50 protein-coding genes and 2 riboswitches (1 of these 52 running past the window's edge) are annotated in these 57,671 nt (G+C 47.5%); of the genes, 5 read left to right on the top strand and 45 right to left on the bottom strand.

Features of this window, described 5'->3' with window-relative positions:
• From gltA to pruA, 4 genes are all read right to left on the bottom strand, one after another.
• Positions 1–1,396 carry the 5' portion of an NADPH-dependent glutamate synthase gene (gene gltA, locus DWV73_RS07690; protein ID WP_117796351.1) on the bottom strand. 2 nt of this gene lie to the left of the window's left edge, so 1,396 of the gene's 1,398 nt are visible here — the first part of the coding sequence; it begins with the start codon at positions 1,394–1,396; only part of the stop codon is in view: it crosses the left edge, with 1 base visible at position 1.
• Positions 1,396–2,286 (bottom strand): sulfide/dihydroorotate dehydrogenase-like FAD/NAD-binding protein, encoded by an 891-nt coding sequence (locus DWV73_RS07685; protein ID WP_022359686.1) that lies wholly within the window; start codon positions 2,284–2,286, stop codon positions 1,396–1,398. The genes gltA and DWV73_RS07685 overlap by 1 nt, the downstream gene beginning before the upstream one ends.
• Before the next feature lie 91 nt (positions 2,287–2,377).
• Positions 2,378–3,766, bottom strand: a complete 1,389-nt coding sequence (locus tag DWV73_RS13150; protein WP_333549855.1) for a dihydrofolate reductase — start codon at positions 3,764–3,766, stop codon at positions 2,378–2,380.
• Between the two features lie 661 nt (positions 3,767–4,427).
• A complete protein-coding gene (pruA, locus tag DWV73_RS07675) occupies positions 4,428–6,053 on the bottom strand; it encodes an L-glutamate gamma-semialdehyde dehydrogenase (RefSeq protein WP_117796350.1) in 1,626 nt (541 codons plus the stop codon).
• A gap of 540 nt (positions 6,054–6,593) precedes the next feature.
• On the opposite strand from pruA, the gene DWV73_RS07670 reads away from it, so the two are divergent.
• A complete protein-coding gene (locus DWV73_RS07670) occupies positions 6,594–7,217 on the top strand; it encodes a hypothetical protein (RefSeq protein ID WP_117796349.1) in 624 nt (207 codons plus the stop codon).
• A 434-nt stretch (positions 7,218–7,651) separates the two neighbouring features.
• Here DWV73_RS07670 and DWV73_RS07665 read toward each other — a convergent pair whose 3' ends face one another.
• The 9 genes from DWV73_RS07665 to pfkB form a co-directional block, all read right to left on the bottom strand.
• On the bottom strand, positions 7,652–9,013 hold the full coding sequence (locus DWV73_RS07665; protein WP_242995774.1) for a L,D-transpeptidase family protein: 1,362 nt from the start codon (positions 9,011–9,013) through the stop codon (positions 7,652–7,654).
• Between the two features lie 419 nt (positions 9,014–9,432).
• Positions 9,433–10,323, bottom strand: a complete 891-nt coding sequence (locus DWV73_RS07660) for a cation diffusion facilitator family transporter (protein ID WP_117796348.1) — start codon at positions 10,321–10,323, stop codon at positions 9,433–9,435.
• A gap of 105 nt (positions 10,324–10,428) precedes the next feature.
• Positions 10,429–10,513: riboswitch (NiCo riboswitch) on the bottom strand.
• Positions 10,514–10,603: 90 nt separating this feature from the next.
• A complete protein-coding gene (locus tag DWV73_RS07655; protein WP_117796347.1) occupies positions 10,604–11,797 on the bottom strand; it encodes a VWA domain-containing protein in 1,194 nt (397 codons plus the stop codon).
• Positions 11,787–12,602, bottom strand: coding sequence for a MoxR family ATPase (locus DWV73_RS07650; RefSeq protein ID WP_022359195.1), 816 nt, complete (start codon positions 12,600–12,602; stop codon positions 11,787–11,789). Before DWV73_RS07650 ends, DWV73_RS07655 begins: the two co-directional genes overlap by 11 nt.
• 249 nt (positions 12,603–12,851) lie before the next feature.
• Positions 12,852–13,598: a DeoR/GlpR family DNA-binding transcription regulator gene (locus DWV73_RS07645; protein WP_117796346.1), complete on the bottom strand. Its 747-nt coding sequence runs from the start codon at positions 13,596–13,598 to the stop codon at positions 12,852–12,854.
• Between the two features lie 80 nt (positions 13,599–13,678).
• Complete coding sequence (gene ptsP, locus DWV73_RS07640) at positions 13,679–15,304, bottom strand: phosphoenolpyruvate--protein phosphotransferase (protein ID WP_117796472.1); 1,626 nt, start codon at positions 15,302–15,304, stop codon at positions 13,679–13,681.
• Positions 15,305–15,384: 80 nt separating this feature from the next.
• Complete coding sequence (locus tag DWV73_RS07635) at positions 15,385–15,642, bottom strand: HPr family phosphocarrier protein (protein ID WP_022359198.1); 258 nt, start codon at positions 15,640–15,642, stop codon at positions 15,385–15,387.
• Positions 15,643–15,736: 94 nt separating this feature from the next.
• A complete protein-coding gene (locus tag DWV73_RS07630) occupies positions 15,737–17,746 on the bottom strand; it encodes a PTS fructose transporter subunit IIABC (protein WP_117796345.1) in 2,010 nt (669 codons plus the stop codon).
• A gap of 93 nt (positions 17,747–17,839) precedes the next feature.
• The gene (gene pfkB / locus DWV73_RS07625; RefSeq protein WP_117796344.1) at positions 17,840–18,760 is read right to left on the bottom strand and encodes a 1-phosphofructokinase; all 921 of its coding nucleotides are present in this window, start codon (positions 18,758–18,760) and stop codon (positions 17,840–17,842) included.
• Positions 18,761–19,163: 403 nt separating this feature from the next.
• On the opposite strand from pfkB, the gene DWV73_RS07620 reads away from it, so the two are divergent.
• Both DWV73_RS07620 and DWV73_RS07615 read left to right on the top strand, forming a co-directional pair.
• On the top strand, positions 19,164–20,414 hold the full coding sequence (locus DWV73_RS07620) for a cell wall hydrolase (RefSeq protein ID WP_242995773.1): 1,251 nt from the start codon (positions 19,164–19,166) through the stop codon (positions 20,412–20,414).
• A gap of 218 nt (positions 20,415–20,632) precedes the next feature.
• Positions 20,633–21,202, top strand: coding sequence for a hypothetical protein (locus DWV73_RS07615; RefSeq protein ID WP_117796343.1), 570 nt, complete (start codon positions 20,633–20,635; stop codon positions 21,200–21,202).
• 150 nt (positions 21,203–21,352) lie between these two features.
• Here DWV73_RS07615 and DWV73_RS07610 read toward each other — a convergent pair whose 3' ends face one another.
• From DWV73_RS07610 to DWV73_RS07565, 9 genes are all read right to left on the bottom strand, one after another.
• The gene (locus DWV73_RS07610; RefSeq protein WP_022359203.1) at positions 21,353–21,817 is read right to left on the bottom strand and encodes an Hsp20/alpha crystallin family protein; all 465 of its coding nucleotides are present in this window, start codon (positions 21,815–21,817) and stop codon (positions 21,353–21,355) included.
• A gap of 445 nt (positions 21,818–22,262) precedes the next feature.
• Positions 22,263–23,156, bottom strand: coding sequence for a site-specific integrase (locus DWV73_RS07605; protein ID WP_242995772.1), 894 nt, complete (start codon positions 23,154–23,156; stop codon positions 22,263–22,265).
• A 212-nt stretch (positions 23,157–23,368) separates the two neighbouring features.
• The gene (locus DWV73_RS07600) at positions 23,369–25,108 is read right to left on the bottom strand and encodes an ABC transporter ATP-binding protein (RefSeq protein WP_117796342.1); all 1,740 of its coding nucleotides are present in this window, start codon (positions 25,106–25,108) and stop codon (positions 23,369–23,371) included.
• A gap of 1 nt (position 25,109) precedes the next feature.
• Positions 25,110–26,864 carry an ABC transporter ATP-binding protein gene (locus DWV73_RS07595; protein ID WP_107000357.1) on the bottom strand — a complete coding sequence of 585 codons (1,755 nt, stop codon included), beginning with the start codon at positions 26,862–26,864 and terminating at the stop codon, positions 25,110–25,112.
• Between the two features lie 192 nt (positions 26,865–27,056).
• The gene (locus tag DWV73_RS07590; RefSeq protein WP_021739680.1) at positions 27,057–27,686 is read right to left on the bottom strand and encodes a TetR/AcrR family transcriptional regulator; all 630 of its coding nucleotides are present in this window, start codon (positions 27,684–27,686) and stop codon (positions 27,057–27,059) included.
• A 156-nt stretch (positions 27,687–27,842) separates the two neighbouring features.
• Positions 27,843–28,472 carry a hypothetical protein gene (locus DWV73_RS07585; RefSeq protein WP_207661069.1) on the bottom strand — a complete coding sequence of 210 codons (630 nt, stop codon included), beginning with the start codon at positions 28,470–28,472 and terminating at the stop codon, positions 27,843–27,845.
• 232 nt (positions 28,473–28,704) lie between these two features.
• Positions 28,705–29,754, bottom strand: a complete 1,050-nt coding sequence (locus DWV73_RS07575; protein WP_117796341.1) for a PDDEXK nuclease domain-containing protein — start codon at positions 29,752–29,754, stop codon at positions 28,705–28,707.
• A 157-nt stretch (positions 29,755–29,911) separates the two neighbouring features.
• Positions 29,912–30,259 (bottom strand): TnpV protein, encoded by a 348-nt coding sequence (locus DWV73_RS07570; RefSeq protein WP_117796340.1) that lies wholly within the window; start codon positions 30,257–30,259, stop codon positions 29,912–29,914.
• A 312-nt stretch (positions 30,260–30,571) separates the two neighbouring features.
• Entirely contained in the window at positions 30,572–31,543 is a 972-nt protein-coding gene (locus DWV73_RS07565) for an EamA family transporter (RefSeq protein WP_117796339.1), read from the bottom strand.
• Between the two features lie 124 nt (positions 31,544–31,667).
• Here DWV73_RS07565 and DWV73_RS07560 point away from each other — a divergent pair, with 124 nt between their 5' ends.
• The gene (locus DWV73_RS07560; RefSeq protein ID WP_117796338.1) at positions 31,668–32,585 is read left to right on the top strand and encodes an AraC family transcriptional regulator; all 918 of its coding nucleotides are present in this window, start codon (positions 31,668–31,670) and stop codon (positions 32,583–32,585) included.
• Between the two features lie 92 nt (positions 32,586–32,677).
• Here the strand turns inward: DWV73_RS07560 and DWV73_RS07555 are convergent, their stop codons facing one another.
• From DWV73_RS07555 to purE, 8 genes are all read right to left on the bottom strand, one after another.
• On the bottom strand, positions 32,678–33,766 hold the full coding sequence (locus DWV73_RS07555) for a DNA/RNA non-specific endonuclease (RefSeq protein WP_117796470.1): 1,089 nt from the start codon (positions 33,764–33,766) through the stop codon (positions 32,678–32,680).
• A gap of 165 nt (positions 33,767–33,931) precedes the next feature.
• Positions 33,932–34,387: a ribonuclease Z gene (locus DWV73_RS07550; RefSeq protein ID WP_117796337.1), complete on the bottom strand. Its 456-nt coding sequence runs from the start codon at positions 34,385–34,387 to the stop codon at positions 33,932–33,934.
• A gap of 36 nt (positions 34,388–34,423) precedes the next feature.
• The gene (locus DWV73_RS07545; RefSeq protein ID WP_181986231.1) at positions 34,424–35,518 is read right to left on the bottom strand and encodes an NlpC/P60 family protein; all 1,095 of its coding nucleotides are present in this window, start codon (positions 35,516–35,518) and stop codon (positions 34,424–34,426) included.
• Positions 35,519–36,064: 546 nt separating this feature from the next.
• On the bottom strand, positions 36,065–36,604 hold the full coding sequence (gene rbr / locus DWV73_RS07540; protein WP_107000364.1) for a rubrerythrin: 540 nt from the start codon (positions 36,602–36,604) through the stop codon (positions 36,065–36,067).
• A 190-nt stretch (positions 36,605–36,794) separates the two neighbouring features.
• Positions 36,795–38,069, bottom strand: a complete 1,275-nt coding sequence (gene purD / locus DWV73_RS07535; RefSeq protein WP_117796335.1) for a phosphoribosylamine--glycine ligase — start codon at positions 38,067–38,069, stop codon at positions 36,795–36,797.
• Between the two features lie 10 nt (positions 38,070–38,079).
• Positions 38,080–38,673: a phosphoribosylglycinamide formyltransferase gene (gene purN / locus DWV73_RS07530; RefSeq protein ID WP_107000366.1), complete on the bottom strand. Its 594-nt coding sequence runs from the start codon at positions 38,671–38,673 to the stop codon at positions 38,080–38,082.
• The gene (purM, locus tag DWV73_RS07525) at positions 38,667–39,698 is read right to left on the bottom strand and encodes a phosphoribosylformylglycinamidine cyclo-ligase (protein ID WP_022359210.1); all 1,032 of its coding nucleotides are present in this window, start codon (positions 39,696–39,698) and stop codon (positions 38,667–38,669) included. Before purM ends, purN begins: the two co-directional genes overlap by 7 nt.
• Before the next feature lie 38 nt (positions 39,699–39,736).
• Positions 39,737–40,249 carry a 5-(carboxyamino)imidazole ribonucleotide mutase gene (purE, locus tag DWV73_RS07520; RefSeq protein ID WP_117796334.1) on the bottom strand — a complete coding sequence of 171 codons (513 nt, stop codon included), beginning with the start codon at positions 40,247–40,249 and terminating at the stop codon, positions 39,737–39,739.
• A gap of 394 nt (positions 40,250–40,643) precedes the next feature.
• On the opposite strand from purE, the gene DWV73_RS07515 reads away from it, so the two are divergent.
• On the top strand, positions 40,644–41,531 hold the full coding sequence (locus DWV73_RS07515; RefSeq protein ID WP_117796333.1) for an RluA family pseudouridine synthase: 888 nt from the start codon (positions 40,644–40,646) through the stop codon (positions 41,529–41,531).
• On the opposite strand, the gene DWV73_RS07510 is transcribed toward DWV73_RS07515, so the two are convergent.
• The 15 genes from DWV73_RS07510 to rpsB all read right to left on the bottom strand — a co-directional run bounded on the left by DWV73_RS07510 (position 41,528) and on the right by rpsB (position 57,313).
• Positions 41,528–42,919 (bottom strand): RsmF rRNA methyltransferase first C-terminal domain-containing protein, encoded by a 1,392-nt coding sequence (locus DWV73_RS07510; protein WP_181986230.1) that lies wholly within the window; start codon positions 42,917–42,919, stop codon positions 41,528–41,530. The two genes, DWV73_RS07515 and DWV73_RS07510, sit on opposite strands and share 4 nt — an antisense overlap.
• Positions 42,920–43,108: 189 nt before the next feature.
• Positions 43,109–43,336: a hypothetical protein gene (locus DWV73_RS07505; RefSeq protein WP_117796332.1), complete on the bottom strand. Its 228-nt coding sequence runs from the start codon at positions 43,334–43,336 to the stop codon at positions 43,109–43,111.
• A 658-nt stretch (positions 43,337–43,994) separates the two neighbouring features.
• Positions 43,995–44,651, bottom strand: a complete 657-nt coding sequence (locus DWV73_RS07500; protein WP_117796331.1) for a DUF6465 family protein — start codon at positions 44,649–44,651, stop codon at positions 43,995–43,997.
• A 355-nt stretch (positions 44,652–45,006) separates the two neighbouring features.
• Entirely contained in the window at positions 45,007–46,326 is a 1,320-nt protein-coding gene (locus DWV73_RS07495) for a sodium-dependent transporter (protein ID WP_117796330.1), read from the bottom strand.
• A 249-nt stretch (positions 46,327–46,575) separates the two neighbouring features.
• Positions 46,576–47,649, bottom strand: coding sequence for a tryptophan--tRNA ligase (gene trpS, locus DWV73_RS07490; RefSeq protein ID WP_117796329.1), 1,074 nt, complete (start codon positions 47,647–47,649; stop codon positions 46,576–46,578).
• 391 nt (positions 47,650–48,040) lie between these two features.
• Positions 48,041–49,108: an ABC transporter substrate-binding protein gene (locus tag DWV73_RS07485; RefSeq protein WP_242995770.1), complete on the bottom strand. Its 1,068-nt coding sequence runs from the start codon at positions 49,106–49,108 to the stop codon at positions 48,041–48,043.
• A gap of 236 nt (positions 49,109–49,344) precedes the next feature.
• Positions 49,345–50,085, bottom strand: a complete 741-nt coding sequence (locus tag DWV73_RS07480; RefSeq protein ID WP_117796467.1) for an ABC transporter permease — start codon at positions 50,083–50,085, stop codon at positions 49,345–49,347.
• 35 nt (positions 50,086–50,120) lie between these two features.
• On the bottom strand, positions 50,121–50,873 hold the full coding sequence (locus DWV73_RS07475; protein WP_117796328.1) for an ABC transporter ATP-binding protein: 753 nt from the start codon (positions 50,871–50,873) through the stop codon (positions 50,121–50,123).
• 2 nt (positions 50,874–50,875) lie between these two features.
• Positions 50,876–51,538, bottom strand: coding sequence for a thiaminase II (tenA, locus tag DWV73_RS07470; protein WP_107000374.1), 663 nt, complete (start codon positions 51,536–51,538; stop codon positions 50,876–50,878).
• Entirely contained in the window at positions 51,535–52,344 is an 810-nt protein-coding gene (thiD, locus tag DWV73_RS07465) for a bifunctional hydroxymethylpyrimidine kinase/phosphomethylpyrimidine kinase (RefSeq protein WP_117796327.1), read from the bottom strand. Before thiD ends, tenA begins: the two co-directional genes overlap by 4 nt.
• A gap of 182 nt (positions 52,345–52,526) precedes the next feature.
• Entirely contained in the window at positions 52,527–53,162 is a 636-nt protein-coding gene (gene thiE, locus DWV73_RS07460; RefSeq protein WP_117796326.1) for a thiamine phosphate synthase, read from the bottom strand.
• Positions 53,163–53,216: 54 nt separating this feature from the next.
• Positions 53,217–54,038: a hydroxyethylthiazole kinase gene (gene thiM / locus DWV73_RS07455; RefSeq protein WP_117796325.1), complete on the bottom strand. Its 822-nt coding sequence runs from the start codon at positions 54,036–54,038 to the stop codon at positions 53,217–53,219.
• Complete coding sequence (gene thiW, locus DWV73_RS07450; protein WP_117796324.1) at positions 54,031–54,567, bottom strand: energy coupling factor transporter S component ThiW; 537 nt, start codon at positions 54,565–54,567, stop codon at positions 54,031–54,033. The genes thiM and thiW overlap by 8 nt, the downstream gene beginning before the upstream one ends.
• Before the next feature lie 393 nt (positions 54,568–54,960).
• Positions 54,961–55,067, bottom strand: a riboswitch (TPP riboswitch).
• A 457-nt stretch (positions 55,068–55,524) separates the two neighbouring features.
• Positions 55,525–56,457 carry a translation elongation factor Ts gene (gene tsf, locus DWV73_RS07445; protein ID WP_117796323.1) on the bottom strand — a complete coding sequence of 311 codons (933 nt, stop codon included), beginning with the start codon at positions 56,455–56,457 and terminating at the stop codon, positions 55,525–55,527.
• Positions 56,458–56,581: 124 nt separating this feature from the next.
• Positions 56,582–57,313 (bottom strand): 30S ribosomal protein S2, encoded by a 732-nt coding sequence (rpsB, locus tag DWV73_RS07440; protein WP_022359217.1) that lies wholly within the window; start codon positions 57,311–57,313, stop codon positions 56,582–56,584.
• Between the last annotated feature and the right edge of the window lie 358 nt (positions 57,314–57,671).

The raw sequence follows: 57,671 nt of genomic DNA, 5'->3' as shown, positions 1-57,671 counted from the left end.
ATTTTGCAGAAAGATACTCGTCGATGCCTCTTGCACCTGCTCGTCCGGCTTCCATCGCGAGAATAACCGTAGCCGCGCCAGTCACTGCGTCGCCTCCGGCGTAAACGCCCTCTTTCGTTGTCTTTCCATTGCTCTCATCCGCCACGATACATCTCCAGCGGTTGATCTCCAGACCTTTGGTTGTATTGGAAATCAGCGGGTTCGGGGAAGTACCCAGCGCCATGATAACGGTATCTGCATCGATGGTGAAATCAGAACCGACCACCTCAACCGGACGTCTTCTTCCAGATTCATCCGGCTCGCCAAGCTCCATACGGCGGCATACGATGCCTTTGACCCATCCGTTCTCATCCTCGAGAATCTCAACCGGGTTGGTCAGAAGGTCAAAATGGATGCCCTCCTCTTTTGCGTGATGTACTTCCTCCACACGTGCCGGAAGCTCTTTCTCACTTCTTCTATATACAATATGAACTTCTGCACCGAGACGCAGAGCCGTTCTTGCCGCATCCATCGCTACGTTTCCGCCGCCGACTACGACTACCTTCTTTGATTCCATGATCGGTGTGTCATAATCATCGCGGAATGCCTTCATCAGGTTATTTCTGGTCAGGTACTCATTCGCAGAAAATACGCCGTTGGCATTTTCACCCGGAATACCCATGAACTTCGGAAGTCCGGCGCCAGAACCGATGAATACTGCCTGGAAACCTTCTTCATCCATCAGTTCGTCGATTGTGATAGATTTTCCGATAACTACGTTTGTCTCAATCTTAACGCCCAGCTTGCGGACATTCTCGATCTCCGGCTGTACAACGCCGTCCTTCGGAAGACGGAACTCCGGAATGCCGTAGGTCAATACTCCGCCCGGCTCATGAAGTGCCTCGAAAATGGTTACTTCATAGCCCAGTTTTGCCAGATCGCCTGCACAGGTCAGACCTGCAGGACCGGAACCGATGACTGCTACTTTCTTTCCGTTTGTCTTCTCCGGCGCTGCCGGTACAAAACCATGCTCACGGGACCAGTCTGCCACGAAGCGCTCAAGTTTACCAATGGAAACCGCCTCGCCCTTGATACCGCGCACACACTGTCCCTCACACTGGGATTCCTGTGGGCAGACACGTCCACAGACTGCCGGAAGTGCCGAAGAAAGTGCGATGACTTTCGCTGCCTCCTCAATATTTCCCGCTTTTACTTCCTGGATAAACGCCGGAATATCGATGGAAACCGGGCATCCAGCGATACATTTTGCATTTTTACAGTTCAGACATCTCTCAGACTCCGCAACTGCTTCTTCCATATTATAGCCGAGACATACCTCTTTAAAATTAGTCGCACGTACCTTCGGATCCTGCTCTCTGACCGGCACCTTTTTCATCATATCTCTCTTTGCTTCCATTATTTGTCACCTCCGCACTGTCCGCATCCGCCGTGATGCGTATCGCCTTCTTTCAGACGCAGCATCGCTCTGCCTTCCTGAGTCTTATAAATTCTCTGACGTTCCATCGCCTCATCAAAATTAACGAGATGTCCATCAAACTCCGGTCCGTCTACGCAGGCAAATTTGACCTGATCGCCTACGGTGACACGGCAGGCACCACACATACCGGTTCCATCTACCATGATCGGGTTCAGGCTGACAATCGTCGGAATCTCCAGCTTTTTCGTCAGCAGGCAGACAAATTTCATCATGATCATCGGTCCGATTGCAACACAGACATCGTACTTGCGTCCCTGTTTTTCAACTAAATCCTCGATGACACCTGTAACCATACCTTTAATGCCAAAGCTGCCATCATCGGTTGTGATGTAAAGGTTTCCGGCTGCCTTCTCCATCTCCTCGGTCAGGATCAGCAGATCTTTGGTCTTAGAACCTACGATAACATCTACATCAATGCCGTGCTCATGCATCCATTTTACCTGCGGATAAACCGGAGCCGCACCGACACCGCCGGCTACGAAGAGGTATTTCTTCTTTTTCAGCTCTTCTACATCCTCATGGATAAACTCGGACGGATTTCCAAGCGGTCCTACGAAATCATGGAATGCATCCCCAGCCTTGAGGGTACTCATCTTCTCGGTAGAAGCTCCCACGGTCTGGAATACGATCGTGATCGTTCCTGCCTGACGATCAAAATCACAAATAGTCAGCGGGATTCTCTCGCCCTCTTCGCCCATCTTGACGATGACAAATTCGCCCGGCTCACATGCACGCGCTACACGCGGTGCTTCTACAACCATCAGATAAATCTTATCTGCCAGTTTTTCAGCTTTTAAAATCGGGTACATTCTATTCCTCCTTACAGTTATATGAACATTTTATTGTTTGACTTTTCAGAATTCTCAATTATTTTACCACTTTGTCCTATTTTTGACAACCTTAGAGCGATTCCTTTTCCAGCTTCCGATATTCCCTGAATTCATAGCACAAATTGAAAAATGTCTGCTCGCCGCTTCGTCTTACCAGTTCCCAGCCTTCTTTCTCCAGATCAACCATATGTGTGTCTGCCACATAGGAAAAATCAATCCAGGTGATCTGCGCTGTGTCGCAGAACGGAAGAAACTGCCGATAAATCGACTCGCCGCCGATGATGACGACATCTACATCTGTCAGATGTTTTTCCTGTTTCAGCTCGTCAATCCGCACCAGCGCCTCCTCGACACTGTGGCAGATCTCTGCCCCCTTTACGCTCAGAGCCTTCTTTTTTGTCAAAATCAGGTTGATTCTGCCATCCAGCGGTCGCTGAGCCGGGAAAGTCAGAAACGTTTTATAGCCCATCACGATGATTTTTCCCATCGTTTCCTGCCGGAATAATTTCTGATCCGCCGGGATCACCGTCAGCATCTGCCCTTTATTGCCGATACCCCAGTTCCGATCCACTGCCGCAATCAGCTGAAAATGTCTCGGAAACCGTTCCGGAAACTGTCTTTTGAGTGTCTTCATCATGCTCGCCGCATTGATATAGAATGCCTCGTCTGGCTGTTCTTTCTTATCTACATGAGAATGGAACACGCGCTCCATCTCCCGAAGCGCCGTCTCTTCTTCCGGGAACCGGTTCATAATATCAATCATTGCATCACGGCTGTCACGAAGCTTCTGCATCAGGACATCCCAGATCGTCGCCTTATCCGCTTCACTGACAAAGCCATAGTGGTTTAAAATAATCTCTTTTGCATCCAATTCCGATGAATACTCGATCGATTCTTCTGCCGCCTTATAGTCTACCAGAAACGACGGCATATAACTCCCATCATGCCCCATGACGCCTACCGTCTCACTGCACAGCATCAACTCATCATCAATCAGGTAAGACATGGAACATTTCGTGTGGCCGATCGTCGCAAACGCGTAGATCGTATGGTCGCCCAGTTCGATCGTCTCGCCGTCCTCCAGCGATACATCAATCTGTAAATCTGCATCGTCATATTCCGAATCCCATGGAAGCCCCGCCGCTTCTGCCGCCTCGCCGCTTAGACGCCGGATCGTCTTCAAAGCGCCCGGTTTCACTAAAATTTCTTTTGCGCGCTCGGAAGCATATGTTTTCACCCCCGGCCATGCTTTCCGCACCGCCGGAAGCCCCGCTACATGATCATAATGGGAATGGGATAAAAGAACCGCGTCTAACTCTGCATCGCCCAGTTCTCTTTTTATATTTTCCACCATCTGATCGGCAGCATACGCCATCCCCGCCTCGAACAGGAGATTGGCTTTTCCCTTTATCAAAAACACCGCACCGCTTCCGCAGCCAGATACATCGATCACCGTCATTGCTTTCTCATCCTTTTTGTTTGAATTTAAAATCGAACCGAGAAAATTTGAACAAAAACAAATCCTCAAATCCATATTTCGTATTTGATTTTACTGGATCTTTATGAAAAATACAAGGACTGGTTCAAATCAGATGAATGTAAGGAATAATAGGGTAACTGTTCACAAATAGGAATTTTCTGAACTGAAAATTCTGTACGATACAGTTCTCGCAGCAGATTTTGCCGATTTGGAATGCGCAGCATCGGCAAAATCCCGTTGCTGGGCACACATGTGTGAGCAGTAACATAATGGGATTTTTAATAACAGAATGCCGCAATTTCATTCCAAACAAACGGAACAATATCTGAGCGGGTGTGGCTGGGATACTCGGACAGATTTTCTAAATTATAAAAAGGATCGGCACCGATATGAAATCGTGTGTTTCGTTACACAGATTCCGGATCAGCGCCGATCCTCTGGGTGGTTGGTTTTAATTTAGTAAATTATGGGGAAGAGCTGCACCCCAGCATGCTCAGTGGCTTCAGCGTGCTCAGTGCCCCAGCTAAAAAAAGCTGCGCTTTTCTTCGCTGGACGGGCTGCGCCCTATAAATCAGTCCAGCAAGACAGTTCCTTATGTGCAAGCACAACGTTCCTGTCTTACTGCCCTGCTTTGCACTGCTTATGCCTCAACCATGTACGGATATGTTACATCCAGGCACGGTACTCTGAGTTCTTTGATGGTTCTCGGGCTTAACCAGCGATACATGTTGATCTCGCTGCCGGCTTTGTCGTTGGTTCCGGATGCTCTTGCACCACCGAACGGCTGCTGGCCGATAACTGCACCGGTCGGCTTGTCGTTGATGTAGAAGTTTCCGGCTGTTCCTTTAAGTGCATCTTCCATCTTAACGATAGCTTCGCGGTCATCTGCAAAGATTGCTCCGGACAGACCATAGGACGTTGCGGTATCGCAGCTTGCCAGAGTCTCATCCAGTTTGTCATCCGGATATACATATACGGTCATAACCGGTCCAAAAATTTCCTCTACCATAGTCTTGAAATCTGGCTTCTTAGCCTCAATCAGGGTCGGATATATGAAATATCCCTTGGAATCATCGTATCCGCCGCAGATAACTTCTGCATCCTCGGATGCTTTTGCATAGTCGATGTACTCTTTGTTGGTCTTGAATGCGGATGCATCGATAACAGCGCCCATCAGGTTTCTGAAATCGGTTATATCGCCAATTTTAATCTTCTCAATCTCTGCCAGCATACCCTCTTTAACCTGCGGCCAGATGCTTGCCGGAACAAATGCACGGGAAGCTGCGGAGCACTTCTGTCCCTGATACTCGTAGGATGCTCTTGTCAGAGCTGCTACCAGACCCGGTACGTCTGCGGAATTGTGAGCAAAGATGAAGTCCTTTCCACCAGTCTCGCCAACCAGACGCGGATATGTTTTGTATTTCTTGATGTTCTCGCCTACTAAGGAGTAAACACCGCTGAACACTTCGGTAGAACCTGTGAAATGGAATCCTGCCAGGTTCGGATCGCTTAATACGTACTTGCTCATGTCAGAACCACGGCTCGGTACAAAGTTGATAACACCTGCCGGAAGTCCTGCAGCCATCAGGGCCTGCATTACATAGTAGTTGGAAAGAACTGCTGTGGTAGCCGGTTTCCAGAGAACTACGTTACCTGCGATCGCCGGAGCGGTCGGAAGGTTAGCACCGATGGATGTGAAGTTGAATGGGGAAATCGCGGTTACGAAACCTTCCAGCGGACGGTACTCGATGCGGTTCCAAACATTCGGTGTGTTGTTCGGCTGTCTGTCATAAATCTGCTGTAAGTAGTATACGTTGAAACGAAGGAAATCAATCAGCTCGCAGGTATCAATCTCAGCCTGATATGCGGTCTTGCTCTGTCCTAACATGGTAGCTGCATTTACTTTATCTCTCATCGGACCAGCGATTAAATCAGCTGCTTTTAAGAAGATAGATACGCGGTGTTCCATCGGCATCTCGGTCCATGCTTTTCTAGCTGCCAGAGCTGCTGCAATTGCATCCTTTAACTCTTTCTCACCGCCGGAAGCTGCTTCTGCGATTACATGAGCATGGTCATGCGGCATAACTGCTTTGGTCTTTCTCTCTGTCCAAACTTCCTTACCACCGATGATCATCGGAACCTGAACAACCTGTGCGGACTGGCGCTCCAGCTCTTTCTTTAAGCTGGCTCTCTCCGGGCTTCCCGGAAGATATGCTTTTACCGGCTCATTTTTCGGCATCTCTACTTTGAAATATCCATTGCTCATTGCTCATCTCTCCTTTTTGACATTTTGTCTCATTTGTGATTATGATACGAAAACTTTTCTCGCTTTATTTTCATGAAATCTAACTCTTTCTTGTTATTTTTCATATCAATGAATTTCTATAGCTAAATATTAGCACGTTTTTCATTTTGTGTCAATACTATTTCATATTTAAAAATACATATTTTCATTATGTTTTTCTGTGCATATCGCATAATATCTTTGCTTTTTCCTGTATTCTGTTTTGGATTGTAATTTTTATCGATCTTACTGTTCACGCATACGTGCCCAGTAACGGAATTTGCCGTGGCTTCGCATTTAAATACGGTAAATTCCTGCTGCCACCACGTTTTCTTACGGCACTTCTGCTTCCAAAAGTGCCCACCCGGGAACAGTAACTATCGATTCTTGTAATTCTGTATGTTTTTTTATGCTTTGTTTACGGGACATGGTTTTTGTGGTATACTGATCCCGCCTGAAACAACTCACAAAAGTGAGTTTATCCTGAAAATAATTCACTTATATGAAAAAAGGAGTTTGATTATGCTTAAATTAGAACGTACCAGCGTCATGAATCTGGAAAATGCCATGCGCGGTGCCCGCAATCCGATGAACAGCTGGGGACGGATGGACAGCTTTTATGATGAGAATGGCGAATATAAACTGGGACCGAACGATCTCGACCTTGCGAAACGTCTCCGCAAAGCAGGCAGCGACCACCGCAAGTTTCTGCGCCAGGTATTTGTCTCAGTCGATGTGACCGCACCTCTCTACTGGTGGAAAGAATATGATACTTATAAAGTAGCGACCGTCGCCAATTCAACCAGCACGATGCACAAAATCGCCAGCAAACCGTTTTCGATGGACGATTTCAGCTGCGACCACATGACAGCCGGAACACGCGCATTTATGGAAACAGTTGTCGCCAAGCTGGAGGAAATCCGCCTGCGTTATCTGGAGACAAAGAATAAGGATGACTGGTATGATATGATCCAGCTGCTGCCGAGCAGTTATAATCAGATGCGGACTTGTTCGTTTAATTATGAGACACTGATTAATATTTATTATGCCAGAAAGGATCATAAGCTGGCGGAGTGGCATACATTCTGTGACTGGATCAAGACTTTGCCGTATGGGGAAGAATTGATTATTGGGGAAGGAAAATAGATAATTAGTTTGGTTTTCGTGAGAGGGACAGAGAAAAAGCCGCCCGGGCAAAAATGATCAGGTTTCGAAGACTGGGATTTTCTAGGCATCTTCGGTTTGATTAAAAACAGAAAGAAATCCTCACAAAGCAAGTTTGTTGCGGTTTCTTTCAACATCAAATCCGAATCTGCCAAGTAAATCCACAGTCTCGAAAATTCCATTTTTGCTCTGGCGGCTTTTTCTCCTGTTTATTGGATGATAACTTGGTAAAATTTAAGATCCTGGTGTCATCCAGCGCATGAATGCGGCTGGATGACGACGTAGGATCTTTTTTATGACAGTATTGTGTTTATGATTTTAGCTGACATCTACTGTCTTATCTTATTATCTAATAAAGTAATGCCGTCACTGCTAGTCCTTCTTCTAATTGCTGAATGAGCAATTAGAATAGACGTTTAGTTATGGCAGAGAACTGGCATTCCCTTATATACTTTCTCGTAGAGAAGTTTTGCTTTATCAACCGGCAGATTGATGCAGCCGTGGCTACCGGAATACTGGTAGATGGTTCCGCCGAATTTACTTCTCCAGCTTGCGTCATGGAAACCGATGCCGCCGTTGAATGGCATCCAATAATCTACGTGACTTTCATATTCATATGTGCCGTCTGCCCGTTTGGCGCCGCGCAGAACGCGGTCGGTCTGCTTGTAGGTCAGGCTGTAAATACCTTCCGGGGTTGTGTAGTTTTTGGATACGTTTCCGGTTACGCATGGGGCATCCCAGGTCAGGGCGCCGTTTTCGTACATATATACATGCTGGGCACCGAAATCAACTTCTGCGTAGGTATTGCCCCAGTCTGCGTCTGAATGGCTGGCTGCCTGCTGGGAGAACTGGACTTCACGTTCCTGATTGATGCCTGTCTGCGCCATCAGAACCAGGTTGTCTGTCTCTGCAGTCTGGTCAATCTTCCATCCATAAGGGCCTGTCAAGGCAACCTCTTTTCCGGAAGTGGTATGGAAAGTACGGGTAGTTCCAGCTGTGTCGTATTTCGCTGCCAGCGCCTTGATGTAGGCAGCTGCCTTATCGCGGTCTACAGTAATGACACCATTCTCGCCGCCTGTATACCAGCTGACATATTCAGTACCGGACAGTGTCTCGGTTGCCTCACCGATATGGAAGGTAATGACCGCATTTTTAGCCTGGTTCATCTGGGCGCAGAGTGCTTTTAAGGATGCATCGCCGGAAGTCACCTGGATCGGTGTGTAACATCCCAAGGCTTCCAGATCAATCTCTGTCATGCCGGAGGCGATCGCTGCATTGATCGCCGTCTGTACCTTTGCCTTATCCACAGATTCTCCCTTTACTTCCGGAACAATCGTGAAATCTTTTCCTTCTTCCCAGGCGGATATATGGGCATCTACCGTCGGTGCTGCACTATCTGACATACAATTTAAGGAAGCAATGCGGTTTGCAAGCATCGTCTGATCGCAGGAAAGCGGCATCGCGATCGTCAGCGCTCCTGCTCCAGCTGCCCCTGCTGCCTGCTGGTCAATCGCTGCCTGCAGCTCATTTGTAATCACTACTTTATAGCCGATCTCCGCTGCGGTGATCTCTTCTGTCTTGCCTCCACGTTCTTTGATCGTTAATTTATAAGAACCGTAATTCTGCTCCAGCTTTGCCTTCGCTTCCTCGTTGCTCATTCCGCCGACTGCGACGCCATTTACACTTGTTCCATTTGCAAAACTGCCATCTGCCAGTACTGGCTGTGCAAACATGAGCACCAGTGCAGCTGCCGCACCAGTCATTTTAAGTATACTCATACTTTTATTTTTCATTTTTTCACAAACCTCTCTGCCGCGCCATCTGGCTGCGGCCTGTATATATGGATTCTGAATCCTTATTATAGCAGAGTAGGAAAAAAAGTCCAGACCGATTCTAAAAAAGATCGTCAAAAGATCCAATTCGTAAGAATTTCTTAACGGTTCCTTTTTCTTTCCTTTTTCTTTCATTTTTTCCATATTCATGATTGCAGTTTTTCCATTTTGCAGTATGATGGTATTCATTGCAAATGGGAAGTATAACTTTCAGAACGTCCTTAAAAATGTTTAAAATTTTCATGTTCCCAAAAGCGCCAAAAGGACCGCTGCATCTGGCATGCCCTCTTCTAAGTAAACAAGATTTTTATTGTTATCTTGGTCTGCTTAAAAGGAAATATGCCAGTCTGCGGCAGTCCTTCTTTCTATTTCCGGTCAATTTCCGGATTGACATGCACCATAATGTGTTTTACCTTCGGAAATGTCTTTTCAATGCTGTTATGCACCAACTCGGCAATCTTGTGCGCCTCCCGCAGCGGCATGGAACCGTCTACCTCAATCTCAATGTCCGCATAAATTTTATTGCCAAAGATCCGCGTCTGAAGCAGGTCAATCCGCGCCACATCTGGATTCTGAAGAACGCAGGCGCGCAGCTGTTCTTCGGTCTTCTCATCACAGGAATGATCGACCATTTTATCCATCGCATCTTTAAAAATCTCATACGCCGCTTTCACGATAAAGACGAAAATAACCAGGCTCGCGATCGGATCCATGACCGGAAATCCCATTCTCGCGCCCACGATTCCGACCAGCGCACCGATCGAGGAAAACGCATCGGAACGGTGATGCCATGCATCTGCCATCAGTGCGCTGGAATCAATCTTTTTCGCATAATATCGGGTGTACCAGTACATCGCTTCTTTACTGACAATGGATATAACAGCCGCTGCCAGCGCCAGCATTCCCGGAACCTGCAGGTGACTGTATTCTCCCTTGAGCACGTCCGTAAGCGCCTCCACGCCAATCCCCAGACCTGTCATAAAAAGAACCATCGAGAGGACAATCGCAGCCACACACTCCATCCGCTCATGTCCATACGGGTGCTCCTTGTCCGGCTGTTTGGACGACAGCTTAATTCCAATCACCACGATCATCGTGCTGAACACATCGGACGCCGAATGGATACTGTCACTGATCATCGCATTCGAATGTGCGAACACGCCGGCTAACAGCTTCATAAACGCCAAAAGGATGTTCACTACTATCGTTACAAAAGACACCTGATTTGCCACCTTCTGAAAATCGTTCTGTTTCATATTCGTTACCTCCAAAAAATATCTCATGGCACTAACGATAGGTGGGTGCTGCGGTTTAACCCGTAAAAAAGTATAAAAAAACACCCACGAACCAGTATGAGTAACTACTGTCCCGTGGATGAAACTAACTTCCACTGTCGCTTCTGCGACCCGACCCCATGATATTCACGGTCTGCTCAGTTTGTACTGTAGTTTGATATGCAGTGCAAAGAGTTTATGATGAATAATAGCACAAGTTTACTTAGTTGTCAATATCGGGAAACGCCCTTTCTTCCATAATTTATTTCTTCAATTCCTTAATCCCAGCCTCAAGCCCTGCCGCCGTCAGCGGAAACATCGGGATCTCATCTCGGATCAGGCTGATCGTGTACGCACCGTAGGCATATGCCCAGTTATTTTCCCGCATCGGGTTCAGCCAGATCGCCGACGGAAAACGCCGGTGCATCTCCTGCAGCCAGTAAATGCCCGTCCGTTCGTTGCTGTGGAAATAGTCGAGACTGCCGCCGCGGTACAGAAGTTCCGACGGCGCCATCGACGCATCCCCGACCAGAATTACCTTGTATTCCGGTTTCAGGTTGTGAAAGACCCACTCGGTCGAGATCTTATCCCGCCAGGAGCAGGACGGCGTCGTAAACAGCTGATCGTAGAAACAGTTGTGGAAATAATAAATCTTCAAATCCTTAAAATGGGACGACTGATTGACCGCCTGGAACAGCCGGTTGCACAGATCCGCATATGCCCACATCGACCCGCCGCTGTCCATCAGAAGCAGGAGCTTCGTCTGGTTCTTTCTCGGGCGCTCCATGACGAGCTCCAGACGTCCGCCTTCGTCACAGGTCTTCTCGATCGTTTTCTCCACATTGAGTTCCGTTTTCGGTCCATCCTCACGGCAGGATAAAAGACGCAGCTTTTTGAGCGCCACCTGGAACTGCCGGATCTGGATAACCGCATCGTCGCGGAAATCGCGGTAATTCCGCTGTTCCGCCACCTGCAGCGCGCTCCGGTTTTTGCCCGGTCCGCCCACGCGGATGCCCTTCGGGCTGTAACCGGAATGTCCAAATGCCGACGTACCGCCGGTTCCAATCCACTTATTGCCGCCGTGGTGCTGCTCATGCTGCTCTTTCAGTCGTTCCGCCATCATTTTACGGATATCGTCCAGATCAAGTCCCGCAAACCGCGCATCGACCTCATCCTTATCATACGGCGTCTGCGCGTGCGCCTTGGCAAGCCAGTCTAAGACCTCCTTCGGAAGTTCCTCAAACGTCTGCACATTTTTAAAATATGCCAGAAATGCCTGGTCAAATTTGTCATATTCGGACTCTTTTTTGACCAGAACCGCCCTCGCCATATAGTAAAACTCCGTCAGGCTCGCGTCGTTCAGGTTCATTTCCAGAGCATCCATCAGGCTGTTCCACTCATTGAGGCTCGTCTTCATCCCGTAAGAACGGAGTAGATACAGAAAATCAGTAAACATATCGGTTATTCTCCACCAGCTTTAAATCCTCTGTCTTTTTTAAGAGTACCCCCGCAAACGGGATCTCCTTTTCCAGCTTCTCCACCGGCACGCCGCCGATCACAAGCGCCTGAATCCAGTCCAACACCTCGGAGGTACTCGGCTTCTTCTGCAGGCCGCGCAGATCGCGCACCCGGTAGAAGGCGTCCAGCACGCCGTCGATCAGCTTCTGGTCGAGATCCGGGTAATGTGCCTTGATGATCTTCTCCATCATCGGCTGCTCCGGGAATGCAATATAATGGAAGATACAGCGGCGCAGGAACGCATCCGGCAGCTCCTTCTCCGCATTGGAGGTAATAATCACAATCGGACGGTGCTTCGCTTTGACAGTCTTTCCCGTCTCCGGAATGTAAAATTCCATCTTGTCAAGTTCCCAGAGCAGGTCGTTCGGGAATTCCAAATCCGCTTTATCGATCTCATCGATCAAAAGAACCGTCTGCTTTTCCTTCTCAAATGCCTCTCCCATCTTTCCGAGGCGGATATATCTGGCAATATCATCAACGCCATCCGCACCAAACTGGCTGTCGTAAAGACGCTGTACCGTATCGTACACGTAAAGACCGTCTTGTGCGCGGGTCGTCGATTTAATATTCCAGATCAAAAGTTCCATATCGAGGGATCTGGCAATCGCCTCCGCGAGCATCGTCTTTCCAGTGCCCGGTTCTCCCTTGATTAAGAGCGGCTTTTTGAGCGCCGCCGCAATGTTAACGCTGCGGATCAGTTCATCCGAAGCGATGTATTCGTCACTGCCGTGAAATTGCTGCATGGTAAATTCTCCTTTTAGAAAGTTCTCCTTTTACATAACTGTAAACACTAACAAGGGCAGCATAACGATTCAGGATCCATGCTGACTGCGATCGGTTCGGATCCATCGTTCCTCCCGATCGTCATACATAATCCTGCCCGTTTGCCGCCCTATTGATTTTCTATAAATATAGCAATATTCTAATAGTTTGTCAAATCGTATATATGTTAGGATTTCATTAGAAAAACACGATTGTTACTGCTCACTATTCTACTTTGCCACCCGGATATTCTTGCTGCCGCTAAATCCTTCCGGCGGCTCTGTCTCCGTGAGGATCGTCGCTTCTTCAAACCCCCCGAACGTCACCGAACTTACCATGCCGAATTTCTGGCTGTCCGCCAGCACATAGCAGCGCTCTGTCTGGCGCATCGCCTCTTGCTTGACTAATGCCTCATTCGGATCCGGCGTCGTGAAACCGTGGCGCTTGCTGACGCCGTTGGTTCCAAAAAATCCCTTTGTAAAATGATAGCTCTGGATCATCAGGATCGCCTGACTTCCGATGACCGCCTCCGTCGTGCCCTTTAACTCACCGCCAATCAGAATTACGCGGTTTCCGGCGGCTGCCAGCCGTTTGGCATGTGATACCGCATTCGTCACAAACGTGGCGCTGCGCGCCGGAAGATAGTCTAAGATATACCCGGTCGTCGTGCCCGCGTCCAGATAGACAAAATCATCCGGCTGGATAAGTCCCGCCGCAAACTGGGCGATTCTCCTTTTCTCCTCCTGCTGCAATTCCATCTTCTGTGCCACTGACGGCTCGGTTCCCGTAAATGTCCCGTCCGAGGACACCGCGCCGCCAAACACCTTGGTCAGGCGCCCCGCCTTGTCAAGCGCATTCAGATCCCGCCGGATCGTCGATTCCGAAACTCCCAGCACCTCTTTAATCTCAGGAACTGTCACACTCCTCTTTTTATCCAGAAGTTCCAAAATCAGTTCGTATCTTTTTTCTGTCAGCATGACTCTTTTCCTTTCATCTTCTGCTGTGGTTGAACTTTTTTTAGCTCAATTTTTCACTTCTCTCTGTCTTAATATTCTTATCAACTGCAGCTGCTTTCGACAATGACCTTCCGAATCGGCAGCACACGCCCCGGCGATACGGAAAGCTCATCCACACCCATTTTCAGGAATTCTTTTGTCAAACTCAGATCCGCGCCCAATTCGCCGCAAATACCTGCCCAGATGCCCTCGGCGTGCGCATTTTCAACAACCATGCGGATCATCGCCAGCACCGCCGGATGGTGCGGATCGTAAAATGCATCCAGCTCCGGATTCTGACGGTCAACTGCCAGCGTATACTGGGTCAGGTCGTTCGTTCCGATGCTGAAAAAGTCCACTTTTTTCGCCAGTTCCCGGCTTACCATGACTGCCGCCGGGGTTTCAATCATAATGCCCTGCTTCGGGTCGCCAAACTGGAGATTCTGTGCGGTCAGCTCCGTCTTGACCTCCTCGACAATCTTCGCAATCGCCTCGACCTCCCAGACACTTGTGATCATCGGATACATGATCTGGAGATTGCCATAGGCACTTGCCCGAAACAGCGCGCGAAGCTGTGTCTTGAAAATCTCCGGTCTTGTCAGGCAGATACGGATCGCCCGGCAGCCCATCGCCGGATTTTCCTCTTTTTTCAGTTCAAAATAATCGCACTGCTTGTCCGCGCCGATGTCCAGCGTGCGGATAATGACCGGTTTGCCCGCCATCGTTTCCGCTACCTGTTTATATACCTGGAACTGCTCCTCCTCCGTCGGAAATGTTTCTTTTTCCAGATACAAAAATTCGCTGCGGAACAGTCCGATGCCCGCCGCATCGTTCTGAATGACCGATGCCAGATCCTTGCTGTTGCCAATGTTCGCATACAGGCGGATCTCCTTGCCATCCAGAGTGACTGTTTCGCGCCCTTTCAGTGTTTGCAGCAGTTCTTTCTTCTCCTGTTCCTCCCGCTGCCGGCGGCGCATTGTTTCCAATGTCTCCTCATCCGGTTCCACATACAGGACTCCGTTCGTACCATCCACAACCGCAAATTTCCCATCTACCGTCTCATCGAGCGCCACGTCCGTTCCGATCAGCGCCGGAATGCTCATCGTACGCGCCAGGATCGCCGTGTGGGAATTGACGGAACCGTGTACCGTCACAAAGGATAGCACCTTGTCCTTTTCAAGCTGTACCGTCTCTGACGGTGCTAAATCATCTGCCAGAATAATCACCGGCTCGTCCGTATGGATGCCCTGACCTGCGCCTCCGGACAGAACGCGCACAATCCGCTCCGAAATATCTTTGACATCCGCCGCGCGCCCGCGCATATATTCGTCCTCCATCGCCGCAAACATCTGGGCGAAATTGTCACCGGTCACCGCAACCGCATACTCGGCATTGACCTTCTGCGTATCGATGATATTCTGAACCGCGTCCAGATAGTCCTCGTCCTCCAGCATGATCTGGTGAATCTCAAAAATCGCCGCATTCGCCTCGCCAACTTCTTTTACCGCCTTTTCATACAACTCGCCGAGCTGGCGGATGGACTCCTGAACTGCCGCATTAAACCGCGCTTTTTCCTGCTCTGCATTCTCTATTTTCGTCCGTTTTACGGTCTGCTCGCCTTTCTGATACACACATATTTTTCCAACTGCGACACCGCCAAATACACTTTTTCCACGATACGTCTGCATGACCATTCCCCTTTCCATTGATCCATTATCGAAAAATGCCGCCATGTAATAATCCCTTACATCGCGGCATCTTTGTTAAACTACATATTTTCCTTCATAAACTGGCTGACTGCCTCATAAGCTGCTTCTTCGTCCTCGCCCTCAAAGGTCAGGGTTACTTCCTGTCCGTTCTTTACCGCCAGTCCCATGATACCGAAAATCTTTTTGCAGTCGCCGCTCTTTCCATCTTTCGCCAGCTTGATCGTACTCGTAAACTGTTTTGCCGCCTTTACCAGTTCACCTGCCGGGCGTGCGTGGATTCCTTCCGGGTCTGTAATGGTATATTTAAACTCTTTCATGATGATGTTCTCCTTCTCATTATAACCTATTTTGATTGATTTGACCAAAAAATTTCTAATAAAGATTCACATTCCGTCAAAAAAAATTATTTATCTATTCTTCTACATTCTTCTTGAGAACTCCTAAGAGTACCGTCGAGATCGCCATGCCAACCACCAGTGCCAGCAGATAGAACAGCGGATTTCCCATGACTGGGAATACGAAGATTCCGCCATGCGGCGCCATCAGCGTACAGTTAAATAACATGCTCATCGCTCCCGCAACACCCGAACCGACGATGCAGGCTGGAAGCACGTGTACCGGATCGGACGCTGCAAATGGAATCGCGCCCTCCGTGATGAATGCCAGACCCATGATGAAGTTGGTCGGTCCTGCCTCGCGCTCTTCCTTTGTAAATTTCTTCTTAAACAGCATGGTTGCCAGCGCAATCGCACACGGCGGTGTCATACCGCCAATCATAACAGCTGACATCACATCGTAGTTGCCGGAGGCGATTGCCGCCGTACCAAATACATATGCCGCCTTGTTGAATGGACCGCCCATGTCGATCGCCATCATCGCCGCCAGCACAAAACCAAGAATCAACTTACTCGAACCACCCATGCTGCTCAGACCATTGTTTAACGCCATATTGATCGCGCCCATGACCGGCTCTACGACGAAGCTCATAACCAGTCCGATGAGCAGGACGCCCACAACCGGGTAAATCAGGACCGGAGCAATCTTTTCCAGTGCCTCTGGAAGATTCTCGCACGCTTTCCGAAGCGCCAGAATCAGATATCCGGCAATAAAACCTGCCGCCAGGGCGCCAAGGAAACCTGATTTTCCCTGAGAAGCAATCATGCCGCCGACAAAACCGACTGCCAGCGCCGGGCGGTCTCCGATCGCCATCGCGATGAAACCAGCCAGAATCGGGAGCATAAAGCCAAATGCCACACCGCCGACATTTTTAAACCATGCCGCCAGCGGGGTAATCGTACCAAAGTTTACACGCTGGTCGAGCGGAAGTGCATTCATATCCACACTGAAACCATCAATCAGAAACGCAATCGCAATCAGGATGCCGCCGCCGACTACAAATGGGAGCATGTGGGAGACACCATTCATCAGCTGTGTGTAAATCTGGTGTCCGACACTGCCCGATTTGCCGCCAGAGGCTGCCTTTGCCGGGCTGCTGTTTCCAGATGATGCTGCGTGGTAAACCGGTACCTCCCCGGACGCCGCGCGCTCCAAAAGCTCCGGTGCCTTGCTGATACCGTCCGAAACCTGACATTCGATCACTCGTTTTCCGTCAAACCGATCCATCGGCACCTGTGCGTCCGCTGCCACGATGATGCAGTCCGCCGCCTCGATCTCCTGTGCCGTCAGCACATTTTTTGCTCCGGCTGAACCGCGCGTCTCAACTTTGATCTTCCATCCCTTCGCGCGTGCCGCTTTTTCCAGGCCTTCGGCAGCCATGTAGGTGTGCGCGATACCGGTCGGACAGGAAGTAACCGCTAAGATCTTCGGTCCGGCTGTCTGTTCCGTCTCTGCACCCGCTTTTTGCGCCTGAATCTCCTGACCACCTGCTTGTGCGGCATTCTCTCCATTTGTATCTGCCGCTTCTTCGCCGGAATCAGCCGCCAGTCTCTCATCGATGCCTGCCTGTTCTGCATCTGCCTTATCAATAATGGAAAGAAAGTCTTCCACCGAAGAGGCATTTCGCAGGGAATCTGAGAAATGCTCGTCCATCATGAGAACGGAAAGCTTGCTCAACACATCCAGATGTACGTTATCTTTTGTATTTGGCGCTGCAATCAGAAACAGCAGAGTGACCGGTTCGCCGTCCAGGGAGTCGAAATCCACGCCATTTTTGATGACCATCGCCGCCAGCCCCGGCTTTTTGACCGCATCACATTTTCCATGAGGAATTGCAATCCCCTCGCCGATACCGGTCGTGCTCTCTTCTTCTCTCGCATAAACCTGCTTGCGGAATGCCTCGACATCCGACAGCTTTCCGCTCGCCGCCATCAGCTCTACCGCCTTGTCCAGTGTCTCCGATTTGCTGGTGGGTGCCGCATCCAGCGATATACTTCTCGGATCCAGTAAATCAGTAATCTTCATATCTGTTGCCTCCCTATTTATGCCCGAATGTCAGGTATGCATTGCATATCCGGCAGTACATTCTGCCAGCTTCAAAAATGTCTGCATACAACCTCATCCGATTTTTGTGATTTTACAGGTCTCATACACTTTCTTTATCTCATCCTTCGTCGCCAGCTGCTCCGAAAAGGCGCTCGCGCTTCCAGCTGCCAGTCCCATGCGGAAGGCGTGTTCATAATCTCCGCTCTCCCCGTATCCGGCCAGGAAACCGGCTACCATCGAATCTCCGGCTCCGACACCATTTTTCAAGGTTCCCTTCGGTGCTTCCGCCGCATAGACGCTTCCATCCTCCGCCAGAAGAACCGCGCCCTTGCCTGCCATCGAAACCAGCACGTTGACCGCACCTTTTTCCTGCAGCTTCTTCGCATACGGAACAACTTCCTCCCGCTCCGAGAGCTTCATGCCGAAAATGTCTCCCAGTTCATGATTGTTCGGTTTGATTAAAAATGGATGGTGTCCCAGCACATTGAGCAGCAGATCCTTGGTCGCGTCCACAACAATCCGGACGTCCCTGCCATCCAGGCGCTCCATAATCTTCTGATAAATATCATCCGGCATCGACGCTGGAATACTTCCAGCCAGCACCAACGTATCATCCGCCCCCAGCCGGTCAAGCTGGGTCATCAGCGCATCCACCGCTTCCCGCGGAATCCTCGGTCCCCGACCGTTGATCTCAGTCCCGTCGATGGATTTCAGCTTCAGGTTGATGCGGGAGACTCCCTCATCTAGGGAAATAAACTCGGCTTTCACGCCCAGCTGCTCCACTTCCTTCCGAACCTCCTCGCCGACAAACCCGGCAGTAAAGCCAAACGCCGTATTGGCAATTCCAAGGTTTTGAAGGACCATCGAAACATTGATTCCCTTTCCGCCCGGAAGCAAAAGCTCCGAATCTGTCCGGTTGGTCAGTCCGAGCTTAAAATCGCTCACTGACACAATATAATCTAACGATGGATTAAAGGTTACCGTATAAATCATAAGCCTTCATTCCTTTCTTATCTTGATTGATTCTGACTGTATTATAAAATCATTTTCATTCAAAATCAATCAAACTTATTCACAAACATGCTACCTCTTTTTGGGTTATATTGCACAATTTTGATTTTTTATGATTGTTTTTGATTGATTGTTTCGTGTGAATTCCGGCGAAACGATTGCTGTCACTGATGGAATAGTGTTTCCAAAAACATCATTTTTACTCAGTTTCATCTCCTCTTCTAATCGTAAAATCCCCCTTTGTTGACAAGGATTTCCCCATTTGCTATAGTAAATGAAGAATTTTGTAATATCTTTGTAATATTTCCAAGATGTTTTTATATCAGAAAGGATATACAATATGAACGATTCCCCTTTGAAACCTGCTTCTTCCAGGCGCAAAAAAATGGATAAAACAATGATGGCGATCTATTTCCTGATCCTTTTTATTGTGGCCGGGGCGGCTCTGCTGGTATTTCTATGCCTCTCTAAACCTTCTGATAAGAAGAACAAAGCAGGCTCTGATCCTTCCATTGCTTCTTCCAGCACCTTAAAAAACAGTCATCAGACCGGCACCGATACTAAAAGTACGGCGAAAGCCAAAATCAAAGAAGAAAAGCCGGTCGATCCGTATGAAAATCTCGCGGTCGCCAATGTGGATGATGCGCTGAACCTGAGAGAAAAACCAGATACAGATGCCAAGGTACTCGGCACCTGCTTCCGCGGAGGCGGCGGTACCATTTTAAAACGCAAAAATGGCTGGACAAAAATCCGCTCCGGTGGGCTGGAGGGATGGCTCAAGGACGATTATCTTGTATTTGGCGATGATATCAAGCCGCTCGCCAAAGAGCTCGGTCTCTATATCGCTACCGTCAGCACACAGACACTCCATGTACGTGAGGAAGCCAGCACGGATTCTGCCATCGTCGGTCTGGCTGCCGCGGAAGACTACTATCCTGTACTGAGTCAGGAAACTGGATGGGTCAAAATCCAGCTTTCCGTTGACACCTCCGGTTACGTTTCTTCTGATTATGTCACAATCAGCGTCAAGCCAGGACGCGCAATCAGCATTGAGGCTGAGATGGCAGCGCTGGAGGCGGCACGGCAGGCTGCTGAAGAAGCTGAGCAGGCATCCAGAGCCGCCGAGGAAGCCCAGATTGCAGCCGCAAAATCGCAGGCAGAAGCAAACGCGGCTAAAGGTTCCTCCCAGACTTCGGGAAAATCTGGAAATTCTGGAAGCTCTTCGAAAAAGAGCACGGCTGCACCAGCCGCTAAATCGTCCTACGTGGTCTCCGCCTCCGAGAGCGACGTTTATCTGCTCTCCGCCTGCCTCACGATGGAAGCCAACGGAGGATCCTATGAAAGCTATCTGGCAGTCGGAAGTCTGATCGTCAACCGCGTCAAATCTGGCAAATGGGGCAAATCCATCTCCAGCGTCATCTACGCGGACGGACAGTTCCCAGGCGCGACCTCCGGCCTGCTTGACAAATATCTCGATAGAGGACCGTCCTCTACTGCCACCAAGGCGGCAAAGGCAGCGCTCGCCGGGGAGAATCAGATAGGCGACTACCTTTATTTTACCTCGACCAAATCAGCAAACTACGACAGCTACTCCAGCTATCAGGTGGTTGGTGGGAATTGTTTCTATAAAAAATAAAAGGCTAAAAAAGGCGGATTTAAACGCATTACATTAAACCTCATATACATTCCCATCGCCTTGTGATATGATAATCATATCAGCCAAACATACAGGCAGAGGACACCTACTGTCCATACCTTATTGATAGGTACTCTCGGAGTCTTTCCTGCAAATCATCTCACAACATTAAGCACAGAAAGCTTCCGGGAGTCCATTAATTGCAAATGGAGGAAATTATGAGAAAATCAATTTATACCTTGATGGTTTCCACTCTCATCGCAGCCGCCAGCATGACCGCCTGCTCCAGCCAGCCGTCTGAAACAACCACGGCTGAAACAACTGCCGCTGAATCCACACAGGAAAACGATACATCAGCAGAAAGCAGCGATGCCAGCGAAACAACTACTGCCGGAGAAAAAGAAACCGCCCAGACAACGGATGCAGATTATGCAGAAGACGAGACTCTGAGCGAAAAAGAAATCACAGAACTTTACCGTGGTTTTGCCAGATCCCTTCAAAGCATCATCGCCAATAAAAATATGAACGATTTAGCCGAGCTGCTTGTCTATCCGTCCTACATCGGCATCGATGACGGGATTGTCGTAAATAACAGAACTGAATTTATGGCTCTCGACGCAGACAAGGTATTTACCGACGCGCTGATTGAGGCAGTCAAGACAGCCGATGTTTCTTCCACCGAACTGACCAAGGCAGGTTTCATCGTAGGCAATCCATCCGGTAAACCGGCAGTTACCTTTGGTCTGGACAAAGAGGGATCTATCGGTATCACAGGTATTAACTACTAATCAGATATAAAATAGTGAAAAAGAGCGCCGCAACACTCACAAACCGGCTTTCCATTTCTGGTAAAACCGCTCCATGAGTGCCGTAGCGCTCTTTTCTACGTTACAGCCAGACAACTGCATCCATCAATCCGGCTGACTGCTTCTTCTACATTATCCTTCAATCGCAATATATTTTTTCTGCTCGACTTCCGGTTTTGCTTCTTTCTTCGGAACAAAAATCTTCAAAATACCATGCTTAAATTCCGCCTTGATATCTTCCTCTGTTATATCATCACCGACATAGAAGCTTCTCGCACAGGAACCTGCATAACGCTCTCTGCGGATGTAACGACCGGACTTTTTCTCCTTCTCGTCCTCATCCAGTCCCTTCGCAGCCTGAATCGTCAGATTACCATCTTCCAAGGAAATCGAAATCTCTTCTTTCTTAAATCCCGGCAGATCCATCTCCAGCTCATAGCCATCTTCCATTTCCTTGATATCGGTCTTCATCAGGTTCTGTCCATGGCGTCCATACAGCTTTTTCTCTATCTTCTGTCCGGCGTTATCATCATAAAACGGAAAATCATTAAAGAAATCATCAAACAAATTTTCTCCAAAAATACTCGGCATTAACATAAGTCATCTCTCCTTTTCTAACTTCATTTCATTATGTTTATTTACCAACATTTTCGGAACCGGGACGGTCTGGGAACTTTTCTTTTCTTCCTCTTCCTTCGTTCTGGCTATGTTATAGCACTTCTTATTAGCACTGTCAAGAGGCGAGTGCTATTTTTTTTGTGAAGAATTTGTGAACGCTACGAGCCATGCACATTTACGTGAAAGAGCCATCTTTCAAGCTTGCTTGATAAAGATGGCTCTTTCATGGAAATGTATAGGGCGACAGCCCTACAGCGAGGGAAGTCTTTCCCGAGCTGTGCATGGCGTATGCCACTACTTCACAGGGATTTTTCACTTACTTTCGCACTCAATTTTCTTGGTTTGACCACATTTTTACGACAAATTCTTGGAAAAATATATTCGTCTGATTTTCTTACCACATTTTACGACAACAACTTATGGTTTATACCACAGCAGGTACGGTTTCTGGCAGGTTCATTTTAGACATCTCATTCTCCACATGAGACTTATCTGAAATATGATTATAGACATTCATTGTGATCTGTGCATCTGAATGGCCCATCACATACTGCATAACTTTGGGATTGACATTGTTCTCACCCAATCTGGTACATCCCGTATGACGAAGGGTATGCGATGAAATAGGAGGCATCAACTCCGGCTCTCGCTTCTCTTCTTCTGCCAATTTGCTTTCTTTTTTATTATAGGCATTAACAATATTTTTCAGAAAGCTGTTCACTCCCGCTGGCATAATCGGACGTCCATGCTTTGTATTAAAGATGAATCCACTGCGTCCACCTATCTCAACATTACTCTGTAAACCAAACATCAGGTTCAGTTCTCTCTGCTTACGGAACGCATCATATACCATCTGTGTCATAGGAATATTTCTGATTCCTGCATCCGTTTTAGTTTCTGAATCATGGAAACAATATCCGTCATCACCTTCATAATACACAAGCTGTCCACCTACATGGATCTCCCGGTTCTTCATGTCCACATCTGACCAGGTTAAGCCGATTGTTTCACTCACTCTCAGGCAAGCCCCAAACATAACCTGCATCATTGGAAGATGAGGCTTATACACATTACTCTGTTCAACAAACTTCAAAAGTTTTTCCTGCTGTTCCAGTGTCAATGCTTCTTTCTCCTTTGCCGGAGCCCCATAATCTCCAAGTGTTCCTGTTACTGGATTCTTGCGGATAATCCCATCTTCCACTGCCAGTTCAAAACTGGGATTCAATAAGCCATAAAGACCTTTGATCGTACTGTGTGCCAGTCCTTCATCTGACAATGCAGAAAAGAACGTCCTTACGTGAGATGTCTTAAAATCCACAACACGTAGCAAAACTTAAATTCACTGCATTTTTCCTCTTTGGCAAAAGGAAAAGCACTGTAAAACTCATAATCCAACGGTTTTCAGTGCTTTTTTCATATTACATTATTGAATATCCCTCATTCTGCCTATATAAGTGAAACTTAGCGAAACTTAAATTAAATCTCTTTCAGACAATTCAATTTGGATATTCACCGACTGTGGATTATTTCTCAGTGCACCAGTTTCCAACTTACCGCCTGCTGCCTTGCATCCACAAATCTCTTATAAATACCTTCCTGTTTCATTAATTGCTCATGTGTTCCCTGCTGTGCAATTCTTCCTTTTTCAACAACCACAATCTGGTCTGCATGTCTGACTGTTTTTAATCTGTGGGCAATCATAATAATCGTTTTTTCCTTTGTAAGTGCATCTACTGCATCCATCAGCTCCTTTTCATTCTCCGGATCAACATTTGCCGTTGCTTCATCCAATATGACGATTGGCGCATCCTTCATAATCGCTCTGGCTATCGAAATACGCTGCTTCTCACCACCGGAAAGTGTGGCTCCTCCTTCTCCGATCACTGTGTCATATCCATTCGGAAGTTTGCTGATGAAATCATGACAACATGCTTTCTTCGCCGCTTCCACCACTTCCTCATGACTTGCATCCTGGCGTCCGAATTTAATATTATTCTCAATGGTGTCTGCAAACAAATACACCGACTGAAACACAAATGAGAAATTACTCATCAGACTGTTCATGCTGTAGTCTTTTACATTCACACCTCCAAGTGTCACTTCCCCGGAATCCACATCCCAGAACCTGGCAATCAGATTGCAAAGTGTTGATTTTCCTCCACCAGATGGTCCAACGATTGCTGTCGTCGTTTTCTGCGGAATAGAGAGCGATATATCATCAATGATCTTCCGTTTGTCATAAGAAAACGAAACATTAGAAAGTCTGATATCGTAATTTTCCGGCTGTATTTCTTTACCGTCGATATCCATGGTATCCAGCTCCAATATTGCATTTGCTTTATCTACACATACGCTTACCACATGTAAAAGAGATGAATAATTTCCTGCACATTCCAGACTGGCATAAAGCATAAATGCTGAAATTGTCATACCGATCGCATAGACCGCACTCATAGTTCCATTAATATAAAAATATGCACTGCAAGCCACGATCACAGCACCTGTAATTTTGGTTATCACACTTTGCAGAAAATGATAGGGCACAAACACCATTTCCATCTTTGTATTGATCTTTTCACATGCTTCATTTGCATCATTTAATCTTTTCGCCTGTTTCCCAAGCAAGTTATATGATTTAACTTCTGATATTCCCTGCAGATACTCCATGATCTGGTTTACAAGCTCCATATCGCATACCACTTTTTGCTCTGAATCTTTTTTACCCGCATTCTGCATCACAGAATTGACCCCAAAGAAAATAAGTACTCCTGCTGCAGCTATCAGTCCAATTCTCCAGTCAAAAATAAACAGCATAAGAATGATCATTGATGTTTCCAGAATTCCCTGCATTGTCAGCATAACCACTCTCGCAGCCACATCGCCAAGTATTTCCATTGTATTGGTTGTAATGGAAGAAATTTCCCCGATACTATTGGAATTGAAATACCCCATCGGCAGATATCGCAGATGTTCTGCAATCTTGATTCTCATAAAAGCACTTGCATTATATCCTCCCTCTGTCTGAAGCACTGTAGAGTATCTCTTGCAGATTACGTCGACTACAATTGCAAGAACCATAATCGCAACGGAGCCTCCAATATATTTTCCTGTCGGTTTCCCACTCAGCAGACCAATCAGTATGTACATAATAGCCGGAATCTTCATTGCTGAGGCAAGAGCCTCTATGAGTCCGATCACTATCGACAGTTTAAATTTATTGCCATTTTCCCTGCCTGAAAAACGAAAGAATTTTGCCAGAATCCCAAACATATCATTCTCCCTCCTTCACCGTATCTTTTACAGAAATATGGGCATTCCACATTTCCTTATAAAGCGGGCATGACACCAGAAGTTCCTCATGTGTGCCATGTGCTGTTACATTTCCATCATTTACAACAAAGATCTGGTCACTGTCCTTAACAGTAGAAAGTCTGTGTGCTATTACGATCAGGGTCTTCCCTGCTACCAGTTTTGCGATAGAATTCTGCAGAATTGCCTCATTTTCCGGATCTGTGTAGGCAGTTGCCTCATCAAGGATCACGATCGGAGCATCCTTTAACATTGCTCTTGCAATGGAGATACGCTGCCTCTCACCACCTGACAGATGTCCTCCTGCACCTCCTACAACCGTATCAAATCCATTCTCCAACTGCATGATAAATTCATAGCATCCACTTTTCTTTGTCACCTCGATGATCTGTTCATCTGTAGCATCCGGATTTCCCTGTCTGATATTTTCACGGACTGTTTCATTAAACAGATAATTGTCCTGTGCAACATATGCAATTTTCCGATTAAAATCTGCAAATGCCAGTTCTTTGACATCAACTCCACCGATTTTGATGCTTCCGGAATCCACATCCCACAGGGACGCAATCAGCTTTGCGATGGTCGACTTGCCGCTTCCGGAAGGTCCTACGATTGCATTTACCGTTCCTGCTTTCAGCTCCATAGTTACTCCGTGCAGGATTTCTTTGTCGTGATAACCAAATCTGACATCTTCAAGAGTAACGGAGTTATCTTTTGGAACACTTTTACTTTTCTCTGGACGTTCAAGCTCCGGCTGTTCCAGAATTCCTGCCACTTCACCAACAATCACTCCGATCTTGCCAAGATCATCTGTATAGGAACCCACTGTGATCAACGGTCCAACGATTCCAAGTGATAAAATAATGCAGATGACAAAATCTGAAATCGCAAGTGTTCCATTAGCTACATAATGTGCCCCAAACGGCAATACCGTAAGAAGCGTATAAGGTGTGACCACCATCATCAGTCCATGAAAGATCGAGCACCGTTTCATCCAGGAAATAAAGGAATCTGCATAAGCCATAGCCGCCTTTGTAAATTTTGCATAAGAACTTTCTGTCTTTCCAAATGCCTTGATCACTTCGATTCCGTCAATATATTCCACTGCCGCATCATTCAGATCTTTTGTTGTCTGAACCGTTCTCTCGAAGCTTGGTTTATAATCCAGCATCATTCCAAAATAGGAAAGAAATCCCACTATAACCGGCACCAATGACCAGAGTGCCAGTCTCCAGTCTGTCAGGAAGAAATAAATCAAAATCACAATCGGTGCCAGCAGATTGGACGTGAATTCCGGGACAATATGCGCCAGTGTTGTCTCGATACTGTCGATTCTTTCCACCATAATATTTTTAAATGTACCGGAAGGTGTGTCTTTCACATAGCCAAGAGGTACCCGCGCCAGCTTGTCACAGCAGGATTTTCTTATATTTGCAAGTACTGCAAACGTTGCTTTATGTGACAATGCTGTCGAAAGTGAATGAAGCAGTTCTGCAATGATAAACGATAATGCAATCAGAACCGCTTTTGCAAGATATATTTCAAACTCCTTTTCACCATTTAAAAACAGCTTTACTACATCTGCAATAATAAAATACGGCAAAATCTTAAAAATCACATTTCCTATTGCAAGTAACACACTCCACACATAGGCAATTCTTTTTTGTCCGGCCCACGTCAGGATCCAGCTGACTGCCGACTTCTTTTTTTCTTTCACATCTTTTCACTCCTTACGTTCGTTTTATTGTTTCGTTTTATTATTTTACCTTCTGTTAGTTCGAGCTAACCAACATATAATAAAATAGGTGGTCTACTGGCATCAACCACCTGATATTATTATCCTGTCTGAACTTTATTCAGAAATCCAGAACCTGCAACACACATAACCTATTCAGAATTCCTGCATCAGTTATACTGGAAATTCAATATTCCACAATCGTTCCCAGCCACCTGTATTAAATTCTTTCAGTTGATGTACATTTTTCTTTGCAGTCTCCCTGTCTATATCATGCTCAATGATCTGAAATACTGATGAAAAAAATCCCGTATAGATCATATGCATAAGGCTTTCCTCTACAATCGGTATTTTTACACCGTTCTCTTTCATCTTTTCCATATAATTCAGGCTGGACTTCATTTCCCGCTCTACCATATTGTGTATGAATAATTCAAATTTTCCACTGTCTCCGCATTTCAACAATAATCTGAAATTATCATAATGATCATAGATATAATCAACCATCTGCTCCATCCCATCACTGGATGTATCCGACATATTCCTTGTCTGATCACTGGCAGAAAGCTTTTCAAACTCCTCAACGATCTGGTCATAAATCTGATAAATATGTTCCATATAAGGATCCGTCAGTGCATCAAAAAGTGCCTCTTTCGTCGGATAATATTTGTAAAATGCGCCAGTAGTAAGTCCTGCATCTTTTACAATATTTCTTAAAGATGCTCCTGTCAAACCATCTTTCAGAAAATGTTTTCTGGCTGTATCTAATATGTTTTTCTGTGTATCTTCTGCTTTCGTCGACATTCTTTTCGTATCCTCTAAACTTCTTTTCAAAATATAACAGTGCTATATAATACTGTTATATTTTAACTCATTACAGGAATTTGTCAAGTCTTGGTGTTTCAATTTTTTATTTTCCTCGTGTATTCAGTTTCCACTCCGCAGATGCTTTCTGCAGTTTTACAAGTCTGTTCTATTCAGACAGATTTTCTGTTCCTCAGATCGTCGTTGCTCTGCTGAAGCGATTGATTCAGCTTCTGCGTTTCGGACAATTCGGTTGTCAGACACTGAATTCCTACGGTTGATTTCCGAACTTCTTCTCGCAATCTCTGCCTGTCGGACAAGATCGTCTGTTTCTCTTCTTCCAGCATCTGTATCTGCTTTTTCTGTGTCCGCATGAACTCTTTCGCTCTCTCGAAACTCTGCATTAGAAGATCTTTTTCTACTTTGAGCTTGATCGGTGATTCCTCCGGCAGCTGCGATGGCTGTGTCAAGTTCTCTGTAATAATTTCTAAGTTCTTCGGCTGCTCTGCTTTCTCTGATTTCAATATCTCTGGATTTTTTCCTATTTCTATCAAATTCATTCTCTAGTCCCTCCTTGCTGATATCCAGATGAAATGTTTTTGACAGATTGCTGTCTCTCACCTTCTTCCCATCCTGGTTCTGAAAAATAATGTGCTTCCGTTTCTCTGTCCAATTTACATTCCATCCAAACTGTTTCATTTTTTCCTTAAACTTTTCTTTGCTGATACAATTTTCCAGTGCTTTTAACACTGCCATTGCACAATCCGCTACTAAGCTGTCTTTCACCTGCTGATGGAACAGGTTATATTTATCTTTGCTCCATGCAATGACTTCCCCTTTTTCAATCTGGCTTCTTATTCTTGAAATGGTGATTACTCATTACCGTAAAATTCTTAGTTCTCTCTACACGAAAAATCTGTGCCATTCTATCTCACTTCCTTTCCAGACAGAAAAAGACGCAAGCCACATTTCTATGACTCACGCCTTTCTCTGCACTTCATTATTAAATTGAAAATTTCTATTCTTCTTTCCTTTGTTCTAACAATTCTCTCGCATTTGCAATAGCAAGGGATAGCTTCTGTTCTAAAAGTTCTTTTGGAGGCATTTTGGTCATATACTGTCCCACATGAATATTTCCATGATCCAATTGCATTAATTCTATAGTTTCCTGTGATTTTTCTGCACATAATATAAGTGCAACCGGACTTTCTTCACCTTCCACTCTTTCATTCTTTTCCAGCCATCGCAAATACAGCTCGACTTGTCCTTTATCCTGCGGTTCAAATTCCCCAAGCTTTAGTTCAACAAGAACCAACCTTCTCAAGCCTCTATGATAGAATAATAAATCCATATAGTAGTCCTTGCCATCCAGTACAAAATGTTTCTGTCTTGCTAAAAATGCAAAATCCGATCCCATTTCCAGAATAAATTTTTCTAATTCTGCAAGAATAGCATTTTCTAAATCTTTTTCACTATAAGTATCACGTAAACCGAGAAAATCAAGCATATATGGATCTCTGTAAAAAAGATCCAGACTCATTTTTCCATCATCTCGTAATTCCGCAATTTCATTTTTAATCGTTTCTTCTGGTTTCTTCGATATTGCAGTTCGTTCATAAAGCATGGATTTTTTTCTTTCACGCAGTGTTCGCACTGACCAGTTTTCCTGCATACACATTGCAGCATAAAAATCTCTTTTTAACTCATCTTGTATTGGCAGAATCTCTACAAAATGCGACCAGGTCAATTGTTGCGACAATGTCGCAACTTTTTCGAAGTCAGGAAATTCCTGATAAAACTTAATCATTCTTGAAATTGATGTTTTATCAAATCCCGAACCATACTCCTGTTCCAGCCGTTTACTGACTTCTGCAACAACCTTTTTTCCATACTCAGGCTTATTATTTCCAGTTAACTCCACACTAAGTCTTTTTCCAATTCCCCAATTAAGAGAAATAATGGCATCATTCACAACTTTTTTTACATTAGTTTTCTTTTCCCTGATTAACGCATTTATTTCATCATAAATATTATCAATATTATCTGCTATTAATATCTCTTTTTTCATTATCGATCCCCTTCTATAACTTGAAATGCCAAATTGGCATTTCAAAACTGTCCCAACTGCTTACTGTTATATTACCCTATTTTTCTCATTCTGCCTACTGCTTTTTCATGGTCACATATAATAATGGGGTCGCATTCCACGACCTCATCACCTTCATTTAAACATAAATCAATTCCTTGAGAATAATTTCTTCCGCAATCGCTCTGTGCTGATTAACAGCTCTTACCCAGGTCATCTGATCTGCTTCTTTATCCGGCAGTGGTTCTTTTTCTTCTAACTGCTTCAGAATTACCTTTTCCCATTCTCTGGCTGCCTTGTCCACTTCCAGAAGATGCTCTCCAATGGTGTCCTGCAGAAGCATCACCTGATAAGTTGAATTTCGATGGTTTTTCAGATAATCTCTGCGAAGAAAACCATACTTGCCAAGTTGCTCCATCTGTTCACCGGATTTATAGGTGAGATTCGGGATTAGATATCCATTTACATTTGTATACGTTAATTTCATTTTATTAGCACTCTCCATTTCTCATCTTTTTTTGACCACAAATTTACGACATTTACGACAAATCTGACACTGCTTTACAATACCAGACAAAATGGCTGATGCCCCGGAAAGCCTGTAAAACAGGCACTTCTAGGATACACAAGACAGAACAAAAATCGACTTCCATTATCAATAGGTGAGTGCTAATTATTTGTGAATATTTTGTGAAATTATCAATCCTTTTTCTCTCTATCGATACTGCCACACTAAAGAGGATAGGAGAATTCTTGCAAAGTGTTGTTAAAAAAGTAAATCTCTAATATTATTCTTATACTATTTCATAATCAAAACCGTCGCCAGAATACAGACGAATCCAATCAACTCTGCCGGTGTAAAAACGGAATTCAGCCAGACCGCTGACAGGCACGCCGCCGTCAGCGGTTCCAGGCAGGCAAGCACCGAAGCGCGCACCGGTCCCGTCAAAGAAACTCCCTTTAAAAAAAGAGTATACGCAACCGCACTTCCCAGTATCACAAGCACACCCAGATAAAATGCGGCATGACCGTCCAGCTCCGCCGGAACTTCCCAGATGCGGACGGCTCCCGATAGAAACACGCCGCCGATAAACATTCCCATCCCGGTTGCAGGAATACTTCCCCACTGCTTCACCGGATTTTTTGAAAGCAGGAAATACGCAGCTGCGCCGACACCTCCCATGATTCCCCAGAAAAGTCCCTTCGCCGTCAGTTCCATGCCGTCCAGTCTTCCTCCCGTCGCGATCAGCCAGACTCCAAAGAATGCCAGACAGATACAGAAAAACGTCCGTTTCGTGGGCAATGTACGTTCTGCCGCGCATACAAAGACCGCCACGAAGATAATCGATAAATTCTGCAGCACCGTCGCCGTTCCCGAATTGGTCCATTTGATTGCATTTAAGTACGCATACTGGGACAGCACCAATCCCAGAAACGAAAACAGCACCATCTGAGCCATCGCTTTCTTATCCTGAACCAGTGCCCGCACCGGCAATTTTCCCTTCGCAGCGGCAGCAAGCAGAAGAATCGTCCCCGCCCCCAGCATTCTAAGCGCCGTCACCCACGCCGCATCGATCGGGTAGGATGAAAACAGTGCCTCCCCGCATGTTCCCGAAAATCCCCAGCTAGTCGCGCCGATCATGCAGCAGAGAACGCCGAGGCGGGCAGACGAAGAAGGAACTTCTGTGGAATTTGATGCCTGTTTTTCTGTGGCATGATTCGACTCCTTGATGTTCATTTGATTCTTTCCATCTCTATTCCTTTTTAACATCTTTCATTTCTCCACTATTCTTTTATGAGTTTCGTTCTTTTTCATTGACTTTATCATTATATCGGTATTATCTTTATTTATATATAAAAATATCGGCTTGTTTTTTCATTATATTGAGGTTATTATGATTACAAACTATCTTTCCATAAATTCTGACCGGGAGGAAAACCTGATTCGTATTTTCCCGGATTTTCCGGTTTCGGTGTACCGAACCGACTTTTCCGATCCGTCTTATCAGCTTGTGAGCTGGCACTGGCATGAAGATTTCCAGTTCTGCCTGGTCGAGCGCGGCGAGGTCTGTTTTCAGACGCCTGGTTCCAGATTCCCGATTTCGTCCGGCTGCGGTATTTTTTTAAACCGACGGCTCGTCCACAGCGCTTTGCCATTGACGCCGGATTCCTCCTACTACTGCATCAATTTTTCCCCGGCGCTTCTGACTGCTGCCAGCGGGGCTGCTTTGTCGGATGCGATGGTTCTGCCCCTTTTGAATGAGGAAACCTTGTCTTTTTTCCAGTTTGACGCCCTCACACCCGACGGTTCTCTGCTGACGGACTCCATCTGCCGTATTTTACAGCTTTCAGAGAATCACACACCTGAAAGCTCGTTTCAGGTATATGGTACCCTGTTTTCCCTCTGGATCATCGCCTGGCGCTTTCTCCGTCAAGACGAATCCACGTTCAATAAACGCGGCGATACTTCTGCCGCCAACAGCCGCCTGAAAGAGATTTTCCACTACTTGCAGGCGCATTACTCGCAGAAAATCACCCTGCGCGAGATCTCTGACGCAGTCTGCCTCTGTCCGGAAGAATGTGAACGTTTTTTCAAACGGATGACTGGCATCACGATTTTCCAGTATCTCCTTGAATACCGGATCAAAAAAAGCCAGGAGCTTTTGAACAACTCCCGCCTATCTATCGCGGAAATTGCCCAAAGCTCCGGCTTTACAACACAAAGCTACTATTCTTCCTGTTTCAAACGCCTGACCGGATGTACACCGGGGGCGTATCGTAAGCGGAAAATTTCTCTTATAACTTTTCTTTAAGGAATTGCTTCTTCTTGAAACTTCCTTAACCGTGTTCTCATCCGATTCTTTCCATACACAGCACAAACGAGACACTTTGCATCCCTGTTTTATCAAGGATTGCAGTTCTTACATGGTTCATATCCATCTGCAATCACTTCATCGCGCGTACCGGTAAATTCCTGCCGGTTTGCCGCCTTCATCTGGGTGACAGATGTGCAGCTTGGAAGATGAAATTTTTTCGAGTTGGTATTGAGAATGTAGGTCTGAACCGTCGCGCTGCTTCCAGAGGATCCAGCGCCGCCTCCCGACGAACCAGCTGCTCCCGATCCAGCCGATTGATTCTGGCTGCTGCCATTTCCAGCCGTTCCCTGTCCGGCTGTGCTTCCCGCACTTCCAGAACCGTCCGCCCAGCTTTCTCCTGTCGCATAATCGATCGCAATACCAGGCTGGACATTATAGACGTATACGCAGAACAGCACTCCCTCGCCCTGATCCTCGACAGATTCCGCCTCCATCAGGACGCCGGAGGCAACCAGATTATTGCCCTCAAAAACCGGCGTTACGCGGTACATGACATGGTTTCCGGTTTCTTTCACATAATCGGCTGTCAGATTTTCAAATGGCAGCATTCCCTGTACGTTCAGATAGCGGGTTCCGGTAATCAGGTTTTTGACATTAGCATTCTCCGCCGTGAGCTGGTAGCCGATCAGATGACAACGGTTATAGAGATACTTTCCATCCACATTGTCATACTTCGCCGTATGCCAGCCCGTCGGCTTGACTTCCCCGATCGAGCCGCGCTTCTCCGTCGGCATCGTGTCCTGCGAAACCGAAGCATATGCCACGCCGCAGCGCCCCAGGCTGTCCAAATCACTGTAACTCTCAAATGATACATCCGTCAGGTCCGCATCGGTAAAATACGGCACATTTCCATTGACCGCCACATACGGCTGACCGGAATATGCCGGTACATCCGCCAGATTAAATGACGTTCCCGAAGCAGAAGATACACGGTTTCCACCATTTTCTGACGATGACACCGCCTGTGAATCTCCGTCCGCACTTTCCGCCTGATTTTCCTCCGCGCTGACACTTCCGTTTCCATTCAGACTTCCCTCTGGAATCTCCTGCGCGCACGCTGAAACAGACAGCATCGCCGCTGCAGCCAGCCCCAGAAGCCACATTTTCAATTTTCTCATATGAATTTCTGCCTTTCCGTTTAAGCCTATCCCTTTCAGAGCCATGTAGATTTGTGCGTTCTGGCGCCTGATTTTCAGGTGCAGAACCGGCTCTTTTTTATATTTGACTTGTTTTTTATGTTTTTCTTACTCTTTTATATTGTACTTACTTTTTATGTATATTTTTTACCTGCGCACATACCGCTCTTCTGTGATTTTCTCATGCGAGGAACCCGCATATTCCTGCGTTTCTGCCAGCTTCCAGCTGCCCAGATCCATCTTAAAATACATATCTGCCGGATAATCCCGGTTCCAATGACAGAGAATCACTTCTTCGATCCGGCTCTCATACGGAACAACATCCTTGTCCTCGACAAAACAGTACTCTCCCGGCCCCGCCTTTTCCAAAAACGCTTCATCTGCCTGAATCTGCCCAGATTGCCCCAGTTGCCCGGATTGTTCCTGTTCTTTCGGCATATTTCCATTCACCTGTAAAAACTGTTTCTGGCTGTATGCATTCATCCACAGTTTTTTCCCACCTGTCAGCTCCATAATACGCTTTCTAAGCACGCGGTCCTGGCTCTGCCGTCTGTGATTGAACATCATGCCGTTCTGATTATCCACACATACAATTATCTTCATCTCTCTTTTTCTCCCTTTTTCTATCTGCTGTACGTTTCATGTTTCCCAAGGAATCAAAGCAAGCGTCAGCTCCTCCATCCAAGTCCGCAGATTGGGACGCCTGACTGCCAGCGTGTTGACAATCACCGATCGTACACGCACCGGCATCGTTTCTCCTTCTTTCACCAGCCTGCTCACATCGTTTATGACATAAAAATTGCCATTCTCATATCCCAGATACATCATCACATGTCCCGGAAAATATAGAAGTGTGCCCGGTTCTAATACTTTTAAAATCTGCTTTTTTTCTGAGCAGCGCCGCCCCGCCAGCTCTATTTTTCGAACTGGCATCTGCAACTGCCCGGTCGTATTGCGAGGCAGGATCCATCCAAAACAGCGGTACACTTCCCGGATATAGGAAGAACAATCCCGGCTCTCCAGCATTCCGCCCCAGCCGTAGCGGTCTCCCAGACACTTGAACGCCTGTTTAATAATCTCCTCATTTGTCAAGCTCAAATATCCCACCGATACGTCCCGGCTCATTGGAATCAATCCTTTTTGCCGGAAGAAACTGCCATCCGGAGCGCGGCATGGAAGCCAGACGATGTAATTATTCCAAGACAGTCTGTTCTGTACCCTCTGTTCTGCCTGTGCTTCTGTTGTCTCTATTAGCGCTCCTGTCCCTTTTATTCTGTTTGTTTCTATTGTTTCTTTTATCTCTGGGATTCCTTCTTCCACGCACAATTCCAACACCGTACCCATCCGAAGCCGGTATGCACTGGTTCCCGGATAGACCGCACTTGCTTCCAGCCAGACCATGTCCCCTGTCACTACTAACGGATGGATCGGAAATGCCGCCATCAGCCATTCCGCCCGGTTCCGACAGACTGCCACCGACTCTGCCGATATCCAGCCCTCGCTGCATTCATTCCGGACATACAGATAACTCTCCTCCTGCACCGAACCCAAAATCAAAAGCGGTTCCCCGACCATACAGAGACAAAGTGCTGCCTCATCCCACTCCGGATCGGATGGATCCTCCTCATCGGCTAAAAAAGTCTCCATCGGAAACTGTTTGATCAACCCCTGTGAAGTCGCGATTCCATATTTGATATGAACATTTTTATCCACGGAATTTTGAGCATCACGCACAGTCCAATTTATCCCCTGTATCCCAAATGATAAGAAATTTCCACACCATTTATCATAAACAACTCTCTCTTCTTTGGCAAAGGCTTCATTTTTCAAATCATGCATTTCCGTTCCAGATGTCCGTAAAATCCGTGCATTCAAATTTTCAATTTCTTCCGGCGTCATTTTTACTGTTCCTGGCGCATTTCCTGTGTCAATCCAATGTTCTACCCGGCATTGTTCCTTCGAAACATCTGGTGCGAATGATAAAAAAGACGATCTCATATGAACTGTTCCAAAACAGCCTGCTTAATTTTCGTATCTTTTATATGATGCATCTTCCTTTTTTATACACAATAAGGAATCGGCAGCACCCTCAGCTGGCGTCTCGTCGTTTCCGAAAGTGCCCCAGCTGACTGACCAGCAAATCCATCAGATCCTCGCCGTCCATGGCATATCCACTCTAACTCACATTACTTATACTCAATCACATACCAAATCCAGAACTACCTCTTGCGTCTCACATTCCCACAAAAGGCATCTGCTTCCACGATTGAGTCCCCAGATTTAGTAATTCTCCGCATGAACCTCGAAATAAGCCTGCGGATGCGCGCATACCGGACAAACTTCCGGTGCTTTCTCGCCTACTACGATATGACCGCAGTTGCGGCATTCCCATACCTTCACTTCGCTCTTCTTAAATACTTCCTGCGCTTCCACATTGTGAAGCAGGGCACGGTAGCGCTCTTCATGATGTTTTTCGATCTCCGCTACCATACGGAATTTCGCTGCCAGCTCCGGAAAGCCCTCTTCCTCAGCCGTCTTGGCAAATCCATCATACATATCTGTCCACTCATAATTCTCGCCGTCTGCAGCAGATGCCAGATTCTCTGCGGTATTTCCCAGGCCGTCTAATTCCTTAAACCACATCTTTGCGTGTTCTTTCTCATTGTCTGCGGTCTTTAAAAAAAGGGCGGAAATCTGCTCAAATCCCTCTTTTTTTGCCTTGGATGCAAAATAGGTATATTTATTTCTCGCCTGTGATTCGCCGGAAAAAGCCTCCCTCAGGTTCTTTTCCGTCTGGGTTCCTGCATATTTATTAGCCATTGCGTTGTCCTCCTTTTAATTGCATGAAAACAGATCATCTTTTCTTTCTATTATATCACGATTGAATGTTTTTAATATGTTTTTCAAAAGCATTTTTTTCCAACATCCAGACAAAAACAGGGATATCAGACGTTCAAATCTGATATCCCCGTTTCTTTTCTAAATAGGAATCTACTACCTTCCGCTTCCCTTACGCCTCATCAATCGCATGCCCGATATCATGGCGCATATATTTGTTAGCAAAATTGATCCACTCGGTCGCCTTGTATGCGTTGGCGCGCGCCTCTTTCAGGTCTTTGCCCTTTGCAGTAACGCCCAGCACTCGACCGCCGTTTGTCACGATGTCGCCGTCCTCATCGAAGTTCGTGCCCGCGTGGAATACATAGTAACCGTCCGTGTCTTTGAATTTCTCCAGACCGTGAATCTTGAAACCTTTTTCATATTTCACCGGATAACCATCCGACGCCAGAACAACACAGACTGCCGCATTGTCCTCAAATTCCAGCTGGATCTGATCCAGGGTTCCGTCGATACATGCCTCAAAGACTTCCACGATATCGTTCTTCATGCGCGGCAGGACAACCTGTGTCTCCGGATCGCCGAAACGAGCATTGTATTCCAGCACCTTCGGACCATCTTCGGTCAGCATCAGACCGAAAAAAATGATTCCCTTGAAGATACGTCCTTCCTTCTTCATCGCGTCAACCGACGGCTGATAGATGTACTTTTTGCAGAATTCATCTACTTCTTTTGTGTAGAACGGGCTTGGTGAGAAGGTTCCCATACCGCCTGTATTTAAGCCCTGATCGCCGTCCAGCGCCCGCTTGTGGTCCTGGGAGGAGGTCATAATTCGGATCGTATCGCCATCGACGAAGGAAAGGACAGAAACCTCGCGTCCTGTCATGAACTCCTCGATGACCATCTGATTGCCGGCAGAACCAAACTTCTTGTCCTCCATGATCTCCTTGACGCCTGCCTCTGCTTCCTCTAAAGTATTGCAGATCAGAACACCTTTTCCAAGTGCCAGACCATCTGCTTTCAAAACGATCGGCATCTTAGCGGTCTGTAAGTATTCCAGCGCCTTGTGCGGATCGGTAAAAGTCTCATAGGCTGCGGTCGGAATGTTGTATTTCTTCATCAGATCCTTGGAAAATGCCTTCGATCCTTCCAGAATCGCCGCATTTTTTCTCGGTCCAAATACACGCAGTCCCTGTGCCTCGAACACATCCACGATACCGCCGACCAGCGGATCGTCCATGCCAATCACGGTCAGATCAACCTCATGCTCTTTCGCAAATGCCGCCAGCTTATCAAATTCCATTGCACTGATCGGCACACACTCTGCATACTCTGCGATTCCTGCATTGCCCGGTGCACAATAAATTTTATCTACCTTCGGACTCTGAGCCACTTTCCATGCGATCGCATGCTCACGTCCGCCGCTGCCAACGATTAAAACTTTCATGTTCTTCTCCTTATATTCTTCCGTTTGCAATCGCATCGATCGCCTGCGGAAGCAGTACCCACTCTGCCTGTTCCATCACGCGCTGCTGCAGCGTCTTCGGCGTATCATCCGGCTGCACCTCTACAGCTTTCTGGAAGAGGATCGGACCGGTATCGGTTCCCTCATCCACATAGTGAACCGTCGCGCCCGTCACCTTGACGCCGCGCGCCAGTGCCGCCTCATGCACCTTCAGTCCATAATAGCCGACGCCACAGAAGGACGGAATCAGGGACGGGTGGATATTGATAATTTTATTTCTGTATGCCTCGATCATCGCCGCCGGAATCTTCACAAGAAATCCAGCCAGAACGATGAGATCCGGCTTACACGCCTTGACGGTCTCTAAAAGCGCCTCATCGAATGCATCTCGCGTCTCATACGCCTTCGGAGTCACAACAAACGCTGGGACACCGTGTTTTTTCGCGCGCTCAATCGCATAAACGCCCTCATTGTTGCTGATAACCGCTGCAACCTCTGCGTTCGTGATCTTGCCGTTATCAACCGCATCCAGGATTGCCTGCAGATTTGTACCGCCGCCAGACACCATTACAACGACTCTTAGCATAATGTTACTCCCTTTTCTCCTGCCTCAATAGAACCGATGATGTACGGTGTATCGCCAGCGGACTTCATTGCCTCCATCGCACGCTCTGCATCAGCCGCATCGACTGCTACAACCATGCCGATACCCATGTTGTAGGTATTGTACATCATATGCTCCTCGATATCGCCTTTCTTCGCCAGCATACCAAAGATTGGCGGAATCTGATAGCTGTCTTTCTTGATGACTGCGCGAACACCGTCTTTCAGCATACGCGGAACATTCTCATAGAAGCCGCCGCCTGTGATATGGCTGCACGCTTTCACAGTCACGCCCGCATTCTTCACTGCTTTCAGCGCCTTTACATAGATACGGGTCGGTGCCAGAAGTGCCTCGCCAAGCGTGGTTCCCAACTCCTCATAGTAGGTCTCCAGTCCCTCTTTGTTGAGTTCCTTCTCAAATACCTTGCGGACCAGGGAGAAACCATTGCTGTGAACGCCGGTGGATGCCATACCGATCAGTACATCACCCGGTTTCAGGTTTTCGCCGGTAATCATGTCTTTTTTATCAACCACACCGACAGCAAAACCAGCCAGATCATAATCTTCCTCCGGCATCAGTCCCGGATGCTCGGCTGTCTCGCCGCCGATCAGAGCTGCCTCCGACTGTAAGCAGCCTTCTGCAACGCCTTTTACGATATCCGCGATCTTTTCCGGATAGTTCTTGCCGCAGGCAATATAGTCCAGGAAAAACAGCGGCTCGCCGCCTGCACATGCAATGTCGTTGACACACATCGCAACTGCATCGATACCGATCGTGTCATGCTTGTCCATGATGATCGCCAGCTTTACCTTGGTACCACAGCCGTCCGTACCAGATAAGAGAACCGGATCTTCCATCTCTTTAATCTTTGCCAGGGAGAATGCACCGGCAAAGCCGCCCAGACCTCCCAGCACTTCCTCACGCATCGTTTTCTTTACATGCTCTTTCATCAGTTCTACCGACTTATAACCAGCCTCAATATCTACTCCGGAATTCTTGTAATCCATGGTTTTCCTCCGTATGTCCTTGTTTATATTTTTAATGTTTATTTCTGTGCCAGATACTCTTTATGTCCCAGCTTCTGTAATTTCTCATCCTTACCGGCTACTTCATTCTTCATCTCCTCGGAGTATGCCTTTAATTTCGCTAACAGCTCCTGATCGGAAGTTGCCAGAATCTTGGCTGCCAGAATACCCGCGTTCTTACCTCCGTTGATCGCTACCGTTGCAACCGGAATACCGGATGGCATCTGTACGATCGAATACAGAGAATCAACTCCGCCTAAATCCGAGGTTTTCATCGGAATACCGATCACCGGCATCGGGAACAGTGCCGCGCACATACCCGGCAGATGCGCTGCCTTGCCAGCACCTGCAATGATAACCTTAAAGCCTTTCTCCTCAGCGGATTTTGCATAGTTAAAAAAGATGTCTGGCTCACGGTGTGCAGAAATGATTGTCATTTCATAATCAATCCCCATCTTGTCCAGAAAATCTGCTGCCTGTGCCATGATCGGCATGTCCGAATCGCTTCCCATTACAATTCCTACTTTTGCCATCGTTCATTCTCCTTTTCTCTGCATTGTATTTATTAGTTCTACTTATAAGTAATTTGAATAAAAACACCCTTACTTATTAGTAATGATACTAGGTTTTTCATGGCAAGTCAATAGTGTTTCGAGAATCCTTCAAAATTTCATCGTTACTGTTCACGCATACGTGCCCAGTAACGGAATTTGCCGTGGCTTCGCATTTAAATACGGCAAATTCCTGCTGCCACCACGTTTTCTTACGACACTTTCGGTTCCAAAAGTGCCTACCTGTAAACAGTAACATAGCGTAGCCGTAATCAAGAACAAATTTCACTCTGACATTGCAGCCCATCTTGCTTTTATGTTATCCTTATTGGAATGACAACAAATAACCCATTTTCACCCCAAAGAGGTTCCCTAAATGAAACGGACATTATCATACACCATTACAAATAAAAACAAGGCCGACACCATCGGCGCCTTCCTGCGCGATGCCGGATATTCCCGCCGCATCCTCATCGAGCTCAAACAGAACCCTGAGCAGATCTGCCTGAATGGGACTCCATCCTGGCTGAACACACCGCTTCAGAGCGGAGACACCCTGACACTCTTTCTCCCGGACGAACCCATTTCCTCAGATATTCTTCCGGTCAATCTTCCGATCGATATAGTATATGAAGACGAAGATCTCATAATACTCAACAAAGCCGCCGGAATGCCTGTCCACCCATCCCAGGGACACCATGAAAATACGCTGGCAAACGCCCTCGCGTACCGTTTTGCCTCGCGGGGCGAACATTTCGTGTTCCGTGCCGTGAACCGCTTAGACCGCGACACCACCGGTCTTCTGCTGATCGCCAAACATAAAATAAGCGGCGCATTTCTCTCCGCCATGACTGCAAAAAAAGAGATACGCCGCGAATATCTCGCGATTGTTGCCGGTAAACCAGAAAAATCCGGCACCATCGATCTGCCGATCGCCCGAAAAGATAGTTCCACCATCGAACGCTGCATCGATATGAATCATGGGGAACACGCCGTCACCCATTACCGGTGTCTCGATTACCGGGACGATCTCGGCTGCTCCCTCGTCCGGCTTCGCCTGGAAACGGGGCGCACCCACCAGATCCGGGTCCACATGAAAGCCATCGGGCACCCGCTTTTAGGGGATTTTCTATACAACCCGGATTACCGCTTCATCGAACGGCAGGCGCTTCACTCCTATACGGTGGCATTCCGGCATCCGATCACAGGGGAAGCAATGGAGTTTACGGCTCCGATGCCGGAGGATTTTTCCTTCTTCTATTAATACTGCTTCCGCAGTCCCTTCGGATAATGGTTTTTCAGCGTCCCGCCGCTCTTCTTGCCCCATCCGAGCGAATACCCGTCCACACTCACAAGGCACCAGCCTTTTCCGGCGTCTTCCTCAGAAAGCTGGATCGTCTCGCCGCGCAGGTATGCCGCCGTCTCTGGCGCGTCGGCAGACAGGTTCACGTTCTGTTTTACCTCCGATGGATGCAGGGCAAGTGCCAGCGCGTGGGACGGCTCAAAACGATTTTTCTTAAATTCTCCCATCTGAAGCCCCGGGCGAAGCACCCGCAGCCCCTTAAAATCGACCATCTCCTCCGGCGTCCGGTAAAGCTGATCGCCAAACATCGTCATCGTACTGTCCGCTGTCCATTTCTTCGGCTCAATAAATATCTCTTTGCAGAAATCCTCATAGACTGCCAGAAGCTTCTTGTCCTTCATCGAAGCCGGATATTTACGCTTCACGCTCTCCGGCTCGCCCGTTTTTCGAAGAAGTGCCGCATAATGGCCTTCTCCCTCGGTCCGGTGCGGCCAGATACGGACCGTTTTCTCGATTCCATCCGTCACACCCGCCCCCCAGGCTGGAACGCCGTGCGAAAGTCCCGGATAGTCCGGCGTTTCCTCTAGCGCAAACTCTGGATGTGCCTCTAAGAAACGTCCGATCGCCTGCTCGTCCTCCTCCGGCGCAAAAGTACAGGTGGAGTACACCAGCCGTCCGCCCGGTTTCAGCATCATCGCCGCATTTTCAAGAATCTCCTGCTGCCGCCCAGCACAGCGACGCACATTCTCCGGGCTCCATTCCGTGACCGCCGTCTCATCCTTGCGGAACATTCCCTCGCCGGAACACGGTGCATCCACGATGATCCCATCAAAAAATGCCGGAAAATACTTCGTCAGCCGCCCGGAATCTTCATTTGTCACAACCGCATTCCGGATTCCCATGCGCTCGATATTCTGCGAGAGAATCTTTGCACGCGCCGGATGGATCTCATTGCTCACCAGAAGTCCTTCTCCGCTCAGTCTCGCCGCCGCCTGCGTCGATTTTCCGCCCGGTGCCGCACAGAGATCCAGAATCATTTCCCCCGGCTGCGGGTTTAAAAGCGAAGCCGCAATCATCGCGCTCGGCTCCTGAATATAGTAAACGCCCGCATCGTGGTACGGATGACGCCCCGGACGATCCTCCTCCCCATAAGCGAATCCCTCCGCCGCCCACGCAACCGGATTCAGAGAAAATGGAGCCGTCTTAGCAAATTCCGCCGGATCCGTTTTCAGTCCGTTCACGCGCAGTCCCTGTGAGCGCTCCTTGTCGTAACTGGCGATAAACGCATCGTACTCCCTGCCGAGCATCTGTTTCATTCGTTCAGTAAATGCTGCTGGTAAATTTATCATAGTTTTGTATTATCCTTCTTAATCAAACATATAATTCATCTTTTCTAAATAATAATACTATTACATAAACAGCAATTCCGTCAACTATTTCTGCCTCTTCTTTCCAGTATCTTTTCCGCCCCATTTTCCCACACTATCCTCATGATTCGATGGATATTTACGTTCGTTCTCCTCCCTTTTTTTAGTTTCTCACTCACACGCGGAAGCAATCTGTTTTCTTCCAATTTTTCCAGTATCAGCATCGCACTGCACCGACGCGGCGAATTTTTTCTCTGGTGCCTGCTCTGCGGCGGCTTTTTCTACTCCCAACTCTCCCTGTACCGCCCCCGCCAGGCAAAATGCTGCCTGCTTCTCCTCACTGCCGCTGCCCTGCTGCCCTATACCCCGGAGCACCTCCCAGTCTGTGCTATCCTTCACACGCTTCTGGCGCTGGCGGCTGCGCTGTTATTTCTTTATAATCTGTTTTATTTAAGCTTGCAGCTCTATTTTTCGTCCCCAGCTCCTGTCCATTATTCCCAAAGAACCTCCAATACTGCCTTTTTCAGCAAATTGACTCACTCTCTGGATTCTCCTGCTACCCGTGGGCGTCTCTGCCTTCTGCTCCTCTGGATTTCATCCGTTTTCTGTCTGGACAGCTGGATTTTATCGGGAATCATCAACAGCGCCATGGAGATTTGCCTGACCTTAACCGCTGGAGTACTGTTCTGGCTGTTTTTTCCTTCATTCCGCCCTGCACTGAATCATCCGCATTCCCTTTTATGATTTTAAAACATCCCCATATCAAAATATCCACAGATCAGTGAACCGTCCGTGAGACCTGGCGCGTGATTCTGGTCAGCGAAGCTGACATATTCCATACAGAATCACTGTGCATCCTCGCGGAGCGTATTTTGTTTCATAGGACACATTTTTCTATGAAATAAAAAGCCAGTTCTATATCTCTCTTAATACACCAAAGATATAAAAACTGACTTTTTACCATTCTTAGATTTTTATACCTGCTCCCTCATTTTAAGCAGATATGGTATGTAAACTTCCCGTCATACAGAGCCGGAAACTTCACCGAACGCCCACCTTAGTACACAATCTTGTACTCGCTGGAACCTTCTCCATTTACCACATAGTAAACGGCACGCTCTTCCGGTTTAACATACAGGGTCAGAGTCTCAATCTCGTCCTCTTTATGTCCCAGAGCTGCATATGCTTTCTTTGCTTCTGCCTCCAGCTTCTCGATAGAAATCTCCGCACCTGCGTACTGTACGTATGCAACTGTCTTTACTTCCTTTTTCTCAGCTGTCTTCTTTGCTGCAGTGGTTGTCTTTGTGGTTGTCTTTGTGGTTCTCTTTGCAGTTGTTTTCTTTACGGTCACGTCTGTCTCCTTTTTCTCTGCGGCTGCTGCCATCTCTTTCTTCTCTGCGAGGGCGGTCTCCTTCTTCTGTACCGGCGCTACGGCTGTTTCTTTCTTCTCTACATGTGCCAGTGCAGTTTCCTTTTTCGGAACGGATGCTACTGCCGTCTCTTTTTTCTCCACCGCTGCAACAGCTGTTTCCTTCTTTGCCACTTCCGCTACCGCTGTCTCTTTCTTTGCGACTGCTGCCACTGCCGTTTCTTTCTTCGCCACTTCAGCTACGGCTGTCTCTTTTTTCTCCACAACAGACGGAACCTTTTTCTCTTCCGTTGAAACAGATTTCTTTGCCGCTGTCTTGGCTAATGTTTTCTTTCTCTGAACCATATATCTCATCCTCCTTCTCTGCTTTCTCCGCAACGTCTTCCGGCTTGTGATTCTGTGCTCACTCACACGGCGCAGCTTTTCTGCCTGCGGCAATGCCTCATATCCGATTCATTCCCGACAGTCGAAGTAGGGACACCGCCTAATCACATCCTTGTCATTCTGCGGTATCCCCATAATTTAATTGTCTTATATTCAAGTTTCCCCAAGTTGTCTGTCCATTCAGATTATCACACAAATGGTCTTTTTCCGCCCTTGATCCACCGTCAAGCACATCCTATCCCTATTTCCATGACCTTGTCTGAACTTTAACAAATTATACGGCAATTTCCTGTTTTTGTCAACAAAACCGCTCTTCCTACCGAATCGCCAAGTACAAATTATAAAATCCAGTTACACTGACGATTCCCACCATAATCGGCGTCAGGAATCGGATGCAGAACACCCAGAGTTTTCCCAGACGGAATTTCGTACCGTCCGCCTCGATCTCCGCAAGCAGATACTCCGGTTTCCATTTCCAGCCTACATAGTAGCACATCGTGAGTCCACCGAGCGGCATCAGAATATTATCCGTTACCAGTCCGGCGAAATCAAAGACCGACTGATTCAGGATTGTGACATCACTCAGGACGCCGAAGGACAGCGCACTCGGAATGCCAAGCAGCGTGATCGCCGTACCAATCACAAGCGCCGCATGCTTGCGTTCCCAGCCCAGCGAATCAATCGCAAAAGAGGCACAGACTTCCAGAAGTGCGATCGCACTCGTAACGGCTGCGAAAAAAACCAGCGCAAAAAACAGGATTGCAAAGAAAGTTCCCCCCGCAATATTCGCAAATACCATCGGCAGTGTGCCGAAAATCAGTCCCGGTCCCTGTCCCGGCTCCAGACCGAAGGCAAATACTGCCGGAAAGATCGCGATACCCGCGAGAACCGCAATCACGGTGTCCAGACCACCGACGATCATACAGCTTTTTGGAATATTTTCCTTTCCACTCAGATAGCTTCCGTAGGTGATCGTGATACCCATACAGAGACTCAGGGAATAAAACACCTGTCCCAGTGCCGCGCTGACAGAAGAAAGCGTGAACGCCGAAAAATCCGGCTGGAAGATAAATAACAGTCCTTTCGAAGCTCCCGGAAGCGTCACGCTTCTGAAAATGATGACAAATAACAGAACCAGAAGCATCGGCATCATCAATTTGCTCGCTTTCTCAATGCCATTGATGCCAAAATAGCAGACAGCTATAGTCGCTGCCATAAATACAATATGCCAGATCACCGGCTCGCTGCTGCCGATAAAGGCGTTAAAATCCGGCGCTGCCGCCGTCGTCACATAGCTGGCAATATACTTTAAAATCCAGCCGCCGATGACGCTGTAATAACTCAAAATAATAAACGCCGCCAGTACGCCGAATATACCGACAATCCGTGCGTGCGGATGAATGTCCGCATATGCCTGCACCGGATCATGCCGCGTCTTCCGTCCCAGGGACATTTCCGTGATCATAACCGGCAGTCCGAGAACGACGATAAAAAACAGATACGCAACCAGAAATGGAAATCCACCGTTCTTTCCCATCAGATATGGAAATTTCCACAGATTTCCCAATCCAATCGCCGCCCCAGCCGTCGCCATAATAAAGCCCAGCTTACTCGCCCATTGTTTGTTTTTACTCATGTGTAGCCCTCTTAGTATTCTTTCATTTCATATTTGATATAGCCTTGCGTTATAACGCAATATGGACTATTATATCGAATTTTAGGGACTATGTAAACCGTTTTTAAGTGGGAATCACGCAAAAAAGCCTGTCCCCCGACACCTTTCCCATGCCAAAAGACAGACTTTTCTCTATTTCTTAATTCAATTTATTTCCGGCAGCACACTCCCGGCATTCCAGAAAGCCACGCCGAATTTCCACTTTTTATCTTAGTCCTCGATCGTATCAATCAGGCTGTCATCATCAAAGTAATTGATCCGCATCGAAGCCTTCACATCGCGAAGTGTCTCAGCAGCCTTCGCCTCTGCTGCCTTGCTTCCCTCTTTCAAGATGTCAAATACATCCGGGATTCTCTTCTCCCATTCCTGGCGTCTCGCGCGAATCGGAGCCAGTTCAGCCTGCATGACGTTGTTTAAGAATTTCTTCACCTTCACATCGCCCAGACCACCTCTCTGGTAATGCGCTTTCAGCTCGTCCAGGTTCTGGTAATCCGGAAGGAACTCTGCAAAATACTCCGGACGGCAGAATGCATCCAGATAGATGAAGACCGGATTGCCCTCGACTTTACCCGGATCCTCGACACGCAGGTGATTTGGATCTGTAAACATGGACATGATCTTCTTCTTCACATCTGCTTCCGAATCAGAAAGGTAGATGCAGTTTCCAAGCGATTTGCTCATCTTTGCCTTTCCATCGATACCCGGCAGACGCAGACATGCCTTGTTGGACGGAAGCAGGATCTCCGGTTCCGTCAGAGTCTCGCCGTACACGCTGTTGAATTTGTGGACGATCTCCTTGCACTGCTCTAACATCGGCATCTGATCCTCTCCAACCGGAACGGTCGTCGCGCGGAATGCAGTGATATCCGCCGCCTGGCTAATCGGATAAGTAAAGAATCCAACCGGAATGCTTGCCTCAAAATTACGCATCTGAATCTCTGCTTTTACGGTAGGATTTCGCTGTACACGGGATACCGTAACCAGGTTCATATAGTAGAAAGTAAGCTCTGTCAGCTCCGGCACCATCGACTGGATAAAGATGGTGGATTTCTCCGGGTCAATTCCACAAGCCAGATAGTCCAGGGCAACCTGCAGAATATTTTTACGCACCTTTTCTGGGTGATCGGCATTGTCCGTCAGTGCCTGCGCATCGGCAATCATAATATAGATCTCGTCGAATTTGCCGGAATTCTGAAGTCTCACTCTCTCGCTCAGAGAGCCAACATAATGTCCGACATGTAAGCGCCCGGTAGGACGATCGCCGGTTAAAATAATTTTCTTCATCTATTTGTTTCCCCTTCCATTCTGGTGTTTTTTCTTTAATGGATTTTTGCGCGTGACTGTTAAGGTACTGAACAGTTACGAAAATATTATATATCCTGGCTGGCAGACTGTCAACATTCTGAGACTCCATCTTCCCCAGTAACGCCCTGTTGTTTACTGTACACGCATACGTGCCCAGTAACGGAATTTGCCGTGGCTTCGCATTTAAATACGGCAAATTCCTGCTGCCACCACGTTTTCTCACGGCACTTTCGGTTCCAAAAGTGCCTACCCGTGAACAGTAACTCTGTTACCATTCTTGTCTTGCATATATATGTTAAACACCAGAATTTCCAGTTCCGGAAATTTACTTGCTCTGCGCAAACAGCCAGTCTCTGACTACTTCTGGCTCTTACTCCTGCAGGTTTACCATCACATCCGAAACATCCACTTTCTTATCGATCAGCCCGCTCTCGCTCATCCAGTCGATGTTTTCCTGCCAGCACTCTTCGGTCTGGGTCAAAAACGGAACCTCATCGCTCTCCATGAGCGGCAGAAGTGTCTCACAGGACTTCTCCTCCACGCTCTGGGTCAGAGGGAAGTTTTCCTCATTCTGATTATTCATCAGGATTGCCAGGCAGTCATTCGGATCGTTCTTAAAGTCTTCAAAGCCCTTCTTCGATGCGCGTAAGAATCCTTCCAGAACTTCCGGCTCCTGCTGGATCATTTCGTTGTTGGCAAGGAATACTTCCTCATAATAATTCGGGATTCCATATCCAGCTGCCATGAAGTAGTTGACATCAAAGCCCTCTTCCTCCATCTGCGGAACCTCATGGTTAACAAGGCATCCGATCGTCGCATCCACATTGCCGGTCGTCATAGAACTCATCAGTTCAAATCCGACATCGATCAGGTTTACATCCGATGCATCCGCTCCCACATATTCCATCATGCTCTTGACAACCGCCTCGCTGAGTGCTGTTCCGCCGTAACCAACGGTTTTTCCAACCAGATTTTCCGGTCCTGTGATATTCTTATCCTTTAAAGAAAGAACGACACTTAACGGGGACTGCACGATCGCACCGATGGATTTGATCTTCGTTCCCTGATTGGCAACCGCTTGGATCACATCCTGCTGATAGTACATGCCGATCTCCGCCTTTCCAGCCGCTACCAGTGATAACGCATCGTTCGCATTGGCCGGAAAACGCACTTTCACATCCAGTCCTTCTTCCGCATAATAACCGCGCTCGATCGCCGTATAAATAAAGGTATGGATCGCATTCGGATACCAGTCAAGAACCACATTGATCTCCTTAAGATCCTGACTTTTTCCATCTTCCGAGGTCTGTTTCGCATCCGTGCCCTCTGCCTGAACAGCTGTCTCACTCTTTTCGCTGGCCGTTCCACATCCGCCAAGTGTCATCATTCCCATCACTGCTGCCATCACTGCGGCAGCCATTTTCATTCGTTTTTTCATCTCATATCCTTTCATTTTTACAAATTTCCGTTTATATTTCCCTATCACTTACCTGTTTTCCAGTTTTTTTTGCATATGACTTGCTGGATTCACATACCAATCTCAAAGATCTGCACTTCTTCACGAGTAGCTTTTTTGTGAATACACTTTTTTCGGTCTGCAGCACACATTTCAAAAATACAGACTTTTCAATATCCGCACACATACTTCAAAATTTCATCCTATATCACAATTTCCTACTCATTCCTCCAGAAAATCATCCGCTTTTCAAGCAGCGAGACAACCCACGTTGCCGCCATCGCCACTACCGATAGGAGCAGAATCGGTGCAAATACACCGGCTCCATCTAACTGGGTCATCATTCTCCGGCTGAAATATCCGAGTCCGCTCTGAGCACCCAGCCATTCTCCAATCGCCGCTCCGATGATCGACAGCGGTACCGCCATCTTGATCGCTGAAAAAAAGTACGGAAGCGTCGCCGGAATCTTTAATTTCAAAAAGATCTGACGCTTATCCGCGCCAAATGTAAACAAAAGTTCTTCCATTTCCGTCTTCACCGACCGGAACCCGTCAAATACCGTGATCGTGATCGGGAAAAACGTAATCAGCACCGTTACCAGCACCTTGCTCCAGATCGTGTAGCCAAACCAGAGGACAAACAGCGGTGCCAGCGCCGTCGTCGGGATCGTCTGCGAGGCGATGATCAGCGGATACAGCGCCTTTCTTGCCGTCTCACTGGCATCCATCAGCACAGCCAGTCCCACGCCCAGCACGATCGAGATCAAAAGTCCAATCGCAACTACCGACATCGTCGCCGGCAGATGTGCCGTAAATAATGGACCCCGAAGTTCCCACAGCCGTACAACCACCTGAACCGGAGACGGGAGAATATAGGCTGCATCAATCCCCATAGCCGCTGCCTGCCATGTAAACAGAAGCACCGCCACCAGAATCAGGGCTGGAAGATTCGCATTCATCCGGCTTCCCATTTTATTTGTTTTTTTCTGTTCCATCACGCCTTCTCCTTCTTAAGCATTCCGATCAGTTCTTCCTTTAAGGACAGAATCTCCGGTCTGCGAAGCTCTTCCCGGGATCGCGGATATCCCGCCGGGACCTCGATGGAGCGCAGATGTGTGATCGGTGACTGTTCCACCACGAGAATCCGGCTGGACAGAAACACCGCTTCTTCCACATCATGCGTGATGAAAACAACCGTCTTTTTCTCCTTCTCCCACTGTTCCAGAAGCCACTCCCGCATAGACAGTCTTGTCAGATAATCCAGGGCTGAAAACGGCTCATCCAAAAGCAGAAGGTCTGAACCCGTCAGAACCGTTCTCGCAAAGGCGGCTCTCTGGCGCATACCGCCGGAAAGCTCTTTCGGCGTCTTATCTCCCCAGTCTGCAAGTCCAACCGATCGAAGCGCATCATCCGCTTTTTTCTGCATCTGTTCCTTCGAATATCCGCCCTGAATCTCCATCGGAAGCATCAGATTCTCCCGCACGGTGCGCCATGGAAACAGCAGATCCTGCTGCGGCATATATCCGCAGTAATTTTTCTTCGTTTCGATCGATTCCCCATCCACCCGGATCACACCGGAAGCCGGGGTAAGAAGCTTATTTACCAGCCGGAAGATCGTACTTTTTCCACAGCCGGAAGCGCCGATGATGGACACAAACTCCCCATCCTGGACTTCAAACGACAGATGGTCAATGATCGAAAAATCCTCTACCGCATATTGGAAACGCACGTTGTCAAATGTAAGCATATTTACCGCCTCATTTCCCACGCCATATCCCAGAATGCCGCTTCATAGCGGGAGCAGGCCACAAAAATATCCACCAGATGTTTCTTTTGTTTCTCAGACAGATCCTCTGCCAGACGGTTCATCCACTCTACAAGGACTTCATTTTCCTTGTGGTAAGACTCGGAAGCGTATCCCCGGATCCACTCCCCATAAAATGGATGTTTGTCGGCATCCGGTCTGTCTGCTGCGATTTTCTTCGCAATCCATTCATAACTGAGGGCGCAGGACAATATCGCTGCTGCCGCCTCCGGCGCGCCCCCCTCATAAGCGATGCGAAGCATATAAGAAGTATAAGAAAGGTTATCCAGAGCGACCGGCGTCTGTTCCGCCTCTTCTCTGGTTATCCCCAAACGTTCCATGTAAGCACGGTGAATATCCATCTCCCCATCCAGAATCGAGTGGGTATATCCGGCAAACAGGCGCATAAATGCGAGATCCGTTGATTTTGCCGCCCCGATGGAAAACACCTTTGTGTAATCAATCAGATACAGATAATCCTGTATCATATAATATTTGAATTTATCATGATCCAGACTGCCGTCCGCAATGCCTTTTACGAACGGTTTTTCATTGTAACCAGCCCAGATCTCCTTTGTGGCTTCCAAAAGCCTCTCTGTCATTGTCATACGCGTTCCTCCGCAAATCCTTTTCCCCGGAAATCAAATCCATGATCCATCGGACCGGATCCTTTGCCGAGATCCAGCATCGCTCCCAGTGCGCCGGAAATATATGCCTTGGCACGTTCCACCGCGGTGTCGAGATCATAGCCCTTCGCCAGATTGGATGCAATCGCGCTGGACAGGGTACAGCCCGTCCCATGGGTGTTGGAATTGTGGATGCGTTTTCCGTTAAACCAACGGTATCCGCCGTCCCGGTATAAAAGATCGTTGGCATCATTTAACTGATGTCCGCCCTTGCAGAGAACCGCACAATGGTACGTTTCACTGATCCATTTTGCTGCCGTAATCATATCGTCGGCAGACTTAATTTCCATTCCTGATAAGACCTCCGCCTCCGGAATGTTCGGTGTCAGAACCGCCGCTAATGGAAAAAGCGATTCTTTCAAGGTGTCGATGGCGTCGTCGCTGATTAACTTTGCTCCGCTCGTCGCCACCATAACCGGGTCCACAACAATGTTTTCTGCCTGGTACTCACAAAGCTTCTTCGCAATCGACTTGATCAGTCCGGTTGAAGAAACCATACCGATCTTTACCGCATCCGGACGAATATCCGTAAATACGCTGTCAATCTGCTGTTCCAGAAATTCCGGGGTTACCTCAAAAATCCCCTGGACGCCGGTTGTGTTCTGGGCCGTCAGCGCCGTGATCGCACTCATTCCATATACTCCATTGGCGATCATCGTCTTTAAATCGGCCTGGATACCGGCGCCTCCGCTGCAATCACTTCCAGCGATTGTTAATGCTGTCTTCATAATTAACTCCTTTCAGGCATCAATAACTTTTATAAGGCGACACAAGGTGGTGCCCCCAATGTGCCGCCATAAAAAACTTTTTGCAAAGTTTCTTACCATTTTTTAATGAAGCTTTTTTCACAAGCTTTTTCTCATAAACTTTTTCATGCCATTTTTTTGACAAAATGACAACGTTTTCATCTTTACAGAACCTTTTTTACAGCTTCCTTCAGTTCCTCTGCTGCCTTTTCAATATCATCGGCCGCAAACAAGGCGCTGACCACTGCAATGCCATCCACACCTGTTCCTTTTAACAGTTCCAGATGTTCTTTATTCAGTCCGCCGATCGCAACAACCGGAATATCGACTGCCTGACAGATCTTGGCAAGCATCCCCGGCGTCACGGCATCGGCGTCCTTTTTGGTTCCCGTCGGATAGATGGCTCCGACTCCCAGATAATCCGCCCCATGCTTTTTCGCAAGAAGCGCCTGTTCTACATTTTTGCAGGAAACGCCGATGATCTTATCTGGTCCCAGCTTTTCCCGGACCTTTCCCGCTTCCATATCGCTCTGTCCCACATGGACGCCGTCCGCATCCACCGCCAGGGCAATCTTCACGTTGTCATTGATCACAAACGGAACCTGATACTTTCTGCAAAGTATTTTAAGCTTCTTTGCCTCCTCCAGAAACTCCGCCTCGTCAAGCTCCTTTTCTCTCAGCTGGACAAACGTCGCCCCGCCCTTCAAAGCTTTCTCAACCTGACTCTCCAGAGTTTCCCCCTTCAGCCATGCGCGGTCTGTCACCGCGTAAAGCAGCATATCTTCCGGTCTGCAGTTCATCTGCATTTCCTCCTTCTCTCGGCTGTTCTTATAAAAACAGACACTAAAGTTCTATTATCTTACTTCAAATTTTGCTCCGGCCTCCAGCGCTTCTCCGTTCATGCGATAAATAGCATCAATGATATAATTCCGGTAGGTTGCATTGCCGTCCAGTTCACTTAAACGGGCGTATGCCGTCTCCCCGGCCAGTCCCATCGCGCAGACTGCCGCAGCAGCTGCCTCAAGCGGCTGTTCCTGGTTGGCTGTCACAAAGGCCGCCGTCAGAGCCGAGAGCTGACAGCCGGTTCCTGTGATGGAAGACATCTCCGGACGACCGTTGTAAATGCAGTATGCCTTCTCCGCATCCGCCACAATGTCGATCGCACCGGTGATCGCAACGACCGCATTCATCTTTCCGGCAAATGCCTTCGCAAAAGCTGCCGCCTCGTCCAGATTTTCCTTCGTCACCCGGTCTGCCAGATCGGCATCCACGCCCTTCGTCGTCCCATTTCCAAGTGCCAGTGTCTTGATCTCCGAAATGTTCCCGCGGATCACGGTAAACCTGACTTCCTTTAAAAGCTGATTGGCGGTCTCTGTTCTGAGTTTCGACGCACCGGCGCCTACCGGGTCTAAAACTACCGGATGACCCAGCTCATTTGCCCGCTTTCCGGCAAGCAGCATGGATTCGATGGTCCGGCTGTTTAATGTGCCGATATTGATATTCAGTCCGCCGCAGATGGTCTGGATATCCGAAACTTCGTCCTTATCATCCGCCATGATCGGGGACGCGCCGCATGCGAGTACCACGTTGGCACAGTCATTGACAGTCACGTAGTTCGTGATGTTGTGGATTAACGGGCATTTTTCTCTTACATTATCAAATATTTCTTTAAACATGTGCTGGCTTCTCCTCTCTCAGTGCTTCCTGCATTCCTGCTAAAATATTGGCTTTCTTTAAACTTAAAATCAGAACCGCGCTTATGATCGCGCCTCCCGCGGTCGAGATCAAAAACGGAACCACATAGGCATAGACAGCCAGTCCCGCCGCGCTCTTTCCCATCAGGAAAACCGCCACCGGATATGCCGCAAATCCGCCCAGAATGGACGTTCCAAGCACCTCACCGATCAAAGTTGCGAACACACTCTGCGTTTTCTTGTAAACCAGTCCGCAGATCAGGGCGCCAAACATACTGCCCGGAAATGCCATCAGGCTTCCAAGTCCTAACAGATTTCGGATCAGCGCTGCCGCAAAGGCCGCTCCCAGTCCATAGCCCGGTCCCAGAAGAACGGCACACAGGATATTTACCATATGCTGTACCGGGGAACACTTGCTTCCGAACACCGGAACGGAAAATAAACTTCCTACGACGGCAACGGCACAGAATACAGCCGCAATCGCCAGTTTTTTCGTGTTTGTCTTATTCATTTTTCTTCTCCTTCTTTGAAAATTTGCAACTGTTCTGTTTCTTCGATATTCTTGAACAGTTACGAACAATTTACGTTTTCTGCATGAAATTCGGTCGATACTCTCTGGTATCCTCTCACGCCGGAACACGGCTTCCCATCGCTGCCTACAAAGCCCAGGGCGCTCCCCCTCAGCTCGCCGCACACATGCGGAATACGTTCCCCCTTTCAAAGAATTTAATTTTAAAAGAATGTGCCCTGGCACATTCCCGCGCCGAGCGCGGTCGCTTGCGACATGATTCCCTTCCGCCGCAGTGCGATCCCGCCCGGTAGGACTTTTTATATAACAGGAAATTTCAACGGATTTTCCTGTTATATGAAAAAACAGGAGATACCCCTGCGGATATCTCCTGTAAAAATTCATCTCATGACTTCCTACGACGGCATTATCCGCATCAGGTTAAAGGGTCGAAGTTCGATTACTTCCTCTCAGCCCGCTAACGAGCTCCCCTGTTTTTATCAAATTTGCAATGTTTCCATGCTGAACCATCGCCAGACTTATTATAGCGCATCTGGCGGAATTTTCAAGTATGACTTTCTGGTACACTTTTATCCCCTATCCTTTCACGATCAAGGTCAGCGTAAGCGCCCGCCAGATTCCGGTGAGTCCCATAATGCCACCCAAAAGAATCGCTAATGGGATCCTGAGACCGGTAAATGTAATGCTGAGCAGACTGCAAAGGCGCGTCTGCAATCAGCTGAGGCGTTCCATTCGTGTTATTACACAAATCCCCCAAAACCTCTACACAACTCACTACACACTTTTTTACACAATTCGCATAAGAAGATATAATAAATTGCAACAAGTTATATAAAAAAGTATCAAAAAACAGTACACAAAAAAGTGCTGAAACCCTACATAAATACTGGGTTTCAGCACTTTCTAATAAGTTATATGAAGTTACAACAAGTAGTTCGCTTACTGTGCCATCTGCTTTGCAACTTCCTCTGCAAAGTTCTCTTCCTTCTTTTCGATACCTTCACCAGTCTCGAAACGAACGAACTTCTTAACAGTGATCTTCGCGCCATTCTCTTTAGCAACCTGAGCTACATACTGAGCTACGCTCTGCTTGCCATCCTCAGCCTTAACATATACCTGATCCAGAAGACAGATCTCTTTGAGCTCTTTCTTGATACGACCCATAACCATGCCGCTGATGATCTTGTCGTTTGCGTCCGGCTTCTCGTTCTTAGCTGCTACAGTCAGGATCTCTTTCTCTTTTGCGATGTAATCTGCATCTACTTCGCTGTCGTTGGTGTACAGCGGTTTCAGAGCTGCAGCCTGCATAGCTACGTTCTTAGCCATCTCTTTGATTGCATCGTTTACAACGTCAGTTTCAACGTCTACCAGAACGCCGATCTTGCCGCCTGCATGGATGTAGGAAGCAACGAAACCGTTCTCCTCAGCTAACTGAGCAAAACGACGGATCTTCATGTTCTCGCCGATGATGGAGATCTGGGAAGACAGAGCCTCTGCAACTGTCAGGGACGGATCCTTTGCCCATTTTTCAGCCAGGAATGCGTCAATATCTGCTGCGCTTGTGTTCAGCGCCTGCTCAGCAACATCAGATACATAGTTCTGGAACTTCTCGTTCTTAGCTACGAAGTCTGTCTCTGCGTTTACTTCTACTACAACTGCCTTCTTTTCATCAGCGGTAACCTTAGTCATAACGATACCCTCTGCTGCAATACGGCCAGCTTTCTTAGTAGCGCCTGCAAGTCCTTTTTCTCTCAGGAACTCAACAGCTTTGTCCATGTCGCCATCTGTAGCTGCAAGAGCTTTCTTACAGTCCATCATACCAGCGCCTGTCATTTCACGTAACTCTTTTACCATTGCGGCTGTAACTGCCATCTTAAATCCCTCCGTGTATATAAATTCAGGTACACGTTCGTATACCCGCGCGGAGCACGCTTTTATGCGGAAAACCGCGGCGTGCTCCTGGTCTTTTGGTTTCAGTTTTTAATTTTGGGGTTAATTAAGCCTCTGTAGCCTCTGCTTCGCCCTCTGCTGCAGCTGCCTCAGCCTCGCCCTGCTTAGCTTCGATAACAGCGTCTGCCATTCTGGAAACGATCAGTTTTACGGCACGGATAGCATCATCGTTACCCGGGATTACATAATCCAGCTCTTCCGGATCACAGTTGGTATCGATGATACCGATCAGCGGAATACCCAGAGTATGAGCCTCCTGTACGCAGATTCTTTCCTTCTTCGGATCTACTACGAAGATAGCATCCGGGATCTTCTTCATATCTTTGATACCGCCCAGGTTCTTCTCCAGCTTCTCCCACTCTTTTTTCAGCTCGATAACTTCTTTCTTCGGCAGAACGTCGAAAGTTCCGTCCTCAGACATAGCCTCGATCTGTTTTAATCTAGCGATACGGCTCTGGATGGTCTTGAAGTTTGTCAGCATACCGCCTAACCATCTCTCGTTTACATAGAACATACCACATCTCTCAGCCTCGGTCTTGATAGCGTCCTGAGCCTGCTTCTTTGTACCAACGAACAGGATTGTGCCGCCGTCTGCTGCGATATCGGATACTGCCTTGTAAGCCTCATCTACTTTACCTACAGATTTCTGAAGGTCGATGATGTGGATACCATTTCTCTCGGTGTAGATGTACGGAGCCATTTTCGGGTTCCATCTTCTGGTCTGGTGTCCAAAATGTACACCTGCTTCGAGTAACTGCTTCATTGAAATAACGCTCATGTTTCTTTCCTCCAATTTTGGTTTTTCTTCCGCCGTCTTCTCATGCTTTCCGCGGGGACTCATAATGAGCACCGTCCTGCGCAAATCCGACCGGCGTGAATTTTCAGCCTTTATACTATATCACAGGCAAGGTATACATGCAAGTGGAAATTAAAAAAATCACGCATTTTCCTTCATTTTTCTTCGTTTCTTGAATTTCTTCCAGCAAGCATATACGGAATGATAATACAAAACCTTCAGTAAAAACTTTTAGCAATTCTATGTAAGTTAAAAGCGGGCTCCGAAAACCTCGGAACCCGCATAAATCCTAGAAATAAAAAGAGCGCGAGACGGGACTCGAACCCGCGGCCTCGACCTT

This window comes from Clostridium sp. AF12-41 (assembly GCF_003461685.1).
Lineage (GTDB): Bacteria > Bacillota > Clostridia > Lachnospirales > Lachnospiraceae > Otoolea > Otoolea fessa.
Note: the sequence above shows the minus strand (reverse complement) of the source record. Positions and strands in the feature narration are given on the sequence as shown.

Bases quoted from the DNA above. Each gene is read 5' to 3' on its own strand.
- DWV73_RS07685 (WP_022359686.1), bottom strand. From the start codon at position 2,286: ATGTACCCGATTTTAAAAGCTGAAAAACTGGCAGATAAGATTTATCTG.
- DWV73_RS13150 (WP_333549855.1), bottom strand. From the start codon at position 3,766: ATGACGGTGATCGATGTATCTGGCTGCGGAAGCGGTGCGGTGTTTTTG.
- pruA (WP_117796350.1), bottom strand. From the start codon at position 6,053: ATGAGCAATGGATATTTCAAAGTAGAGATGCCGAAAAATGAGCCGGTA.
- DWV73_RS07670 (WP_117796349.1), top strand. From the start codon at position 6,594: ATGCTTAAATTAGAACGTACCAGCGTCATGAATCTGGAAAATGCCATG.
- DWV73_RS07665 (WP_242995774.1), bottom strand. From the start codon at position 9,013: ATGAGTATACTTAAAATGACTGGTGCGGCAGCTGCACTGGTGCTCATG.
- DWV73_RS07660 (WP_117796348.1), bottom strand. From the start codon at position 10,323: ATGAAACAGAACGATTTTCAGAAGGTGGCAAATCAGGTGTCTTTTGTA.
- DWV73_RS07655 (WP_117796347.1), bottom strand. From the start codon at position 11,797: ATGTTTACTGATTTTCTGTATCTACTCCGTTCTTACGGGATGAAGACG.
- DWV73_RS07650 (WP_022359195.1), bottom strand. From the start codon at position 12,602: ATGCAGCAATTTCACGGCAGTGACGAATACATCGCTTCGGATGAACTG.
- DWV73_RS07645 (WP_117796346.1), bottom strand. From the start codon at position 13,598: ATGCTGACAGAAAAAAGATACGAACTGATTTTGGAACTTCTGGATAAA.
- ptsP (WP_117796472.1), bottom strand. From the start codon at position 15,304: ATGCAGACGTATCGTGGAAAAAGTGTATTTGGCGGTGTCGCAGTTGGA.
- DWV73_RS07635 (WP_022359198.1), bottom strand. From the start codon at position 15,642: ATGAAAGAGTTTAAATATACCATTACAGACCCGGAAGGAATCCACGCA.
- DWV73_RS07630 (WP_117796345.1), bottom strand. From the start codon at position 17,746: ATGAAGATTACTGATTTACTGGATCCGAGAAGTATATCGCTGGATGCG.
- pfkB (WP_117796344.1), bottom strand. From the start codon at position 18,760: ATGATTTATACGGTAACCTTTAATCCATCGTTAGATTATATTGTGTCA.
- DWV73_RS07620 (WP_242995773.1), top strand. From the start codon at position 19,164: ATGGATAAAACAATGATGGCGATCTATTTCCTGATCCTTTTTATTGTG.
- DWV73_RS07615 (WP_117796343.1), top strand. From the start codon at position 20,633: ATGAGAAAATCAATTTATACCTTGATGGTTTCCACTCTCATCGCAGCC.
- DWV73_RS07610 (WP_022359203.1), bottom strand. From the start codon at position 21,817: ATGTTAATGCCGAGTATTTTTGGAGAAAATTTGTTTGATGATTTCTTT.
- DWV73_RS07600 (WP_117796342.1), bottom strand. From the start codon at position 25,108: ATGTTTGGGATTCTGGCAAAATTCTTTCGTTTTTCAGGCAGGGAAAAT.
- DWV73_RS07590 (WP_021739680.1), bottom strand. From the start codon at position 27,686: ATGTCGACGAAAGCAGAAGATACACAGAAAAACATATTAGATACAGCC.
- DWV73_RS07575 (WP_117796341.1), bottom strand. From the start codon at position 29,754: ATGAAAAAAGAGATATTAATAGCAGATAATATTGATAATATTTATGAT.
- DWV73_RS07570 (WP_117796340.1), bottom strand. From the start codon at position 30,259: ATGAAATTAACGTATACAAATGTAAATGGATATCTAATCCCGAATCTC.
- DWV73_RS07565 (WP_117796339.1), bottom strand. From the start codon at position 31,543: ATGTTAAAAAGGAATAGAGATGGAAAGAATCAAATGAACATCAAGGAG.
- DWV73_RS07560 (WP_117796338.1), top strand. From the start codon at position 31,668: ATGATTACAAACTATCTTTCCATAAATTCTGACCGGGAGGAAAACCTG.
- DWV73_RS07555 (WP_117796470.1), bottom strand. From the start codon at position 33,766: ATGAGAAAATTGAAAATGTGGCTTCTGGGGCTGGCTGCAGCGGCGATG.
- DWV73_RS07550 (WP_117796337.1), bottom strand. From the start codon at position 34,387: ATGAAGATAATTGTATGTGTGGATAATCAGAACGGCATGATGTTCAAT.
- rbr (WP_107000364.1), bottom strand. From the start codon at position 36,604: ATGGCTAATAAATATGCAGGAACCCAGACGGAAAAGAACCTGAGGGAG.
- purD (WP_117796335.1), bottom strand. From the start codon at position 38,069: ATGAAAGTTTTAATCGTTGGCAGCGGCGGACGTGAGCATGCGATCGCA.
- purN (WP_107000366.1), bottom strand. From the start codon at position 38,673: ATGCTAAGAGTCGTTGTAATGGTGTCTGGCGGCGGTACAAATCTGCAG.
- purM (WP_022359210.1), bottom strand. From the start codon at position 39,698: ATGGATTACAAGAATTCCGGAGTAGATATTGAGGCTGGTTATAAGTCG.
- purE (WP_117796334.1), bottom strand. From the start codon at position 40,249: ATGGCAAAAGTAGGAATTGTAATGGGAAGCGATTCGGACATGCCGATC.
- DWV73_RS07515 (WP_117796333.1), top strand. From the start codon at position 40,644: ATGAAACGGACATTATCATACACCATTACAAATAAAAACAAGGCCGAC.
- DWV73_RS07510 (WP_181986230.1), bottom strand. From the start codon at position 42,919: ATGATAAATTTACCAGCAGCATTTACTGAACGAATGAAACAGATGCTC.
- DWV73_RS07500 (WP_117796331.1), bottom strand. From the start codon at position 44,651: ATGGTTCAGAGAAAGAAAACATTAGCCAAGACAGCGGCAAAGAAATCT.
- DWV73_RS07495 (WP_117796330.1), bottom strand. From the start codon at position 46,326: ATGAGTAAAAACAAACAATGGGCGAGTAAGCTGGGCTTTATTATGGCG.
- trpS (WP_117796329.1), bottom strand. From the start codon at position 47,649: ATGAAGAAAATTATTTTAACCGGCGATCGTCCTACCGGGCGCTTACAT.
- DWV73_RS07485 (WP_242995770.1), bottom strand. From the start codon at position 49,108: ATGAAAAAACGAATGAAAATGGCTGCCGCAGTGATGGCAGCAGTGATG.
- DWV73_RS07480 (WP_117796467.1), bottom strand. From the start codon at position 50,085: ATGAATGCGAATCTTCCAGCCCTGATTCTGGTGGCGGTGCTTCTGTTT.
- DWV73_RS07475 (WP_117796328.1), bottom strand. From the start codon at position 50,873: ATGCTTACATTTGACAACGTGCGTTTCCAATATGCGGTAGAGGATTTT.
- tenA (WP_107000374.1), bottom strand. From the start codon at position 51,538: ATGACAATGACAGAGAGGCTTTTGGAAGCCACAAAGGAGATCTGGGCT.
- thiD (WP_117796327.1), bottom strand. From the start codon at position 52,344: ATGAAGACAGCATTAACAATCGCTGGAAGTGATTGCAGCGGAGGCGCC.
- thiE (WP_117796326.1), bottom strand. From the start codon at position 53,162: ATGAACTGCAGACCGGAAGATATGCTGCTTTACGCGGTGACAGACCGC.
- thiM (WP_117796325.1), bottom strand. From the start codon at position 54,038: ATGTTTAAAGAAATATTTGATAATGTAAGAGAAAAATGCCCGTTAATC.
- thiW (WP_117796324.1), bottom strand. From the start codon at position 54,567: ATGAATAAGACAAACACGAAAAAACTGGCGATTGCGGCTGTATTCTGT.
- tsf (WP_117796323.1), bottom strand. From the start codon at position 56,457: ATGGCAGTTACAGCCGCAATGGTAAAAGAGTTACGTGAAATGACAGGC.
- rpsB (WP_022359217.1), bottom strand. From the start codon at position 57,313: ATGAGCGTTATTTCAATGAAGCAGTTACTCGAAGCAGGTGTACATTTT.